The 48024-nt window shown below is 71.0% G+C and carries 40 protein-coding genes and 1 CRISPR repeat array; of the genes, 23 read left to right on the top strand and 17 right to left on the bottom strand.

The annotated features are described in order from the left end of the window. From CRP51_RS26880 to cas2e, 11 genes are all read left to right on the top strand, one after another. Positions 1-3742: RHS repeat-associated core domain-containing protein (locus CRP51_RS26880; RefSeq protein WP_141514678.1), on the top strand; the 3742-nt coding region annotated here is incomplete at its 5' end. 13 nt (positions 3743-3755) lie between these two features. Then, positions 3756-4493, top strand: a complete 738-nt coding sequence (locus CRP51_RS28590; RefSeq protein WP_141514677.1) for a hypothetical protein — start codon at positions 3756-3758, stop codon at positions 4491-4493. A 7-nt stretch (positions 4494-4500) separates the two neighbouring features. Continuing rightward, the gene (locus tag CRP51_RS26870) at positions 4501-4860 is read left to right on the top strand and encodes a hypothetical protein (RefSeq protein WP_097233955.1); all 360 of its coding nucleotides are present in this window, start codon (positions 4501-4503) and stop codon (positions 4858-4860) included. Between the two features lie 484 nt (positions 4861-5344). Continuing rightward, positions 5345-6105: direct repeats of the CRISPR family, unit length 29 nt; unit sequence CGGACCACCTCCGCTCGCGCGGAGAGCAC. 470 nt (positions 6106-6575) lie between these two features. Further along, positions 6576-9464 (top strand): CRISPR-associated helicase Cas3', encoded by a 2889-nt coding sequence (gene cas3, locus CRP51_RS26865; RefSeq protein ID WP_245880831.1) that lies wholly within the window; start codon positions 6576-6578, stop codon positions 9462-9464. A 77-nt stretch (positions 9465-9541) separates the two neighbouring features. After that, positions 9542-11146 carry a type I-E CRISPR-associated protein Cse1/CasA gene (casA, locus tag CRP51_RS26860; RefSeq protein WP_097233954.1) on the top strand — a complete coding sequence of 535 codons (1605 nt, stop codon included), beginning with the start codon at positions 9542-9544 and terminating at the stop codon, positions 11144-11146. Between the two features lie 55 nt (positions 11147-11201). After that, complete coding sequence (gene casB / locus CRP51_RS26855) at positions 11202-11957, top strand: type I-E CRISPR-associated protein Cse2/CasB (protein WP_097233953.1); 756 nt, start codon at positions 11202-11204, stop codon at positions 11955-11957. 69 nt (positions 11958-12026) lie between these two features. Then, a complete protein-coding gene (gene cas7e / locus CRP51_RS26850) occupies positions 12027-13259 on the top strand; it encodes a type I-E CRISPR-associated protein Cas7/Cse4/CasC (RefSeq protein ID WP_097233952.1) in 1233 nt (410 codons plus the stop codon). After that, positions 13256-14113: a type I-E CRISPR-associated protein Cas5/CasD gene (gene cas5e / locus CRP51_RS26845; RefSeq protein ID WP_097233951.1), complete on the top strand. Its 858-nt coding sequence runs from the start codon at positions 13256-13258 to the stop codon at positions 14111-14113. The genes cas7e and cas5e overlap by 4 nt, the downstream gene beginning before the upstream one ends. Beyond that, complete coding sequence (gene cas6e, locus CRP51_RS26840; protein ID WP_097233950.1) at positions 14110-14784, top strand: type I-E CRISPR-associated protein Cas6/Cse3/CasE; 675 nt, start codon at positions 14110-14112, stop codon at positions 14782-14784. Before cas5e ends, cas6e begins: the two co-directional genes overlap by 4 nt. Next, entirely contained in the window at positions 14781-15776 is a 996-nt protein-coding gene (cas1e, locus tag CRP51_RS26835) for a type I-E CRISPR-associated endonuclease Cas1e (RefSeq protein ID WP_245880830.1), read from the top strand. The genes cas6e and cas1e overlap by 4 nt, the downstream gene beginning before the upstream one ends. A 49-nt stretch (positions 15777-15825) precedes the next feature. Beyond that, on the top strand, positions 15826-16137 hold the full coding sequence (gene cas2e, locus CRP51_RS26830; protein WP_097233949.1) for a type I-E CRISPR-associated endoribonuclease Cas2e: 312 nt from the start codon (positions 15826-15828) through the stop codon (positions 16135-16137). 267 nt (positions 16138-16404) lie between these two features. Here cas2e and CRP51_RS26825 read toward each other — a convergent pair whose 3' ends face one another. The 3 genes from CRP51_RS26825 to CRP51_RS26815 form a co-directional block, all read right to left on the bottom strand. After that, positions 16405-17469, bottom strand: a complete 1065-nt coding sequence (locus tag CRP51_RS26825) for a PQQ-binding-like beta-propeller repeat protein (RefSeq protein WP_097233948.1) — start codon at positions 17467-17469, stop codon at positions 16405-16407. A gap of 1040 nt (positions 17470-18509) precedes the next feature. Further along, positions 18510-19199, bottom strand: coding sequence for a response regulator (locus CRP51_RS26820; protein WP_097233947.1), 690 nt, complete (start codon positions 19197-19199; stop codon positions 18510-18512). Next, entirely contained in the window at positions 19190-20341 is a 1152-nt protein-coding gene (locus tag CRP51_RS26815) for a sensor histidine kinase (RefSeq protein WP_245880829.1), read from the bottom strand. Before CRP51_RS26815 ends, CRP51_RS26820 begins: the two co-directional genes overlap by 10 nt. A gap of 152 nt (positions 20342-20493) precedes the next feature. On the opposite strand from CRP51_RS26815, the gene CRP51_RS26810 reads away from it, so the two are divergent. The 3 genes from CRP51_RS26810 to CRP51_RS26800 all read left to right on the top strand — a co-directional run bounded on the left by CRP51_RS26810 (position 20494) and on the right by CRP51_RS26800 (position 23676). Next, entirely contained in the window at positions 20494-21732 is a 1239-nt protein-coding gene (locus CRP51_RS26810; RefSeq protein ID WP_097233946.1) for a serine hydrolase domain-containing protein, read from the top strand. Between the two features lie 78 nt (positions 21733-21810). After that, the gene (locus CRP51_RS26805; protein ID WP_245880828.1) at positions 21811-22647 is read left to right on the top strand and encodes a PaaX family transcriptional regulator; all 837 of its coding nucleotides are present in this window, start codon (positions 21811-21813) and stop codon (positions 22645-22647) included. 90 nt (positions 22648-22737) lie between these two features. Then, positions 22738-23676, top strand: coding sequence for an extracellular catalytic domain type 1 short-chain-length polyhydroxyalkanoate depolymerase (locus CRP51_RS26800; RefSeq protein WP_097233945.1), 939 nt, complete (start codon positions 22738-22740; stop codon positions 23674-23676). A gap of 73 nt (positions 23677-23749) precedes the next feature. Here the strand turns inward: CRP51_RS26800 and CRP51_RS26795 are convergent, their stop codons facing one another. The 4 genes from CRP51_RS26795 to CRP51_RS26780 form a co-directional block, all read right to left on the bottom strand. Beyond that, positions 23750-25252, bottom strand: coding sequence for an acyl-CoA synthetase (locus tag CRP51_RS26795; protein ID WP_097233944.1), 1503 nt, complete (start codon positions 25250-25252; stop codon positions 23750-23752). Positions 25253-25416: 164 nt separating this feature from the next. Further along, entirely contained in the window at positions 25417-26739 is a 1323-nt protein-coding gene (gene xynC, locus CRP51_RS26790) for a glucuronoarabinoxylan endo-1,4-beta-xylanase XynC (RefSeq protein WP_097233943.1), read from the bottom strand. Positions 26740-27370: 631 nt separating this feature from the next. Further along, positions 27371-27994 (bottom strand): hypothetical protein, encoded by a 624-nt coding sequence (locus CRP51_RS26785; RefSeq protein WP_097233942.1) that lies wholly within the window; start codon positions 27992-27994, stop codon positions 27371-27373. Positions 27995-28299: 305 nt separating this feature from the next. Continuing rightward, positions 28300-29325: a glycoside hydrolase family 113 protein gene (locus tag CRP51_RS26780; protein ID WP_245880827.1), complete on the bottom strand. Its 1026-nt coding sequence runs from the start codon at positions 29323-29325 to the stop codon at positions 28300-28302. A 208-nt stretch (positions 29326-29533) separates the two neighbouring features. Here CRP51_RS26780 and CRP51_RS26775 point away from each other — a divergent pair, with 208 nt between their 5' ends. Continuing rightward, positions 29534-30205 carry a TetR/AcrR family transcriptional regulator gene (locus CRP51_RS26775; RefSeq protein WP_097233940.1) on the top strand — a complete coding sequence of 224 codons (672 nt, stop codon included), beginning with the start codon at positions 29534-29536 and terminating at the stop codon, positions 30203-30205. Positions 30206-30301: 96 nt separating this feature from the next. Here the strand turns inward: CRP51_RS26775 and CRP51_RS26770 are convergent, their stop codons facing one another. After that, the gene (locus CRP51_RS26770; protein ID WP_097233939.1) at positions 30302-30925 is read right to left on the bottom strand and encodes a M23 family metallopeptidase; all 624 of its coding nucleotides are present in this window, start codon (positions 30923-30925) and stop codon (positions 30302-30304) included. 206 nt (positions 30926-31131) lie between these two features. Here CRP51_RS26770 and CRP51_RS26765 point away from each other — a divergent pair, with 206 nt between their 5' ends. Beyond that, complete coding sequence (locus CRP51_RS26765; RefSeq protein ID WP_097233938.1) at positions 31132-31668, top strand: hypothetical protein; 537 nt, start codon at positions 31132-31134, stop codon at positions 31666-31668. 47 nt (positions 31669-31715) lie between these two features. Here CRP51_RS26765 and CRP51_RS26760 read toward each other — a convergent pair whose 3' ends face one another. From CRP51_RS26760 to CRP51_RS26745, 4 genes are read right to left on the bottom strand one after another with little or no spacing between them, the layout of a single operon-like run. Next, complete coding sequence (locus CRP51_RS26760; protein WP_097233937.1) at positions 31716-32390, bottom strand: hypothetical protein; 675 nt, start codon at positions 32388-32390, stop codon at positions 31716-31718. Further along, the gene (locus tag CRP51_RS26755; RefSeq protein WP_170970694.1) at positions 32390-32983 is read right to left on the bottom strand and encodes a hypothetical protein; all 594 of its coding nucleotides are present in this window, start codon (positions 32981-32983) and stop codon (positions 32390-32392) included. The genes CRP51_RS26760 and CRP51_RS26755 overlap by 1 nt, the downstream gene beginning before the upstream one ends. Then, positions 32938-34137 carry a putative T7SS-secreted protein gene (locus CRP51_RS26750; protein ID WP_097233935.1) on the bottom strand — a complete coding sequence of 400 codons (1200 nt, stop codon included), beginning with the start codon at positions 34135-34137 and terminating at the stop codon, positions 32938-32940. The genes CRP51_RS26755 and CRP51_RS26750 overlap by 46 nt, the downstream gene beginning before the upstream one ends. Next, complete coding sequence (locus CRP51_RS26745; RefSeq protein ID WP_245880826.1) at positions 34134-34457, bottom strand: hypothetical protein; 324 nt, start codon at positions 34455-34457, stop codon at positions 34134-34136. The genes CRP51_RS26750 and CRP51_RS26745 overlap by 4 nt, the downstream gene beginning before the upstream one ends. 254 nt (positions 34458-34711) lie before the next feature. Here CRP51_RS26745 and CRP51_RS26740 point away from each other — a divergent pair, with 254 nt between their 5' ends. Next, positions 34712-35584 (top strand): sterol desaturase family protein, encoded by an 873-nt coding sequence (locus tag CRP51_RS26740; RefSeq protein ID WP_097233934.1) that lies wholly within the window; start codon positions 34712-34714, stop codon positions 35582-35584. Then, a complete protein-coding gene (locus CRP51_RS26735) occupies positions 35581-36252 on the top strand; it encodes a lysoplasmalogenase (protein WP_245880825.1) in 672 nt (223 codons plus the stop codon). The genes CRP51_RS26740 and CRP51_RS26735 overlap by 4 nt, the downstream gene beginning before the upstream one ends. A 10-nt stretch (positions 36253-36262) precedes the next feature. Here CRP51_RS26735 and CRP51_RS26730 read toward each other — a convergent pair whose 3' ends face one another. The 3 genes from CRP51_RS26730 to CRP51_RS26720 form a co-directional block, all read right to left on the bottom strand. Continuing rightward, positions 36263-36913: a response regulator transcription factor gene (locus tag CRP51_RS26730; protein ID WP_097233933.1), complete on the bottom strand. Its 651-nt coding sequence runs from the start codon at positions 36911-36913 to the stop codon at positions 36263-36265. A gap of 95 nt (positions 36914-37008) precedes the next feature. Then, positions 37009-38361: a sensor histidine kinase gene (locus CRP51_RS26725; RefSeq protein ID WP_097233932.1), complete on the bottom strand. Its 1353-nt coding sequence runs from the start codon at positions 38359-38361 to the stop codon at positions 37009-37011. A gap of 84 nt (positions 38362-38445) precedes the next feature. After that, positions 38446-39033, bottom strand: a complete 588-nt coding sequence (locus CRP51_RS26720; protein WP_141514675.1) for a hypothetical protein — start codon at positions 39031-39033, stop codon at positions 38446-38448. Between the two features lie 323 nt (positions 39034-39356). Between CRP51_RS26720 and CRP51_RS26715 the strand changes: the two genes are divergently transcribed. The 5 genes from CRP51_RS26715 (at position 39357) to CRP51_RS26695 (ending at position 43892) form a co-directional block, all read left to right on the top strand. Beyond that, entirely contained in the window at positions 39357-40526 is a 1170-nt protein-coding gene (locus CRP51_RS26715) for a serine hydrolase domain-containing protein (protein ID WP_097233930.1), read from the top strand. A 160-nt stretch (positions 40527-40686) separates the two neighbouring features. Further along, positions 40687-40995 carry a hypothetical protein gene (locus tag CRP51_RS26710; protein ID WP_097233929.1) on the top strand — a complete coding sequence of 103 codons (309 nt, stop codon included), beginning with the start codon at positions 40687-40689 and terminating at the stop codon, positions 40993-40995. 176 nt (positions 40996-41171) lie between these two features. Further along, entirely contained in the window at positions 41172-42290 is a 1119-nt protein-coding gene (locus CRP51_RS26705) for a hypothetical protein (RefSeq protein WP_097233928.1), read from the top strand. Between the two features lie 47 nt (positions 42291-42337). Next, positions 42338-43156 (top strand): hypothetical protein, encoded by an 819-nt coding sequence (locus CRP51_RS26700; RefSeq protein WP_170970693.1) that lies wholly within the window; start codon positions 42338-42340, stop codon positions 43154-43156. Between the two features lie 85 nt (positions 43157-43241). Further along, on the top strand, positions 43242-43892 hold the full coding sequence (locus CRP51_RS26695) for a hypothetical protein (RefSeq protein ID WP_141514674.1): 651 nt from the start codon (positions 43242-43244) through the stop codon (positions 43890-43892). A 37-nt stretch (positions 43893-43929) separates the two neighbouring features. Here CRP51_RS26695 and CRP51_RS26690 read toward each other — a convergent pair whose 3' ends face one another. Both CRP51_RS26690 and CRP51_RS26685 read right to left on the bottom strand, forming a co-directional pair. Then, positions 43930-44424 (bottom strand): hypothetical protein, encoded by a 495-nt coding sequence (locus CRP51_RS26690; protein WP_097233925.1) that lies wholly within the window; start codon positions 44422-44424, stop codon positions 43930-43932. Further along, positions 44421-47990 carry an RHS repeat-associated core domain-containing protein gene (locus CRP51_RS26685; protein ID WP_141514673.1) on the bottom strand — a complete coding sequence of 1190 codons (3570 nt, stop codon included), beginning with the start codon at positions 47988-47990 and terminating at the stop codon, positions 44421-44423. Before CRP51_RS26685 ends, CRP51_RS26690 begins: the two co-directional genes overlap by 4 nt. Between the last annotated feature and the right edge of the window lie 34 nt (positions 47991-48024).

The following is a 48024-nucleotide window of genomic DNA, read 5'->3' as shown; positions in this document are numbered from 1 at the left end:
TGTCGCTTTCGCGGCACTCGACTGCATCCCGGGCTTCAAGGGCATCACCACCGCCGCAGGGTTGGCCGCAGGGCTACGCAACGCGGGGCGTGGCCTGCGCAACCTCGGTCGTGGCGGACTGCGGGGCGCGGACGACATACCAGCGCCGCGCGACACTCCCCCCGGGGGCCGGTGCCTCAACGGCGACCCGGTGGACATGGCCTCGGGCGAGGTCCTGATGCTGGAGACCGACGCGGACCTCCCCGGCGTGCTGCCGTTGGTGCTGCGCCGGACGCACGTCTCCGGGTACGAGTGGGGGCGGTTCTTCGGCACCTCGTGGACCTCGACGTTGGACGAGCGTCTGGAGATCGACGAGGAAGGCGTCCGTTACGCCACCGAGGACGGGATGATCCTCCGCTATCCCGCGCCCAGGCCCGGGACAGTCCAGGCGCCGCTTGAGGGGCCGTACCTTCCCCTCGACTGGGACGGGGACGCGAACGGCGGGATCCGGATCACGGACCCGGGCACCGGGCGCGTCCGACACTTCACGCCCCTGCACCAGGCTCCTCACGGGACCGAGAACTTCACCCTCTACCTGACCCGGATCACCGACCGCAACGGCAACGACATCACCATCGACCGAGGCCAGGCCGGGATTCCCCTGGCCGTGCGGCACGGCGGCGGCTACCACATGGACGTCGACTGCGTGGCGGACCGGGTCGTCGGTCTGCGGCTGCGCGATCCCGAGGCGGGTGAGGACGGTACCCGGCTGCGCCGTTTCGCCTACGACGTGCGGGGCGACCTGGAAGAGGTGCACGGGTCCGCGCCGCGACCGATGGTCTACGGCTACGACGACCGTGGCCGGGTCCTGTCCTGGACCGATCCCGAGGGGCACTGGTACCGCTTCGCGTACGACGAGGCCGGTCGCTGTGTCGCGGGCCGGGGCGAGGACGGGGTGCTGGACTGCGACATCGCCTACGACGAGCCGAGCCACACCACCTGGTTCACCAACTCCCTCGGCCACACCCGTCGCTACCGCCACGACGGCCGGTTCCGGCTGATCGAGGCCAGTGACCCCCTGGGCAACACCCTGCGCAACGAGTGGAACGAGGAGGGCCGTCTCGCCGCTCAGATCAACGAGCTGGGGCACGTCACTCGCTTCACCTACGACGCGATGGGCAACCTGACGTCGCTGGCGCGCCCCGACGGCGGCTCGTTGACGGCGGAACACAACGAGCTGGGCCTGCCGGTCACGGTCACCGAGGGCGAGGCCGGCACCTGGCACCACCGCTACGACAGTGCGGGCAACCTCGTGTCCACCGTCGACCCGACGAACGCGGAGACCCGCTACACCTACGGCGACCACGGCGAGGTCACGACGGTCACCGATCCGTTGGGCCACACCAGCCGGGTCGAGTCCGACGCCGCGGGCCTGCCCCTTCGCGTCATCGACCCGTTGGGCAACGCCACCCTGCACGAACGCGACGCCTTCGGCCGCATCCGCGCCACGGTCAACCCCTCGGGGCAGCGCGCCCGTTACGGCTGGACGCTGGAAGGCCGTGCCGCCTGGGCGGAGAGGCCGGACGGGACGCGGGAGACCTGGGAGTGGAACAGCCGGGGCAAACTCCTGGCGCACACCTCGCCGGACGGCGCCACCCTCACCATGGAGCCCTGGCTCTTCGGTCAGGCCGTCAGCCGTACCGAGCCCGACGGCACCACCTACGCCTTCAGCTACGACACCGAGCTGAACCTCACGGCGGTGACCAACCCCCAGGGCCGGCAGTGGACCTACCGGTACGACGAGGCCAACCGGCTGGTCGGGGAGACGGACTTCACCGGCCGCACGATCGCGTACGCCATGGACGCCGTGGGCCGGCTCGTCGAGCGGAGCAGCGAAGACGGACGACACACCATCGTCTACACGCGGGACGCGATCGGGCGGGTCACACACAAACGGGCGGGAAGCCTGGAGTTCGCCTTCGCCTACGACACGCTCGGCAACCAGATCCGCTCACAGAGCCCGGACGCGCTGGTCTCACGCGAGTACGACGCGATGGGGCGGCTGCTCAGCGAGACCGTCAACGGTCAGGCCACCACGTTCCGTTACGACCTGCTCGGCCGCCCGATCGAGCGCCGCACACCCGCCGGCGCGGTCTCCACCTGGTCCTATGACGCGACGGGCCGCCCCGAGGGGCTGACCGCCGGCGAGCACCACCTGCGGTTCGGCTACGACGCCTCCAGTCGCGAGGTGCTGCGGCAACTCGACGACACCCTGGCGTTGACCCAGGAGTGGGACGCGCACAACCGGGTCACCGAACAGACCGTCACCGCACGCCCCACCGAGGGCACCGACGCACTCGTGCAACGCCGACGCTTCGGCTACCGCGCGGACGGGCTGCTCACGACCGTGGAGGAACTGACCACCGGCAGCCGCGAGTTCACCCTGGACGCCGCCGGCCGGGTCACCTCCCTGAGCGGCGACGACTGGACCGAGACCTACGCCTACGACGCGGCGGGCAACATGTACCGCCCCGGCGAGAACGACACCTCTGGCGAAAACGGTTCTGCCGACGGCCCGGCGGCCGACCTGCCCACCGAGTTCCTCGGCAACCAACTGCGCCGCGCCGGCCGGACAACCTACGAGTACGACTCCCAGGGCCGGCTGATCCGCACCCTCAAGCGGCTGCTCAACGGGCAGCGCCGGATCAGCCGATACCACTGGAACGAGGACGGTCGCCTGGTCGAGGCCCGGACTCCCCACGGCGGACACTGGCGCTACCAGTACGACGCCGCCGGCCGGCGGATCGCCAAGCAGCGGTTGAACGAGGAGGGAGAGGTCACCCGGACCGTCACCTTCACCTGGGACGGCACGCGGCTGGCCGAGCAGAGCACCGACGACGGCCGGGTCATCAGCTGGGACTACGCCCAGGGCACCCACCGACCGATCGCACAGCGCGGCGTGAGCGGCGGCGGAACGACCGACCAGACGCCCGTCCGCTCGTTCCACGCGGTGATCACGGACAGTTCCGGCGCCCCGGCCGAGCTGGTCTCCCCCGAAGGGGAGATCGACTGGCAGCTCCGCACCACTCTGTGGGGCGCCCCCCGCTTCTCTGATACCACCGAGCGGAGTGCCGTCGACTGCCCGCTGCGGTTCCCCGGCCAGTACGCGGACGCGGAAACGGGCTGGCACTACAACCTCAACCGCTACTACGACCCGCACGCCGCGCGTTACGTCTCCCCCGACCCGATCGGTCTGGCCGGTGACGCCAACCAGTACGCCTACGTTCCCAACCCGCTGTGGCTGATCGACCCCCTCGGCCTCTACCGCAACCCGTCGAACGGCCGCTACGCGCATGACCCCAGTCAACCGCCCCAGCAGCACAATCGGGGCACTGAATACCCCAGCGGCTACCGTCAGTCCACCCATGACGAGATGGCGGCACGGTGGACGGACGAGGGCCGCGCGGCCGGTAATCAGACCCCGGTCGACGCCAGCGGCAACCGCATCCCGCGCGACCAGCTCACCTGGCGTGACCGTCGGGGGCGTGTCGTGCCCACCGACGAACTGACCTACGAACACCGAGAGCCCGTCGTCGAGCACTGGAATCGCGAGGGATACAACACCGACCGTGCGACACGGAACGACTTCTACAACGACGTCGACAACCTGGAGCCGATGACCAGAAGCCAGAACTCCCGGGGCGGTGCTAACTTGAACACCACGTACCGGCAGGACGTGGGACCGAACTATGTGTGCAGTTGACAGGAGTTTTGTTATGGACCTGAAGAATGCGGTCGAGGCATTCCCCAACGTCGCTGCCCTGGACGGAGTTCCGGACGCTTGGGAATGGTCTCCGGCTCCTGGTCTGAACTTTTCCGGGGTGGTTGACGCGAGCAGTGGGGTGCTGTTTCAGTCGCATTATCGGGGCAAGCGTGACACGCGTATGGACGAGGCGGTTGCGAAATTCATCCGGGCACACTCCGGTGAACTCGCGGTGCCCACTCGACCTCTGAACCCGGTGAGTGGTTTCTCTGCACCTGGTTATTCCTTCGACGTTCTGGTGTCGCTCCCCCCAGAGATCCACCGGCACTACGAGTACGAGAACCCGGAACTCAATCCCTTCGTCTATGTGGTTTTCCCCGCGTATGCGCTGGAATTCGCCGGTGATGAGGATGAGGCGGAGGCGGAGGCACGCGAGAGGCAGATCGATCCCTGGGTCCTCGACCGAGAGCCCGTTCCCTACCTGAAGATGCGGTTCGACAACACCAGGACTCAGGCGCGTAGCCGGGGGAGTGCCAGGGGGTTCGCGCGGCACACCATGTTCCACCACGAGTTGGGGGAGTTGGAGGGCTCGCCGGGGAGTTTCGTCGAGTTCGAGAACCGGCGTCACGAGGTGTGGCGCGTCGAGTGGGACGGTGGCCTCGTCCTGACCGGGGCGGGCGTCGAGGGTGCGCGGCGGCTCGATCTGGCTGAGCTGCGGGCGTTCGCGGACGAGCGGCTGCGGGGGAAGTGAACCGCGCGTGACGAGGATCCGCGCCATCGAGTGGGACGGCACCGTCTGGGATGATCCCTCTCCCGACCGGTTGGGGGATCTACTGGCGGACATGAACCACCGCTTCCGGTTCCTGATCGTGGAACGGGCCGACGCTCCGGACCCCGAGCAGTCGTACCTCCAGGTGCGGCTGGAGGACGACGGCAGCCACACCGTGGAGTACCGCGAGGGTGGCCCGCTCGCGCACTGCACCGCCCGGGTGGAGCGCCGACCCGAGCCGTGGGGGCTGGACTTCCTCGTCTCGGTCGTCAACGACTGGGCCGCCGGCGGTTCCGACTGGCGCACCGCCCTGCCCTGGCGACCTCTGCCGCCGGAGCAACTCGCCTGAGCGGCGAGGACCACACGTACCAGGACGGCCCCTGGAAAGAACGCCCTGGCCTCTGAGTGCCGCTTCCGCGCACGGCTTCCGGAGTGCCTCGTGCGTTCGCGCCCGCAGCCCGATCAGGCCGCTGGGCTGAAGACGCTCCGGGTCCTCTACGGGGTCACCGACCCGGGGGCCCCGTGAGGGATGGCTTTCGCTCGCTGGCGAGAGCAAGAAGCAGCGCTGGTGGGGCGTACTGGAAGACCGGCTGCCGCAGGACCTCGTCGACCTGATCGGTCTTGAGGAGGACATCTCGTACTGTCGCGGGTTCCGACCGGGCGTCATCGACGGGCTGTTCCAGACCAAGGAGCACGCCGAAGCCGTGATCGGCGGCGGATCTTCCGACCCTCTGGGAACCGGCCGTCCGACATGCAGGTCGTGCTGCTGGAGAACCACGTCAGCCACACCTACCTGGAGGACCCGAGCGACATCGGGTTCTACGGCGATGTCTTCGACCACCTCCGCTCGCGCGGAGAGCACGACGACCTGCGCCAGGTACCGGCCGCCGTCCGCGGACCACCTCCGCTCGCGCGGCGAGCACCAGCTGGCGGGCCAGCGCCCGGTCGGCGCGGGCGGACCACCTCCGCTCGCGCGGAGAGCACGTCCTGGCGGCCATCGGCCCCGAGATGAACACCGGACCACCTCCGCTCGCGCGGAGAGCACGATCCCTGAAGCGCTGACAACGATCACGCTGCCGGACCACCTCCGCTCGCGCGGAGAGCACGCCGGGGAGGTTCCCTCCGTCCGGCCGGCGGGCGGACCACCTCCGCTCGCGCGGAGAGCACGGAGAGGTTGCCGACTGGTTGGAGGGCCAAGACGGACCACCTCCGCTCGCGCGGAGAGCACCTGCGCAGCCAGCTCACCCACCCTGCGAGCTCCGGACCACCTCCGCTCGCGCGGAGAGCACCATCACCCTGATCTGCGGCATCCGCCTATCCCCGGACCACCTCCGCTCGCGCGGAGAGCACGCGACCCTTATCTCACCGAAGGTCCTCGCTGCCGGACCACCTCCGCTCGCGCGGAGAGCACGTCGGCGCGCTGGGCCCAGAGGACCGCGCGGCCGGACCACCTCCGCTCGCGCGGAGAGCACACCTGCGAGGACATGGCCGCCTCCTACGCCGTCGGACCACCTCCGCTCGCGCGGAGAGCACAGTAACCACACCGCGCACCAAGAGGCCCGGCACGGACCACCTCCGCTCGCGCGGAGAGCACCCTTTTTGACCTGCGGCGTTAGAGGCGGTTTGCCATTCCTTTGCCGTCGGCGACCGCACGCCTCTGGTCGGTCCTGCTACTCATGCCCGTGAGTCTAGGCGCCGTTTGATGCGCCGTGCCGGGTTCCAAAGTGTGGGTGGCGTGCGTCGTCGGCGAGGCCTGTCGCACACGGAAGCTGTACGGCAACGACCGTGCGGTAGAGATGCTTTCTGGACGTGAGCGGCAGGAGTCGATTTTCCCTGGCGTTTGTCTCGAAAGCGGCGGTGGTGAACACCGCCTCCGGCGCTCGTCCGCAGCGATTGGGCACTTCATGGCTGGTCACTAAGAGTCCGTGTGATCGTCCAGGCGGTGACATCCACATGGTGATCTTTCCCTGTATGGCCGGAAGTTGGCTGCCGTCGGGCGCCCGTGCGCGTCCGGAACCCGCTTCGAGGGGCTCGACTGTCAGTGGGGCTTGCTTCGATACCCCCGTGACTGACGAGCAACTCAGAGTGGCGACGTGCACGGTGCTGGACTCCCGGCTGTGGGGCAAGGAGCACGGGCTGGACAGGCCGTACCCGGTGGTGTGTCACCTGCTGGATACGGGGGCGGTCTACCGCGTGCTGTGGGAGACCGTGTTGGGCGAGACCATGCGGGCTCGTATCGCCGCGTCGCTCGGTCTCACGGTTGAGGAGGCGCACGAAGTCACGGCGTTCTGGGCTGCCTTGCACGACCTCGGGAAGATCACCCCACCGTTCCAAGCCCAGGTCCCGGCCGCGTTCGGTCGGCTGAGCGGTGAGTCGTTCTACCGCTTCAGTCCGGGGATAGAGAAGCGGCGCGAGTTCCGGCACGAGATGGCCACCCACTGGGCGCTGGTCGGTCTGCTGACCGAGATCGGCTACCCGGAACACACGATGAGCCGCAGGTCCGTTGCCCACCAGGTGGCTCAGCTTCTCGGCGGTCACCACGGGCATTTCGGTGGCGTGATCGAGCGGAAGGATCTGCTGCTGGACAGCCAGTGCGAACCTGCGTTGGGTGAGGAGGGGTGGCGCGAGCAACGACGCGTCCACCTTCGCGAAGTGCGGCGGGTCCTCGGGGCCGACGCCGTCCCCACCGCAGGGCTGCCGGCCGAGTTGGCCGTCGTCGTCGCCGGGCTCGTGGTCGTTTCCGACTGGTTGGCCAGCCAGACGTCGAGCGTCCGTGCGCTTCTCCCCCCACCCGACTGGGCCGGCGCTCCGGAGCAGTTGGACGCGCACTTCGCGCGTGCCGTTCTCCAGGCCGAGGACGCCGTCGGTAGAAGTCGCCTCGGCCGAGCGCGCTTCGACGAACGAAGCTTCGACGCGATCTTCCCCTTCTCGCCGAACCCTCTCCAACGGGACATCGTCGAGCAGTTGCCGACGTTGGTCGAGGAACGGGGACCGGGGCTCGTTCTGGTGACCGCGCCCACCGGTGACGGGAAGACGGAGGCCGCTCTGTTCGCCGCGTCCGTCCTGGGACGCGCTGCGGATTCCCGGGGCCTCTACTTCGCGCTGCCCACGATGGCTACGGCCGACGGGATGTTCCCTCGGGTGCGGAAGTACGCCAAGACCGCACTGTCGGGCGAACGCGCGCTCACCCTCCTCCACTCCATGGCATGGCTCAGCCCTGTCTACACCGACGACCCCGCCGACGAGCCGGATGGCCTCGACGCCCCCACCGAGTTGGAGGAGGTCAGCGCGGCAAAGGCCACGGTCATCGAGTCCGACGGCTGGTTGCGTGGCGCCAGGCGGCCGATCCTGGCGTCTCTCGGTGCCGGGACCATCGACCAGGCGCTGGCGGCGATGCTTCCCGTGAAGCACAACGCGCTCCGGCTCTTCGGGATGTCGGAGAAAATCTTCATCGTTGACGAGGCGCACGCCTACGGGCCTTGGATGCACCAGCATCTGGTACGCCTTCTCGAATGGCTCGGAGCGATGAGGACGCCGGTAGTGCTTCTCTCGGCGACACTCACCGGGCAGGCCGCCGGCTCCCTCGTGGAGGCCTATCGCCGGGGCGCAGGCTTCACGGAACCGCTGGAGTTCGAACCCTGTTACCCGGGCTGGCTGTTCGCGGACGTGCGAACGGGGCAGGTCACGAAGCCACGGCCCACGGGAACGCTGCGTGGGCGCACCCTCGACGTCGATCTCCGGACGGTGGCCTGGGACGTCAGGGAGCCGCACCTCAACCCCACCCGGCAGGGCGGGCGTCGGGCGGTCCTTCGCGAGGTACTCGCCCCGGTCCCGGCTGAGGGCGGCACCGCGCTGGTCTGCTGCACGACCGTCGCCGAAGCGCAGCGGACGTATCGCGACCTGTGCGGGGCGTTCCCCGAACTGGCGGAACGGGACGGCGGCATCCGCCTGCTGCACTCACGCTTCCCCGCCCACGAGCGCCAACGGATCAGCGAGGAGTGCGAAGCGGCCTACGGCAAGCTCCGCACCGACCAGGGCGACTCCCCGGTGGAAGCCCGCCCGGGCTCGATCCTGGTGGCCACCCAGGTCGTCGAACAGTCGCTCGATCTGGACTTCGACCTCGTCGTCAGCGACCTGGCGCCGTTGGCCCAACTCCTGCAACGCGCCGGCCGCTGCTGCCGCCACGCCCGAGGGCGGTCCGGCCGGCCCACCTGGCTCGCCGACGAGGACCGCCCACCCCTGGTGGTCCTGGCCCCGGCCGGCAGCACCAGCGCCTCGGGGCTCCCCGGCGCGATGACCGCGGTCTACGACCCGAGCCTGCTGATCCGCACGGTGGCCCTGCTCGACCAGCTCCCCGATGGCCGGATCGCCGTACCCGACGACGTCCAGCACCTCGTCGACGAGGTGTACGCGGAGGATTTCACGCACGGGCTGGACGAGGCGGCGCGGAGCGAACTCAAAGGCATGGATCTCGACCGGAGCGCCCGGGAGATGGTCGAGAAGAGCATGGCCACCATGGTCGACGTGGCCTCGCCCGACGGCGTGAACGGCGATCTCGGCAGGCTGAGCAAGCGGGACGTCGGCGTCACCGAGGACCTCCTGACCACCCGCCTCGGCGCGGACACCGGACGGGTGCTCTGCCTCTACGAGCAGTCACCGGACCGCCTCACTCTGGACAGGGAAGGGAGGGTTCCCCTGCCACGCGACTGGGACAAGCAGCCGACGCGCGACTCGGTGCGTCAGCTCATGCGGTTCGTGACCCCGGTCCCGGGCAAGTGGGCGCGCGAGGCGGACGGCCTGAAGAAACGGCCGGAGAGCTGGGAGAAGCAGGCGCTGCTTCGGGAGTTGGTACTGCTCCCCATGACGTCGTCCGCTGCAGGCGGCGTCTGGAGCGTTGAGGTCGGGAGCGGCGTTCTCTCCAGCTCGCACGTCGGGCTTGAGCTGAGTGGTTGAGCGACGGCAGTGCCTACGCAACCGCCGTCGCCCGTCGTCGGAGTTCTGGAACCCGCCACCTTCATGAGGAGAAAACGATGTCCCCGGTCAGATACAGCCTGCTCAACGCCCCTTGGATTCCCGTGCGTTGGGTCCCACCCGCGGAGGGTTCCGCGACGGATGACCTATCCGAACACGTCGGGTTCGCCGAGCTGTTGCGCCGTGCCCACGAGATCGCCGGGCTGGCCGTGGTGGACCCGCCGGCGCACTCCGCGCTGTTGCGGGTGCTGTACGCGCTGACCGTGCGTGTCACCGGCCTGGACAGGGTGGGCACCTCGGAGGACGACTGGGCCGACCGGCGTCAACAGGTGTGGGAGGACGGTCGGCTGCCGGTCGACGGGATCGCGGAGTACGCCGACCGCTATGCGCACCGCTTCCTCGCGTTCGACCCCGAGGGGGGACGTCCGTGGATGCAGGACCCGAGGCTGGAGAAGCAGTGCGACCCGGCCAAAACCGCCGGGGTCAACAAGCTGGTCGTGACGCGGCCCGCGGGCAACAACCATGCCTGGTTCCGCCACAACTCGGACGCGAAGCCGGATCTGCCGACGGTTTCGGAGGCCGTTCTCAACCTGCTGGTGTGGCACTACTGGGGGCCCTCCGGACGCTGCTCCGCCCGAGAGGTGGACGGGGAGAAGACCGCCAGCGCGACGGCGGGCCCGCTTCGGACCGCTCTGTCGTACCACCCGCAGGGGGAGACGCTCTTCGAGACGTTGCTGGCCGGGCTTGTGCCGCCTGACCCGCGCGACCGGCTCGACGAGGACTACTGTCCTTGGGAGTTGGCGGAGCTGCCGGATCCTGCCGCAGTGCCGAGGGAGCCGGTAGGGCCCTGCTCCCGGCTGACCGGCCGCTCCCAACACGCGCTGCTGCTCGTACCGGACGACGACTCGCGCGACGACCACGGCACGCCCACCCTGGTGCGCGACGCGTACATCACCTGGGGAAACCGGGCGGGACGCATGGCCAGGGACGACGACTTCCTCATCTGGCAGATCAGCCAGCAGGGCAACCGCTACCCGCGCCCGGCGGACTCGCGGCGCGCGCTCTGGCGGGACATGGACGCGTTGCTGCTCGCAGAGCCGGGAGGTTCGGCTCAGGCCAGGCGGCCGAAGGTGTTCGCCTCGGCCGCCGAGATGCCCGAGGAGGTCGAACTCCGGGTGCGTGCCCTTGGGTTCGAGCAGGACGGCCAGGCCAAGGACACGCAGTTCGTCGACGGCTCCACGCCGCCGGTTCTCGGATTCGTGGAGGAGCGGGTCCCGCGGACCGGCCACCCGGTCGCCAAGCTCCGGCAGTTGGGCGAGAGCTACGGCTACCGACTGGACCGGGCGCTGAAGCGGGCCTGGAAGACGTACATGGACGATCCCAAGAGCGACGCGGACGCGTGGACGCTTCCTGCCGCCGCCCGGTACTGGGCCGCGGCGGAGGACCAGTTCTGGGCGGTCTTCCGAGAGTTGAGCCGCGATCCGGAACGGATCGATACAGGCTTCGACTTCGAGGGCGCCCGTAGGGCCTTTCTCCGGCTCGCTGAGAACGCCTACGACGAGGTCACGCGCAGCGTCACCGGGAGCCAACGCGGCGCCAAGGCTGTGTTCGAGGCACGTGTCGGCCTGCGGCGATCTTCCGGGAACGGCCAGACGCAGAGCTGACAGCTGACAAGAGCTGAGAGGAACCGACAAGACCAAGAAGGAGGGGAGACAGACCTTGACCACCACCGAGTCGCCGAAGCTCGACCGGGCGGCGAAGCACCGTCAGAGGCTCGTCGCGTATGTGACCCGGATCGACCACATCTGTTCCACCGACCCGGGCGCCCGTGTCGCGCTCCGAGCCGGGCTTCGGCAGGACATCAACAACCGCGCCACCTTCGCGATGAACCGCTACATCGCCCCATGGCTCCCGGAGAACGCCTCCGACGCCACCCAGCGGGCCTACTTCACGGTCGCCGCGTTGATCGCTTCCCGTCCCCGGGCCGCGGAGAACGGGGATGACGAGGACGAGGACGAGGCGCCGGAGGGAGCGAGCGCCGAGCGTTCCGACAGCGGCCCCGACTCCACCGGCGCCGGCGACGAGGCCGAGTCCGACGGGCCGGCCGAGCCCGAGGAACCCGAGCGTTGGGGACCCAGCCTGGGCAGCGCCTTCGCTGAGGCCGTGGCGGAAGTCCCTGGCAGGGACGGGGAAATGAGGGAGAGCGCGGCAGAGAGCCGGTTGAACATGCTCACCCGGCAGGGCGCCAGCGGCATTCACCGGAGCCTGCCCGCGTCCGTTCTCTATCTGCGTCAGCTCGACGTTCCCGTCGACTGGGCCCAGCTGCTGGCCGACCTCATCGCCTGGCCGGACCACTCCGGGCGCATCGCCCGGCGCTGGCTCCAGGACTTCTACCGCCGGCGTCACCGCGACGCGCACCAGGCCGGCGTGGACCAGAAGTCCACCGGAGACTCCCCCGAAGAGCCCCCGGAGTAGTCCGGCCTCACGCCCCTGGCTCGCACCCGGTGCCCGCCTTCCAGACCTTTCGAAGCCATCACCATCAGCATGGAGAAGACCGTGTCCGCAACGCCTCGTCCCGCCCGTTTCATCGACATTCACGTGATCCAGTCGGTTCCCTTCGCCAACTTGAACAGGGACGATACGAATTCGGTGAAGACCGTCCAGTACGGCAACGCCCAGCGCACACGGGTGAGTAGCCAGTCCTGGAAGCGCGCGGCGCGGGAGAAGTTCCAGGAGGAGATCGGCGAACGAGCCCTCCGCACACGCCGGATCGGCGAGCGCGTCACGCGCGAGTTGGCGGAGGCGCGCGGTTGGCCGCTGCCCCTCGCCGAGCGAGCTGGCGCTCACGTGGCCGCCGGCAGCAGCATCAAGTTCGAGCTGGCGAAGGAGAAGCAGGGAGCGGAGGGCGGTACGGCGAAGAAGGACGCCAAGACGGTCGTCCCCAACAAGGTTTTCACCAACGCGCTGGTGTACGTCCCGGAGACCGCCGTGCGGGAGTTGGCGGACATCGCCGAGGAGCACCGCGAGAAGCTGGAGTCCGCCAAGGACATCAAGAAGCCCGCCGACAAGAGCGTGCTGCCCCAGGCGGCGATCGACGGTGTGCTGAAGGCGCGCAACGGTGTGATCAACCTCTTCGGCCGGATGCTCGCCGAGGTCGACGACGCCGGTGTGGACGGCGCCGTTCAGGTCGCGCACGCGATGACCACCCACGAGACCGACGTCGAGTTCGACTACTTCTCGGCCGTGGACGACAGCAGCCAGGAGTGGAACGACGCCACGGGCAGCGGTCACATGGGGCACGGCCAGTACAGCGCCGGCACGTTCTACCGTTTCGCCACCCTCGACCTGGAGGAGCTGGCGGGCAACCTCGGCGACGACCCCGCGAGCGTGCGCGAGCTGACCGGTGCGTTCCTCGCGACGTTCGTCGAGTCGTTGCCCGGCGCCAAGAAGAACTCCACCGCCCCGTACACCCCTCCCGGGCTCATCCATCTCGCTGTCCGCGCCGACCGCCCGCTCTCCTTCGCCGCCGCCTTCGAGAAGCCGGTGACGTCCTCGCGCGGTGAGGGCTTCGAGGAGCCCTCCGTCGCCCGGCTGACGGCGTACGCGGCGCAGGCCAACAAGATGCTGGGCAGCCGACGGCTGCTGACCTCCGGCTGGACCAGCATCGGGCACGAGGACGCCCAGCACGTGGGGGACCGGTACGACGGCATCGAGGAACTGGTGGAGGCCACGCTCCGCGGCGCCCTGGGCGAGAAGACCGGTGAGGTCTCCTCGTGACCAGTTCGGAAGCCGAAGACCGGCCCGGTCTGCTGCTGCGGCTGGCCGGCCCGCTCCAGTCCTGGGGCGAGAAGAGCCACTTCACCGAGCGGGACACCGCGAGGTTCCCGACGCGTTCCGGCGTCATCGGGATGCTCGCCGCCGCGCTCGGCCGCAAGCGTGGCGAGCCCCTGGACGACCTGACCGCCCTCTCGCTGACCGTGCGCGAGGACCGGCCGGGCGTGATGATGACCGACCTGCACACGGTGGGCGGCGGCCTGCCGAACCGCGACACCGTCACCACCGCCGAGGGCAAGAAGCGTGGCGGGGCGACCGCCACGCTGCTCAGCCACCGCGACTACCTCGCCGACGCCGCGTTCACCGTCGCGCTGACGAGCACCCTCGGCGGGCCGGACGCGGAGACCCTGGACCGGTACGCCGAGGCGCTCCGCGAACCGCGCTGGCCGTTCTACCTCGGTCGGCGCTCCTGCCCGCCCGAGGGTCCTGTGCTGCTGGCGCGGAGCGACCGGGCGCTGGAGGAGCTGGTCGGGCTGCCGGTCTCGGCCGAACGCGCCAAGGGCGCAGGGCCGTCGCACCTCGTCTTCCTCTCCGACGAGCCCCTGGACGCGCTGCCGGTGCCCAAGGAGTGGGAGTCCTCTCCGGCCGACGAGTCCGCGCGGCCGACCAGCACGATCAACGACGACCCCCGTTCCTTTCACCCGAAGCGGCGGACCTACCGGGTGCGCCCGCTCTACCGCCGTACCGTCGCCGTTCCCGAGGAGCGGTTCGCCGGGCTCGGCGCCCCCTACCTCGCCGCGCTGGAGAAGCACCTGGCGGAGCAACGGGTGCCGTCCGAGGAGGGGATGACCCCGTGACCGTCTGGCTCAGCCGACTCATGCTCAACCCGCGTTCCCGCGCGGTCCAAGCCGACCTGGGAAGCAGCAGAGCGGCGATCAACCTGCATCGACGCGTGATGTCCCTCTTCCCGGAGACCGAGGGCGACGACGCGCGCGCCCAGTTCGGCGTGCTGTTCCGCGTCGAGGACACGCCCCAGGGGTACGCCGTCCTGATCCAGAGCGCCCACGAGCCCGACTCCGCCCGCCTGCCCGAGGACTACGGCGCGTTGCGGAGCAGGCCCCTTGACCCGCTGCTCGACGCGCTCAAGCCGGGGCGCCGGATTCGCTACCGCTGCGTGGCGAACGCCGTGCGCCGCCCCGGCGCGACCACCCGCGAGCTGTACCAGCTGAAGGCCGTCGTGCCGCTGAGCGGGCGGGTCGCCGACGAGTGGTGGCAACGAAAGGCGACCGCGGCCGGCCTGGAGGTCGAAAGCGTGCTCTCCCACCCCGTCGACACGGTGCGCGGCCCGCGCGGCACCTCGGGCGAGGCGGCGAAGCAGCACATGCGGCACCACCGCACCCAGTTCGACGGGACCGCCGTCGTCACGGACGCGGACCAGCTGCGGCAGCACATCGTCGCCGGCGTCGGGCGCGCCAAGTCCTACGGCTGCGGCCTGCTGACCGTCGCGCCCGCCGGGAGCGTCGGATGACCGCCACCCCACCGCGCGACCCCGGTCAGACTCCCGGCCAGGCGCGGCGCCGGCTGGCCGCACCCACCGTCGCGATGCTGCCCCGCGTCGCCGACTCCCTGTCGTTCCTGTACCTCGACGTCGTGCGGGTGCAGCAGGACGACACCGGCGTCTGCGCCGAGATCACCAGCGAACGCCACGGCACCGAGACCGTCTACCTGCCGACGGCCGCGCTGAGTTGCGTGCTGCTCGGCCCCGGTACGTCCATCACTGCCCGAGCCCTGTCGACCCTGGCCCGCCACGGGACCACCGTGCTGGTCGTGGGCTCGGGCGGTGTCCGCTGTTACGCGGCGACGCTCCCGGACTCACTCAGCACGCACTGGCTGGAGCGTCAGGCCCGATCCTGGGCGAACGACGAACAACGTCTGGGCGTCGCCCGCGCGATGTACGCGAAGCGCTTCGGGAGCGGAACGGTCCCGGCCGACGCCTCGCTCTTCCAACTGCGCGGGTTCGAGGGCGCGCGGGTCAAGGCGCACTACCAGCTCCTCGCCAAGCAGTACAAGATCGGCCGCTTCCGCCGCAACTACGACCCGGAGTCCTGGGAGGATCAGGACCCGGTGAACCTCGCGCTCTCGGCGGCCAACACCTGCCTGTACGGGATCGTCCACGCGGCGATCGTCGCGCTCGGCTGCTCCCCGGCGCTCGGTTACGTCCACAGCGGCAATCAGCAGGCGTTCGTCTATGACGTCGCCGACCTGTACAAGGCGCAGCTCACGATTCCGTTGGCGTTCTCGCTCCACGCGTCGACGGACCCCGAGGCCCAGGCCCGCCGCTCCTTCCGCGACGGGCTGCGGCTGTTCAAGCTGCTGCCGTGCATCGTCGCGGACATCCAGCAACTGCTGGACCCGTCGGGGGAGTACGAGGCCGAGGACCCGGACGAGCAGCTTGTCGACCTCTGGGACCCGATCGCCGGTGTCATTCCCGGCGGCACCAACCACGGGTTGGCGACGTGAGCCCCGGTGGCGGGGCACCGGGTCCCGGGCCGGAAGGAGGGCCGTCTCCGTGGCATCCATGATCGTGATCTCGGCGACGGCGGTCCCCGACCACCTGCGCGGCGCCCTCAGCCGCTGGCTGCTGGAGGTGACCCCGCAGCTCTACGTCGGCACGGTCTCGGCCCGCGTCCGCGACGAGCTGTGGACCTCGGTCAGCGCCAGCATCGCCGACGGCACGGCGGTCCTCGCCTACCCCGACGCCAACGAACAGGGCTTCACACTGCGCACGGCGGGAACGCGTCGCCGACACCCGCTGGACTTCGACGGACTGACGCTGATCGGCTTCCGGAAGGAGCGTCAAGAAACGGCAAAGCCGTTCTGACGACGCAGGTCGCGAAGGGTGCTCTCCGCGCGCGCGGGGAGGTCGACTCGCCACGTGCGGCACTCGTGGCCGGAGCCGGAACACCCCCGCTCGCGCGGGGAGGACCGGCATCCCAATCGACCGCCCGACGTACTTCTTGGAACACTCGGGATCGATGCTCGCGAGTGCGCCCGTGAGGACCTTGAAGCCGATCCCGCGTTTGGCAAGTCCGTCCACCATCGTTTCTGAGACGCTCGGCAGCGATCGGCTCAACACAAGTGCGGCTGGTTAGCCGCGAGTTCGGTAGGCGAGCAGGCCGCCTGAATCGGCAAGAGCAACACCCACGTACTCGTTTACAACTCGCGGGGCAATGCCGGGGTCAAGTACAGCGTCCCTGCCGGAGCGGGCGTCGAGAATGACGGGGCCGTTGGACGTCTCGCCGTAAACAAGACCATGCCAGGCAGAGCGGACCGTGGGGGCGACACGGCCTCCGTTCTCGTCGGGAAGGCTCCATAGGACCTCCGCACTCTGCGCGTCGAAGGCGACCGCAGTGGCCGTCGAGAGCCCGTCATCCGTGGTGAAGCACACCACAACGGAGCTTCCGTCGTACTCGCAGCGCATTCCGGCAGAGAGCCCGTCCACTTCGGTCGGCACGGGTTCGCCGGTCTGCGGGTCGATGAGCCGAATCCTGTCGTTCGCGCCGTAAGGGCTCGTGGTGAGTACCCAGTGAGGACCTGCGGGCTGCATGGACAGCGCGTACGTGTCATCGTCGTCGATCCAACGCTGTTCCGTTCCGTTGGATGTCTCGTAAGCCACCGTGTAGGACTCGAGGAACCCACTGGACAGGGCCCCTACCGTCAGTTCCCCCGTCACCATGGTGGCCGCGAAGTCATCCAGCTCCCACTTGGTGGTGGGTCCGGCCACGTCGATTCCATAGGAGGCCAAAGGCGTCCCGTTGTCGTCGGCCACTCCGAGGACGGCGACCCCATCGCTGGCACCCACCACGGTCATGTCGCAGTCGTAAGCCGACATACCACCACAGTCAGCGGTCTCGATCAGATGCCGCCACAGCACCTCCTGGTTCTCGGTTGACACTGCTACGACCTCGATGACGTCCCGGCTCGCGGCCGTCCCTTGGCCTGTGATCTCGGCCAGAAAGGGAACGAGAACCGCCTGGGCGCCGCCCACGTCGGTGACCAGTGGGGGATGGGCGCTGTTCCCCACAATCCGGGTGTTCTCACTGGTCCTGAGTGGCCTCTGCTCAGGTTCGATGACGTCGATGGTCTCCCCCGTGATGACATCGACGATATGAAGCCCGTCCGGGACAGCGACGTAGGCATGGATGCCCAGCAAGGTGACGGCAGGCTTTCCGGTGTCCGAGGCGTACCATCCGCCGCCTGAAAGATGGGCCGCTGCCTCGGGGAGCGCTATGGCAGACGATTGATGGAAGTGTTGGGGCGGATCGTAGCCTTCAACGACCGGGGTCGGCTGTGCTAAGTCTCCATTCCGATCGGGCGGTGCAGTGTCATCCGAACCGCAAGCAGTGGCGGCCAGCAGCATTGTCAGGCCCAGCAGGCCAGCCAGGCGTGTCCTTCGGGTCCACCGCATGGTGAAAGCCATCTCCTTGATCCCCCAGCACCTACCGCGCTACGTGTGAGTGTGATCAGTTTTCACCACTGACCCGGCTGCTTTCAATCGCGCCAGTCACCGACGGCACTTTCCGGAGGCGCTACGTGACGCCTGTACGTCAGGCGCTCATAGACCTCTGAACCCGTACCAGGTCACTGTTGCTAGAGCAGCAGGTACGGCACGCCCCGACGCTCACTCCAGCGGTTGCGCGCAGAGTTAGGTGAGGTGTGTGGGCTATCAGGGTCGTCTCGCTCACGTAGTGGGTGGCGCGGGGCATCTCGGCGGTGGGGCGGAGAAGGAGGACGGCGCCCATGATGGCTTCGGCGACGGGGCTAGGTACCGCCGATGAGGGGGCACAGGCAGCGGGCCCGGGCATCGAGCACGCGGGTGCCGAGCACATCTCGAAGTGAGTGCTCTCCGCGCGGGCGGAGGAGGTCCGTGGCATCAGAACAACGTCGCCGGACGCACGCAGTGTTGTACGCGCGGGCGGAGATGGTGCGAACAACTTCGGCTTCTCCTCGCGATAGGCGGCGTGCTCTTCGCGCGGGCGCGGAAGGTGCTGGGTGCCGATGGTCAGCGTCGGTGCCTGCCGATTCCGTCGGTGGAGACCGTCAAGCGCCAGCCGGCGAGACGTCTTGTCCCACAGGTGTTCCCCAACCCCCGCCACCCCGCAGCGGCAGCTCAACGCCCCTGCCGCGCCGGACGGCTGAGCCCGCTGTGAGTCTGGCGGCTCAGCCGCTCCAGGGCCGCACCGTGGCGCCCGCTCACGCCGAGGGGCGTGCCGTCGTCGGGGCGGGGGCGGGGGCGGTGCCGCCGTGGCGGCGGAGGTAGGCCAGGACGGCGCGTACGCGGCGGTGGCCGCTGTCGCCGACGGACAGGCCGAGTTTGTGGAAGACGTTGCCGATGTGCTTGTGCACGGCGTTGTCCGTGATGACGAGCCGTCGGCCGATGGTCGCGTTGTCGTGCCCCTCGGCCATCAGCGCGAGGACCTCCCGCTCGCGCGGGGTCAGGGCGTCGACGGGGTCGCCCCGTGCCGCGAGGAGTTGCGCGATGACGTCGCGGTCCATGGCGGTGCCGCCGCCGGCCACCCGGCGCAGTGCGTCGGTGAACTCCTCGACGCGGCTCACCCGGTCCTTGAGCAGGTATCCGATGCCGCCCCCGGCGTCGGCGAGGAGGCGGCCCGCGTACTCCTGTTCCACGTACTGCGACAGGACCAGGACGGGCAGTCCCGGGTGGTCGCGGCGGGCCTGGACCGCGGCTCGGACGCCCTCGTCGCGGAAGGTCGGGGGCAGTCGCACGTCCACGATGGCGACGTCCGGGCGGTGCGTCCGGACGGCGGTGAGGAGGCCGGGCCCGTCGGCCACGATCGTGACGACCTCGAAGCCCTCGGAGGCGAGCAGAAGCCTCAGCCCGGACGACAGCAGGACGTTGTCCTCGGCGATCACTACGCGCACGGCAACTCCACGGTGATGACGGTTGGCCCGCCCGGAGGGCTGGTGACATTCATGGTGCCGTCCAGAGCGGCGGCGCGGCGCCGCATTCCGTCCAGGCCGGACCCCCGGGTGGCATCCGCTCCGCCGGTTCCGTCGTCGACGATCTCCGCGCGCAGCAGCGGACCGTGGCGGTCCACGCGCACGGACGCGCTGGTCGCCCCGCTGTGCCGGGCGATGTTGGCCAGCGCCTCGGTGACGACGAAGTAGGCGACGGCTTCGACCGCCGCGGGAACCTCGCCGAGCGGGCCGACGTCGATGCGGGTCGGCACCCCCGACCTGCTGGTCAGGGCGCCGAGCGCGCCCGAGAGGCCCTGGTCGGCCAGCACCGGGGGGTAGATGGTGCGGATGACGGAGCGCAGCTCGGTCATCGCGTTCTCGGTCTCGGCGTGGGCCTCCCGCACCAGGACCGCGGCCCCCTCGGGATCGCGCGAGAGGCTTCTGCCGGCCACCGCGAGCCGCATCGCGATGGCCACGAGCCGGGCCTGCGTCCCGTCGTGCAGGTCCCGCTCGATACGGCGCAGTTCCGCGCTGTGCGCCTGGAGGACGTCCGCGCGCGTCCTGCTGAGTTCGGTGACGCGTGCGACGAGGCGCTCGGCGGGCGACGCCGCCAGGACCGCGAGGCAGCAGCGGGCGTGGGCCCGGGCGAGTGGCGGGAGGACGAGGGCGGCCAGCGCCGCCAGGACCACGACGTTCGTCAGGCCCAGGGACAACGCGGTACCCCAACTGGTGAGGGGCGTGCTGACCACGGGCAGCCACGGCGTCGTGGGAAGAGCCCACCACGACGCGGTGAGGACGGGAACGCCGAGCAGACAGCCCAGGAGGAGCAGCGCGAGGGCGCCCGCCGGCAGTCCGGTGACCAGCTGGGTCGCGAGCCACCTCAGGCCGCGCGGGGTGCGGTGCGGGCACGGCTCGACCGGCCGCCCCAACAGGCTTCCCGCGCGCCGGCGATGGAACTCGACCCAGGGCCCCGCCAGCGACGGAACGCACATCAGGGGCGCGGCGGCGAGCGTCACCGTCGTGGTCAGCAGGTTCTCCAGCAGGTAACGCCCGCCACGCCAGGTGACGCGCCACCGGTCGTGGGCCGCGTTGAGTACACCGAGCACGCGCGTCGCTTTCCGTGGTCGTACGGGAGGGGAAGGCTCCCGGCGTGCACTGTAGGGAACCGCGCGGCCGGTGGCACTACAGGTGGCTGTACCTCTCGTTCGGGAGCCCGTGGTAGCGATCGGCGACCGCGCGTCTCCGTAGCGTCGGGGGCATGGCACACACACCTTCGCCCACTCATCCCGCGCCGCCGCGGCGTCGCCGCGCCTCGGGCCGTTGGCCGGCCTTCGCCGCGGTCGCCCTCACCGTCGGCGCGGCCGTCGCCGTTCGACCGGGGGCCGACCCGCACGGCGCGACGGCGTCGGGGTACGGGCAGGACGACCTGCGCCGGGACGCCGACGTCCTCACGGAGCTGGGTGTCACCGGTGTCCAGGCACGGGTGACGACCGGCGCCGACCGGGACCTGGTCGCCACCAGCGGCGTCGCCGAGGTCGGCACCGACCGCCCGGTGCCCGACGACGGCTACTTCCGGATCGCCAGTACCGGCAAGGCGCTGGTGGCCACCGTGGTCCTGGGACTGGTCGACGAGGGGCGACTGGCGCTCGACGACACGGTGGACCACTGGCTGCCCGGTCTGGTGGACGGCAACGGCAACGACGGGCGCCGGATCACCATCCGTCACCTTCTCCAGCACACCGCCGGTCTGCACGACGATCTCCCGGGCTTCGCCACCCCGGAGGAGTACCACGAGCACCGGTACGACACCTACACGGACCGGGAGATCGTCGCGCGGGCGATGCGGCACCCGCCGGACTTCGCGCCCGGGGAAGGGTGGGGCTACTCCAACACCGGCTACGTCCTGCTCGACATGGTCATCGAGGAGGTCACGGGCCGCCCGTGGCACCAGGAGGTCGAGGACCGGATCCTGCGGCCACTCGGCATGGACCACACCTACCTGCCGGGCGAGACCCCCACCCTCCGCCGTCCCCACGCCCACGCCTACGAGGTCTACCCTTCCGGCGAACGGGTCGACGTCACCCGCGTGATCGTCCCCGACCCCGGTGGCTACGTCTCCACCACCGCTGACGTCAACCGCTTCTTCCGGGCCCTGCTCGGCGGCGAGCTGCTGACCGCGGCGGGACTGGCCGAGATGCGGGACACCGTACCGGTCGACGAGGAGACGCAGGTGCTCTGGCCGGGCGGGCGCTACGGCCTCGGCCTGGTCAGACGGCCGTTGTCGTGCGGCGGCGACTACTGGAGCCACGAGGGCGGCGAGAGCGGCTACATCACCCTCAACGGGGCGACCGCCGACGGCAGCCGTGCCGTCACCGTCTCCATGACCACCGCCCTGGGTGGCTCGCCCGACGACCCGGTACGCCAGGAGCAGGCCGCGAGTCGCCTCGTCGACCACGCGCTCTGCGGCACCACCGACCCCGCCGGTCGGGACGGCTGACGGGCGTGCCACGCGACTGACGGGCGTGCCACGCGACGTCCCGACGGTCGCCGGGAGGCCGTGTGCTCTGCTGGGGGGATGGACATGCGGGGTGACGAGGAGGCGCGGGAGCGCGGCGAGTTGGTGGTGCGCCCGCAGGCGCTGCTGCTGACGCTGTTCGGCGACCACGTGCTGGACCGCGGGGTGGCCGTCTCCACGGGCAGCGTGGTGGCGGTGCTGGACCGGCTGGGCGTGGGGGAGCACGCGACGCGCACCGCCGTGGCGCGGATGGTGCGGCGCGACCTGTTGGGAACGGTCCGCCGGGGCCGCCGGGTCTTCCTCGGGCTGACGCGGCACGGGGGAGAGGTGCTGCGGGACGGGCTGCACCGTCTGACGACCGACGTGGTCGACCGCGACTGGGACGGTCGTTGGACGCTGCTGTCGTTCTCGGTCCCCGAGGCGCGGCGGGCCGACCGGCACGCGTTGCGCAAGCGACTCGCCTGGCTGGGGTTCGCTCCGCTCCGCAGCGGGGTGTGGGTGTCCCCGGGGACGGCGGACGTCGAGCGCGTCCTCGCCGAGCTGGATCTCCTGGACCACGCGGAGGTGTTCCGGGCGGAGGCCGCCGGCTGGACCGACCCGGCGCGGATCGTCCGCGAGGCATGGGACCTGCCCGCCATCGAGGCCGACTACCGGGCGTTCCTGTCGCGTTGGGAGGACGGGACGTACGACGCTCTCGACGTGCTGTGCCGCCGGGTGCGCCTCACCGCCGAGTGGCTGCTGCTCGTGCGCCAGGACCCGCGGCTGCCCGCCTCGCTGCTGCCGGCCGGCTGGCCGGGGGTGGTCGCCCAGCGGCGCTTCCGCGCCCTGCACGGCCGACTCGTCGCCCCCTCCGTCGCGTGTGCGGAGAGGGAACTCGTGGTCGTCGCGACCGGGTGAGCCGGGGGCGACCGCAAGGTTCGTCAGATTATTGACGACCGATACGGGTGCGCCTAACGTCATGCGGGGGCACTCACCTAGGAGGCACCGATGACGCGTGCAAGAGCCGCGTTCACCGCATTCGCCAGCACCCTGTTACTCATCGCCGCGGCCCTCGCCTTCCCCTCGACGGCACAGGCCGCTCAGCTCGTCGAGGTCACCGACTTCGGCGAGAACCCCGGAGGCGCGCGTATGCACCTCTACGTTCCCGACGTCACCCAGGACAGCCCGCCGGTGGTCGTGGCCATGCACGGCTGCGGGGGCGACGGGCCGGGCTTCGCCCAGTCCAGCGGCTTCAACTCCCTGGCCGACCAGTACGGCTTCCTCGTCGTCTATCCGACGGCGACCCAGCAGACCGCCTTCGGCACATGCTTCGACGTGTGGTCGCCGGCGTCCAAGGTCCGGGGCGGCGGCAGCGACCCCGTCTCCATCGCCTCGATGGTCGCCTACACCCACCAGCAGTACGGCGCCGATCCCTCCCGCACCTTCGCGACCGGGAGTTCCTCGGGCGGCATGGAGACCAACGCGCTGCTCGCCCTCTACCCGGACGTGTTCGCGGCGGGCGCCGCGTTCATGGGCGTCCCGTTCGGCTGCTTCCTCGACGAGGCGGACTTCCCGCCGTGGAACAGCCAGTGCGTCAACGGCGGCAAGGACGAGACCCCGGGGACCTGGGGCGACGCGGTACGCGCGGCCTACCCGGGCTACGCGGGCCCCCGCCCGCCGGTGCAGCTGTGGCACGGCACCGAGGACAACCTGGTGCCGTTCTCCCTGCTGCGGGAGGCGACCGAGCAGTGGACGGACGTGCACGGGCTGAGCCAGACGCCCAGTTTCACGGACCAGCCGCAACCGGGTTGGGAACGCGCGAACCACGCCGACGCGGAGGGCACCGTGTGGGTCGAGTCGATCACCGTCCATGGCGCGGGCCACACCCTGCCGGCGGGCGGCATGGCCGCCGAGGCGATCGCGTTCTTCGGCATCTCCGGCGGCTGAGGCCGGCGCGGTGGCTCGGGCGCCAGGCGAGAGGGCGCCCGAGCCACCGGGCGCGCGTCGACCCGGCGGCGGCTCACGGCCCGCCGTGCCGCTCCCGGATCGCGGACCTTCTGACCTTGCCGCTCGGGGTGCGCGGCAGTTCCGCCACGAGCACCACCGACCTCGGCGCCTTGTAGCGGGCAAGACGGCCGGAGAGATACGCCGAGATCCCGGCGAGCGTGGGCGACGCGCCGTCGCGTGGGACGACCACCGCCCGCGGGACCTCCCCCCACAGCGGATCGGGCACGCCCGTCACGACGCAGTCCGCTATCTCCGGATGGCCGAGCAACACCCTCTCGACCTCCGCGGGGTAGACGTTCTCCCCACCCGAGACGATCACGTCACCGAGGCGGTCCACGACGCGCACCCGCCCCCGGGCGTCGCCGCGGGCCGCGTCGCCGCTGCGGAACCACTCACCGTCGAAACACGCCGCCGACCGCCCGGCCGCTCCCCAGTAGCCGGCCATGACGTTCGGCCCGGAGACCTGCAGCTCCCCGACGTCGCCGGGTTCGCCCGGCCGCCGGTCGGGACGAACGATCCGCACGTCGGTGAAGAAGTGCGGCACGCCTCCTGGCGCCCCGCCGCTGCCGGGGTCAGGGCCGGTCAGCAGCACGCCGGGGGCGGCCTCCGTCATCCCGTAACCCTGCCGGACGGCGAGCCCGCGCTCCGCGTAGACGGCGACGAGTTCCGCGGGGACCGGGGCGCCCCCGCACAGGAGCGAGCGCAGTGAGGACAGGTCCGCGTCCGGCCACTCGTCCGCCCTGGCCAGCAGCTCGAACATGGTCGGCACCCCGAACAGGAAGGTGATCCGCCGCGCCGCGACCACGGCCAACACCTCGGCGGCGTCGAACCGTTCGAGGAGCACACAGGTGCCGCCCTTCAGCAGCACTGGAAGCGCCAGCATGTTGAGCGCCGCGGCGTGGAAGAGGGGCGCGACGGCCAACGCCCGTTCCCCGGCCGTCAGATCGAGGTCGACCAGGACGTTCAGGGCGTTCCAGGTGACGTTGGCGTGGGTCAGCACCGCGCCCTTCGGGGTGCCCGTGGAACCGGAGGTGTACATGATCAGACACGGCTGGTCCGGTGACACGGGCTCGTCCAGGGGCTCGGCCGTGGACTCCGCGAGCATCGTCTCGTAGTCGGGCCCGATCCGCACGCGCCACCGGGGGCCCAGCCGACGGGGAGCCGCCGCGCGGACCAACTCCGCGTGGGAGGGGGCGTACAGCAGGACCTTCGCCCCGCAGTCCGCGAGCTGGAAAGCTGTTTCGGGCGGCGCCTGGCGGGCGTTGAGCGGGACGAAGACGGCGCCGAGCGCGGCGACGCCGAAAAGCGTCTCCAGGAAGGCGGGATCGTTGGGTCCGAGATAGGCCACCCGGTCGCCTGGCCGCACGCCGCGGGCCCGCAGCGCCCGCGCGAGACGGGTGGTCCGTTCGCGCAGCGCGGCGAAGCTGGTGTGGCGGTCCCGGTGGACGAGGGCCGTGTGGCCCGGGGCGCGGCGGGCGCACCGCGCCGGCCAGGAGCCCAGTCCGTGGTCACGCATCGCATGTCCTTCCTCGCGGCGCGGCCGGCCCCCCGAAGACGGCCCCCGGGCCCAGCCGGGCACCCCCGCGAGCCCGTGAGCCGTCCGGCACGGGGGACCGCTCCGCGGATTCCGGCACGGTGGGCCGTCGCGCGGATCGCCCCGTGGTCTGCCCGGGGCGGGGGCTACTCCCACACGAAGGTCGACACACTCTGTCCCGGCAGCTCCGCCGTGAACGAGCCGCCGGTGACGCCTTCCCGGCCCTGCGCCGCGACGGTCCTGCCCGCGTCCGTCACCCAGGACGACACCGTCGTGGCGCTGCTCCCCACGACCGAGAAGGGCTGACTCACGGCCGAGCCGCCCTTGTTGACCGCCACCACGACCACCCGCGAGCCGCCGCCCCGGTACGCGGAGGTGAACACGTCGGCCTCCGGGGAGGGCGTGGCCTCGACGCGCACATGACCGGGACGCACGAACCTGGCGAAGTGCGCCATATTGGCGCCGCGCTTGCTGATCTGGCCGTCCTCACGCATCGGGCCGTAACTGCGCCGGATGTACCACCACACGTAGGCCTGGAAATCGGCGTCCACCATCGCGTGGTGGATGTGCTCCCCCACGTCGAGCGCGTGCGGCCACAGGTCGGCGGAGTCGCTGCTGTTCGGGTGGTAGACCTCCGTCATCCACAACTCCTTCCCGGCGCCGCGCTGTTGGAAGAGCGGGTAGGGGAAGTCACCGTAGGGCGTGCCGTAGAGGTGGGCGCCGAGGATGTCCATGTTGGCCAGCGCCTGGGAGTCGTTGAGGATCGGGTCGGAGATGTTCTTCAGGTACTGGAAGGACTCCGGCGCGATCACCCGGGTGTCGATCGAGCCGGCGTGCTCGCGCATGAACCGGAGCAGTTCCTCCGGCGTCCACCACGTCCAGTCGTGCGCGTAGTCCGGCTCGTTCTGCACGGAGATGGCGTACAGGTCCACCCCGTTGTCCCTCATGAAGCCGGTGAAGTCGTTGAGATGCTGGGCGTAGGCCCCGTACATGTCGTGGCGCAGGCGCCTCGCGTCCTGCTGGTCGCCTCGGACGAACGTCTCGACCATGTGCGCCGGCGGGTTCCACGGCGAGGCGAAGACCGTCGCGCCCAGCTCCTGGGCACGGCGGGCCGTCGCCACCTCGCCGGCCCAGTTCGACGACGTCTCGTCCACCGGCATCCGCAGCATCGAGAAGCCCAACTGCCCCTCGCCGGTGCCGAAGGCGGTCTCCCGCTGGGCGGCCGTGAGGTCGCCGATCCAGGGGGTGTGGTTCATCCCGCCGAAGCCCCGGATCGTCTGCCGCTCGGCCGACGGGTCGATCACCACCTCCCCCGCCGCCCGCGTGGCCGCCCGCGCCCCCGAGGCGCCCAGCACCGGCGCCGCGACGGCGGCGACGGGCAGCGCGCCGAGCGAGGCGAGCACGGTTCTGCGACTCGGCCGCCCCGCACCTTCGCGGCCGTCCCCGGTTCCACCCTGCTGTGCCGTCATGACGTTCCCTTCCGGACGCGAGGTCCGTTCGCTCGTCCCGACCTGCCTGGTGCTACACCCGCTACTTCGCCCGCACTTCGCCCGCCGGCCACTTCGCCCGCGCTTCGCCCGCCGGTTTGGGAGCGCTCCCAAACGTGCCCGCGAGTCGGCCTTTCGCCACGCCCTGCCGCGGTCGCGCGTTCGGTATCACGAATGCCGTGCGGGGTCCCGGATGCCTGGCACGCTAACGACAGCCCGGCGGGCGGTCAATACGCGGCGCAGGCGCTTTCTGTCCCGTCGAACTCCGTTGCCGGGCAGTCGACTTGACGCCCGGAGGCGGCCGCCAGGCGTCGTGTCCGGGTGCGGCCGCGTTCCGTTGGTGCGGGTCTCCTCCCGCCGCTGTCCGGCGCTGCCCGCCGCTGCCGTTGCCGCTGTCCGGCGCTGCCGTGTCTGGGTGCGGCCGCGTTCCGCCGCTGCCCGCCGCTGCCGTGGCCGGGTTCCGTCGCACCGACCCATCCCGCCTCCGGGGCGACCGCGACGCCCCGCCCCGCCGCTACGCGGTGGAGGCGGCGGGGCGGGACATGGCGGGGCGGGGGGCACCGGCATCCCGTGGTGAGCGAGTCACTGGCGCGAGCGCCCGCCCCTCGGTGGTTCATCGCCGGGGCGTCTGGAGGCGACCCAGGTGAATGACCAGCGAGAGCACGGTCGACCTGCTCTCCGGGGAGAGGGAACCCACCCTCGCCGCGATCTCGCGGACGGTGCTGTCGGCCAGGGCCGCCAGCAGCTCCGGGTCCGTTCCGATCGAGGGGACGCGGGGAGCGGTGGCGCCGTCGCCGGGGTCGCCGGTGTCCAGTTGCCGCAGTCCGTCCAGGACCCGTCGCAGCGTGGGCAGGTCGTCGGGGCCGGCCGGGGCGTCCCTGGCCTCGGTCCCGCGCGTGCCGTCGTGTTGCCTCAGCCGGGCGAGCAGGGCCAGTTCGGGGGCGAGCCGCTCGTGGCCGGCGTCGTCGTCCGCCAGGTACCCCACCGGCAGCGCGAAGTAGTCGGCCAGCGCGCGCAGATGGTGCGACGCCGGGTTGGTCGACCTGCCGGTGGTCAACTCCCGCAGGTAGGCGCCGGAGATGTCGACGCCGGTGCGTTCGGTGATGCGCCGCGCCAACACCTCGAACGACGCGGGCTCCTCCCCGCGCGGCGTCCGCGACTCCCGCGCCAGGCTCAGCTTCTCCGCGAGCGTGCGGGGTCGGACGGTCGTGCTGCTGGCGGCGGTCTCCGTGGCCATCGGCGGTCGCCCTGCCTTCCCTCGACGCGTGGTGCCTTCCGCTGCGGAGGAGGATAGAGCCGAGAAGGGGCGAAACGGCGCAAGCGCGGCCCCGGGCGGACAACGGGCCGCGCGGGGGAGCCGACTTCGGTTCCGGCGGCCGTCTCCGACTCCGGCGCGCCGTTCGGTCGTCGAACAGCTGCCACGCCGGCGTCTGGCGAGCGGCGGGGCCGCGCCGCGCCGCGCCGCGTCACGGGGCGGGGACCCGGGGGCCGGCGTGCGTGCGCCCGGACCCGGGCGGGCCACCGTGGATCACGCGTCCCCCGTCACCTCCGGTACCGCTCGGCGACCGCCGCGAAGGCGGCCTTGGGCTCCCACTCCATGTCGGGGTAGGTCTGCCCCCGGCGCCCTTCGAGGAGCTTGACGATGCCCAGGCCGGCCCGGTCCAGGTCGTCCCTGGGGTCGCCGTCCGGGCGGTGCGGGTAGCCGGGCAGGGAGAAGAGGAACACGAACGCGCTGTCCACGCCCTCGGTCTCGAAGATCTCCAGCAGCTCGTCCAGATACGCGGCCTGGCCGGCCTCGTCGCGCTCGTACACGCCGTTGAGCCGCACCGGGGTCCTGGTCTCCGGGTCCTGCTCGACCACTTCCAGCACCCGCCCACCGCGGTCTCCCGCGCCTCGGTAGGCGGCGGTGCCGAAGCCGGTGATGGCGAGCCGCTTCGAGGTCCGGACCAGAGTGCGCACCGCCTCCCGGAACCGGTCGGCGACCTCGGCGGAGCGGAGCAGCTCGTACGTCACCACGTCGAAGAGATCCCAGTCGACCTGCTCGAACTGGATGGCCGAGTAGGTGAGTTCGCCCAGGAAGCGCTCGCGGATCGCGACCGCCGCCTCGCGGAGGAACGCGTTGACGCGCACGCCGAGCTCGCCTATCGCCTCGGCACGCCGCTCGGGCCGGCTCATCAGGTGCCCGACCCGCTCCTCGGGGGTCTCTCCGGGCAGAAAGCCGTGGTTCATCACGCTCAGCTCGACCCCGGCGACGAACACGACGGTGGCCCCCTGGTGCCGGAGCCGTTCCGCCCGCTCGGCGCAGTCGCGGAACAGCGCCAGGATCTCCTGCGGGTCCAGCTCCAGCGGGTAGGGCGTGAACCAGACCTCCAGTCCGAGCTCGGCGGCGGCAGCGGCGGCCAGCTCCAGCCGGTCGGGGTCGCCGCCGATGATCTGGACCGCGTTGCAGTGCAGGTCGTCGCGGATGATGGCGAGCTCGCGCCGGACCACCGCGGGGTCGAAGCGCTCGCGGGACGTCTGGCCGTGCACGACGAATCCGGTGTCGTAGGTCATTCCTCTTGCGCGCATGGTGACGCCTCTCCGTCGCTTTTGGTCGGTCTCTGTCGGATGTCGGCCGGTGTCGGACCGGGCCTCGGCCGGTATCGGACCGGGCCTCGGCCGGTGTCGGTCGGGTCGAGACTGACAAAGAAAATGCGCGCACGCAAGTTTACGCACGCGCATCTTTCTGGGCCGGTAACTTTGCGTGCGCGCAGTTGTCTGTGGAACGCTGACGCCCGTGACGACACCACCACCGCCGCCGCCGCCGCCGGGGTTGCGTGAACGCAAGAAGCGGGCCACGCGTGAGGCGTTGCGTGAAGCGGCCCTGCGCCTGGCTGTGGAGCGCGGACCGGATCGGGTGCGGGTCGAGGACATCGCGGAGGCGGCCGGGGTCTCGCCGCGCACCTACAACAACTACTTCGCCAGCCGCGAGCAGGCGATCGCCTCCGCCGTGACCGGGGACCGGGAGGCGCGCGTCGCGGCGGCGGTCGCGGCCCGGCCCGAGGGCGCGCGCCTGGCCGACGCCGTCACGGAGGCGGTGGTCGAGCAGTACACGCGCGACGGCGAGCGCGAACAGCGCGCGCTGCTGCTGATCACCAGCCGGCCCGCGCTGCGCGACGCCTTCCTCGGCACCACCGCCGGCATCGAGCTCCCGCTCGCGGAGGTGATCGCCGCACGGCTGGGGGACGGCGGGGCGCACACCGCCCGCGTCCTCGCGGCAAGCGTCGCCGCGGCGGTGCGCGTCGCGCTGGAGGGCTGGCTCCGGCCGACGCGACACGCGCCGGCCGGCGAGGGGCGGGACGCCGGCGGGCTGGTCGTCCCGTCCGGCGCACTGCCCGACAGGCTGCGCGAGGCGCTGGCCCCGCTCGCGCCCGCGTTCGACGCGGCCGAGGGGCGCACCCGGTCGTGAACGCGCCCCGGCGGCCCGCGCCCCGGCGCGGCTCGCCCCGTCGCGGCTCACCCCGTCGCGGCTCGTCCCGGCGTGGCTCGTCCCGGCGCGGCGCGTTCAGTGGGGCGCGTCCGCGGTGACGATCTCGCCGTCGCGCGGGAGATGTCCGTGGAACGTCAGCGGCACGGCCGTGGCGCGCCGGATGTCGCGGTCGTCGACGGCCTGGAGATGGACGTGGGGCTCGGTGCTGTTGCCGGAGTTGCCGCAGCGGCCGAGCGCGTCGCCGACGTGGACACGTTGCCCCCGCCGCACCGTGACGCTGCCCCGCCGAAGGTGGCAGAGGGCGATCAGAACGCCACGGGTCTCCACCAGCACATGGTTGCCGGCGAGCGCCACCCAGCCGGCCGCCGCTCGTCGGCGCTGCGTCAGCGCGTAACGGACCGAGGGCAGGCCGCGATGGGCCGGGTGATCGCTCTCGGCGTCGTGCGCGGCGACGACGACACCCGCGACGGGGGCCAGGACCGGACGCCCGAAACCGGGGAACCTCTCGGGCGGTTCCGGGCGCACGAGGGAGTCGAACGTGATCGGTGCCGTGCGTCCCCCGGCGTCGACGGGCACGAAGTCGATCGCGTGCGAGGAGGCGAAGGAGGCCGTGCCGTGGCTGGGCACCCGGTTGGCGGGGCTGTTGCGGACGCGCCAGCGGCCGGTGAACGGGTAGGCGAGGTCGATGGGTTCCGCCACACGGTCCTCCTCGTGGTCTCCTGCCCCGGGCATCCCCCTCTCGGAGCCGGCGCCAACCCGCGCGCCGGATCGAGAGAGGGCCCGCACGGTCGTCCGCCGGCGACTGCCCGGGGCGTGGCACCGTCGGGGTACCGTTCCGGGGACGCGGCCGGAGGGCGGCCGGGACGGCAGCGGCGGCGACTCGCGCCCGAAGGCGGTGGTGTGCGGTGCGGAACGCGTATTCGCCCCTGCCGGAACTGAATCTTCTCAAGGAGTTCGAGGAACGGCTCGGTCCGGTCTGCTACTCGGACGGTTTCGAACTCCGCGAGTACGGCGCGGACGCCGGCCTCCACACCTGGTCGGACCACCCCGCATTCCTGAGCCGCTTCCTCCCCTTCGCACAGGCCAACGGCTCGGGCTCCGACTACGCGCTGTGGCGCTGCGACCAGCGGACCGATCTCGCCTCGCTGCCCGTCGTCTTCGTCGGGGACGAGGGCGACCTGTATGTGATCGCGCGGAACCTGAGGGAACTGTTCCGGCTGCTCGCCCTCGACAGCGAGCCGATGTCCGACTTCGGCTTCCTGGGCGCGGGCAGCGGGGACGGCGGACACAGCGAGGGGCACCGCGAGTTCCTCGACTGGCTGCACCAGCACTTCGGGCTGGGCCCGCCGGAGGACGTGGACGCGCTCTGGGCCGAACGGGCAGCGCTCGACGACCAGTTCAGGGCCTGGGCGGGGAACTTCGTCGAACGGGGCGCACGCTGACGCGCGAAGCCGCGCGGCGCGGCGCGGCGCGTTGGGCGGCCCGACGCTCACCGCGTCGGAGCGACGCTCTCGGCGCCGGTCCCGCCACGGCTCTGCTCCGGCCGTTCCGAGAAGGTGATGCTGCGCAGCATCGTGACGACCGGTGGCATGTAGGCGTGCCAGTGGCGGGGCACCGAGGTGCTGAAGGTGACGGTCAGCAGGCGTTGGTCGTCCGACGGGGTCCGGTCGGTCACGGAGGGAAAGGAAGGAACGGGGAGGAACGCCTGGAGTTCGGCGAAATCGATGTGGTCGGGCGTCTTCTCGGAGACGACGTCCGCGGGAAGGCGGTATCTGCGGTTTCCCGTCACCACGGTGGCCGGTCCCGTGGGAAGGTCGTAGACCCGGCCGCTCCAGTCGCCGCGCAGGGCGACGAGTGACTGCATGGCCCCCTCGGCGGCGACCGCCGGGTCGTCTCCGTAGGGGAACGCCTGGGCTGTGACGAGGATGCTGGCCATGGACAACTCCGCGTCGACGAGTCGGAGCGTCGCTCCGGCGTAGACGGTTCCCAGCTCGTGGAGCGCCTCGGACACCCTGTGCACCTCGTTGAGCGGCCTCTGGTGGAGGAACCCCTCCTCGTCCACGGGGTGCGGATCCAGGGCCGCCACATGTGCACGGGTCTCCTCGACCGACATTCCACTGGGGAACTCGAAGAAGCCCCCCGGCACGTCGAAGTACACGTACATCAGTTCCCCTCCGGTGGGGTCGGGCCTCGGTAGGGGGGAGGCGGAGGCGGCGGGGGGACGTCGAGGGCGGACTGCTGGTGGAAGTTCTCGACGATCTCCCGGTTAACGCGGGCCGTGCGTCGCGTCATGGGGCCGATGGCGATACCGAAGGCCAGCAGCAGAGCGGCTACGCACCACAGGGTGACGCTCAGCGCGGTGTTGTCCCGCACGTTCCAGGCGACTGACGCCGCGGTGAGGAAGAAGAACCCGATGACGAAGCGCGCGGGCGCGGGGTTGTAGCCCTCCGCGTGGTCCCAGGCGTCCTTCGCCGCCGACATCGCGGCGGGTGAGGTCCCCCCGGGCGCCCTCATGGCGCGCGCCTGCCCGAGCGGGGTGGTGTCGAGCGCGAACTTCAGGATGGCGCCCCGCGATCCCACCTCGCGGTGAAGGACGTGATACCCCCGGGCGTAGGCGCCATCGATGACGTCGTCCAGCAGGTGAATATCGCCGGCCAGCCATACGTCCACTGTGGGGCGGCCGTCGAAATCGGCGAGAATCCTATTCAGTGTCATGTGGTCACGTGGCCTTCGTGCGCTGCGGATGGTTCTTGCCATGCGCTGTCGAATCCCTCCATGAGGGTGACCGCGTCGACGGTGGCCGATTCCTCTGGCGCCGGCCCGGCTTGGTCTGTGCTCGCGTTTTGGATCAGCGACGTGATGGAGTCGATCAGGCCGAACCCCGAGGTGGCCTCAGTGGCCCATGAGCGCCCGATCGTGCCGAGTAGGCTTCCCGCTCGAAAAGCGGATCCGAAAGGTGCGATACCGAGGAGGTCTTGCGCGAAGGTACGTGCGGAGATCTCCTCGCCGCCGAGCTTGGCCGCACCATGGGCGGCTGTCGCCGCGATGGCGAAACCGCCCGAAGCTATCCCCAGTTGGACGGCAGGCCCGGCGAGGGGCTGCAACATCGGGATGACGGCCAGCGCTCCCAGGGCAACGGCCGCTATCCCCAAGGCTGCGCTCATCAACCCGCAGATGTCACCCAACAGGCGGAAAGCCGTGGCGTTCTCCGCTATCCAGCGGCCGACCGCCTGGAGCACGTTGTCGGCGATGGCGGCGATGCCTTCGACTAGTCCGCCCACCCAGTCGCCGATGCTGGAGAGCCACCCCGGTTCGTTCGGGGCGATGTCCATGGCCCGGTCGAGGCGGTCGGCGATCTCCTCGCCGTACTGGGTGTACTCGACGGCCAGGTCGCGGGCCCGCCGGCGCACGTCCTCCAGGTCCTGCTCGACGCGATCGCGGTCCCGCTGGGCGCGCGCGTTCTCCTCAAGCGCGCTGTCGCGTTCGTCGCCCTCCTCCAGAGCGAGCAGCTCGCTCAGCGCCGTAGGCCCGGGGAGACGGTCAAGTCGACTCCGCAGGGCCTGGGCGTCGTGCTCCAGGCGTTCGGCCTCGCGCTGGGCGGGCGGCATGTGCGTCGCCCAGTCCTCCAACGCCCGGGAGGCCATCACGAAGGACTCGTGGGCCGCCTCCACCTTCGGCTTGAAGTCGTCGTCGAACTGCTCGCGCCACGCCTCAGCCGCCCGGCCGCGCCACTGCCCACCGCCCGTGCCACGCAGGAGCGCGACGACATCGCCGAGCGCGGTGGCGGTTTGGCGTACCTGGTGAGCCACCCGGCCGGCGGTCGGCGGGTCGCCGGGGCAGGGGACAAAACCGAGCGCGGGGTAGTCGGCGGCCTGGGCGGGCGCGGGGGTGACGGGGAAGGAAAGGCTCATGCCGCCAGATCACCACCGTCTCCCTCGGTGCTCTCCTCGCGTAGACACGCCTCCAGGCCCTCGTCGATGGCCTGGAACGAGCGGAGTATCTCGTCCAGTCCGTCGGCCGCGTTGTCGGCGAACTCCGCCAACTGCGAGATGCCGTACTCCCATTCCTCGCCGAAGTCGTCCATCCGCCGTTCGAGCCTGGAGACCCCCATCGAGGCGCCGTCCACCTCCGCCATGGCCCGGCAGGGCTCCTCCATCAGCTCGGCGATACCGCGGATGTTGTCGCGGTTCGCGCGGAGCATGTCGTAGTCGAGGTAGAGATCGCTGCTCACGGGCCCCCAGTAGGCAACTCAACGAAACCGGTCGGTCACTGTACTCGAACGGTTGCTCAGTGTGCGAGAGGGGGCGGGGGGTGGGCCGGAGGCGCGATGGGCCCCCTGGTGCCGTGCGGTGCGGGCCGAGGTCGGCGGGGGTGTGCGAGGGGCGGCGTTGTGGGGAGGTGCCAAAAGGGGGTCGGTTTTGGCCGTACTTACTTGTGAGTAACGACGCATAGCCGGGCGCCCGGTTCGGCACCTACGGTCGTTTCATGCCGAACCTGCCCGACGTCGTCCTGTGGTCCATACCCGCGTTCGTGCTGCTCACCGTCGTCGAAATGGTCAGCTACCGGTTCCACGCGGACGAGGAGGAAGCGGGTTACGAGGCGAAGGACACCGCGACCAGCCTCAGCATGGGGCTGGGCAGCCTGTTCTTCGACTTTCTGTGGAAGATCCCGATCGTCGCGATCTACACGCTCCTCTACGAACTGACCCCGCTGCGGGTGCCGTTCGAGTGGTGGACGTTTCCGCTGCTGCTGCTCGCGCAGGACTTCTTCTACTACTGGTCGCACCGCGGCCACCACGTCATCCGCATCCTGTGGGCGTGTCACGTGGTGCACCACAGCAGCCGCAAGTTCAACTTCACCACCGCCCTGCGGCAGCCGTGGACCAGTCTGACGTCGTGGCCGTTCTATCTGCCGATGATCGTGCTGGGGGTGCATCCGGCGGCCGTCGCGTTCTGTTCCTCCGTGAACCTGGTCTACCAGTTCTGGATCCACACCGAGCGGGTGGACCGGCTGCCCAGGCCGTTCGAGTTCGTCCTGAACACGCCCTCGCACCACCGTGTGCACCATGCTTCGCAGGGCGACTACCTGGACCGCAACTTCGGCGGCATTCTGATCGTCTGGGACCGGATCTTCGGCTCCTGGGCAGCCGAGGAGGAACGGCCGGTCTACGGGCTCACCAAGAACATCGAGACCTACAACCCGCTGCGCGTCGCCACCCACGAGTACGCCGCCATCGCGCGCGACGTGCGCGCCGCGCGGGACTGGCGCGAGCGGGCGGGGCGGGTCTTCGGCGGGCCGGGGTGGCAGCCGGAGGCGGCGCGGGCCGTCGAGGCGGCGCGGGCGGAGCGTTCCGGGTGAACGCCTGGGGCGGTGTCCCGGCGCGGGGGTGGCGTGGCGCGTTTCTGACGGTCGCGGCGGTCGACCTGGTGTCGCTGCTGCTCGGGTTCGACGCCGGCCATCTCGTCGCCAAGCCGCTGCTGATGCCGCTGCTCGCCGCCTACGCGGCGGCCGCCGGCGCGCCCAAAGTGCTGGTCGTCGCGGTGCTGTTCGGCTGGGGCGGCGACGTGTTCCTGCTGGTCGACGCCGACGCGGCGTTTCTCGCCGGGATGGGCTCGTTCGCCGTCGGCCACGTCTGCTATCTGGCGCTCTTCGGCCGCCGGAGGGCATCGGTGCCGCTCGGGCTCGGGTACGCGGTGGTGCTCGTCGGCGCCGTGGCCCTGCTCTGGCCCGACCTCCCCGCCGAACTGCGAATCCCCGTGGCCGGCTACTCGCTGCTGCTGGCCGCCATGGCCTACCGGGCCAGCGCGCTGGGCGTGCGCGCGGGCGTCGGCGGGGCGCTCTTCCTGGTCTCCGACACGCTGATCGCGACGGACATCGCGGAGTGGCCGCAGCTGCCGGCGCCCGACCTGTGGGTGATGGCGACCTACCTCGCCGCCCAGTATCTGCTCACGACGGGCATCCTCACGGCACGGCGGCAGGAGCGGCAGCGCGAGCGGCGGCACGAGCGGCGGCAGGCGGGGGCGTGAACGGACCGGCTCACGCCGTGTGTTCGAGGAAACGCAACACCGCCAGCACCCGCCGGTGCCCCGGCTCCGTCGGGGGCAGCCCGAACTTGCTGAAGATGTTGGCGACATGCTTCTCGACGGCGCGCTCCGAGACGACGAACGAGGCGGCGATCGACTGGTTGCTCCGGCCCTCGGCCATCAGCGCCAGCACCTCCCGCTCGCGCGGCGTCAGCGCGCCGAGCGCGTCCGCGCGCCGGGCGGCGCCGAAGAGGCGGCCCACCACCTCGGGGTCGAGCGCGGTGCCGCCGGCGGCCACCCGGCGCAGGGAGTCCGTGAACTCGTCGGTGTTCATCACCCGTTCCTTCAGCAGGTAGCCGATGCCCGCGGTGCCGCCGCCCAGCAGCTCCGCGGCGTACCGGGTCTCCACGTACTGGGAGAAGATCAGCACCCCGGTACCCGGATGGTCGGCGCGCAGGGTGACGGCCGCCCGCAGCCCCTCGTCGGAGTGGCCGGGGGGCAGCCGGATGTCGACGACGGCGGCGTCCGGCCGTTCCTCGGCGACGGCGGTGAGCAGCGACTCGGCGTCGCCCACGGCCGCCACCACCTCGATGCCGCGCAGGCCCAGGAGTTGGACGAGGCCTTCCCGCAGGATCGCGGAGTCCTCGGCGATGACGACACGCATGGGGTTCCGTTCGCTGGTGCGGCGCGCCCCGGGACGGGGCGCCGGGGACGAGACGCCGAGGGCGGGGCGCCGGCCCCCGGGACGGCGGGGTCGGTTCACGCGCGCGGCCCCCCGGTGGGAAGCGCGACGGTGACGACGGTCGGCCCGCCGGGCGGGCTGACGCAGGTGAGCGTGCCGTCCACCGTACGGGCTCGGGCCAGCAGCCCGGTGAGCCCGGTGCCCGCGCCGGGGACGGCGCCGCCCGTTCCGTCGTCCTCGACGGCCAGCACCAGCGTGTCGCCCCGGGTGCGGGCGTCCACCCGGACGAGTGAGGCGCCGCTGTGCTTGGCCGCGTTGGCGAGCAGCTCGGCGGCGCAGAAGTACGCGAGGGACTCGACCGCGGGCGGCGGCCGGAACGACAGGTCGGTCGTCAGCTCGGTGGGCAGCGGGCCGTCGGTGACCAGTGTGGCGAGCGCGGTGTCCAGTCCCTGGTCGAGCACCGGCGGGTGGATGCCCCTGACCAGCGTCCGCAGATCGGAGACGGCCGCCGAGGCGTTGCCCTGCGCCGTGCGGATCACCGCCAGCACCTGCTCCCGGTCGGCGCCCGCCCCGACCAGCTCCCGGAGCGTCGCGAGATGCACCCCGATCCCCACCAGCCGCGCCTGCGTGCCGTCGTGCAGGTCGCGCTCGATGCGTCGCAACGTGGCGGCGGCGTCGTCGACAGCCTGGGCCCGGGTCTCCTCCAATGTCGCGATGCGGCGGTCGCGGTCGCCGGCCGCGTCCGGCCCGAGGAGCGCCCGTTGCAGCAGCAGATGCGGAACGGTGGCCACCCGCAGCAGCCAGGGCGCCGCCAGCAGCAGCGCGGCGCCCACCGCCACCGGCAGCAACCAGCGCGGCCAGGTGTCGAGTTGCGTCCCCGCCACCTCCAACCCGACGTGGTACGTGCTTCCGTCGGGGCGGTGGACGGTGTGGTGGTTCCAGTGCCGCACCACGGGGTGCGCGAACAGCAGCGCCCCGTACACGTAGCCGACCACCACGGCCGCGGCCGGCGGCAGCGCGGCGAACGGCGCGGCGAGCGCGTACCCGACGGCCCGCCAGCCGTTCCGCTCGGTCAGCCGCGCGCGGCGCCAGCCGAGGGCACCCCGGCGCGGGGGACCGTCGCCCTCTCCCGAGGGGTCGGCGTTCGGCCGGTCGATCCGCTGACCGAGGAGCGCCCCGCTCAGCGCCCGCTGGGCCTCGCCGAGGGCGAGCGCGCCGCGCACGGTGAGCGCCATCAGCCACAGTCCGAACGTCGTCCAGGACAGCGCCCCCGCCACCAGCAGCCCGGCCAGCACCAGCGGCAGCCCCAGCAGCGCCAGGGGCAGCGCGCACACCGCGCACAGCGCGGCGGCGAGCGCCCGGCGCGTGAAGGGCCAGGCGGGGCGCGGCCGACCGGGCCGTGCGCGGTGCTCGGCGTGCCGCTGGTCCATGGGCTTCGCTTTCGGGTTCGGGAGGGGCGTCACGGAAAGGGGGGCGGGCGGCGGCCGCACAGCTGAAGGGGGCGGGCGGCGGGCTCACAGTTGGTGGAGGATCGGCCAGGCTAGCGCGCCGCCCACCGCGGCGGTCAGCAACGCCCCGGCGACGGCCGGGCCCCGGCCGCCTCCCGCGCCGAGGAGGGCGACGACCAGCCGGCCCTGGAGCGCGGCCAGCCCCTGCCCGATCCACGGCATCAGCAGCAGGAACGTGACCCCGCCGGGGACGGCGTGCGTGAGCCAGGCGCCGGCGAGGGTCGGCCCGCCCCAGTCCGTCTCGGGGTGGGCGTCCGGCCGCAGCGGATAGCCGAAGTTCATCGGCACCAGTGACCAGCCGTAGACGGTGACCAGCGCGGCGATGAGGTTCAGCGGGAGGGACAGCGCCGCGTGCGCGAGCCCGCGCGCCGGCCCGGCGCGCTCGGGCGCCTCGACCTCGACGCCGAGCAACGCGCGCGCCAGGCCGCGCTGCACCCGGTCGGCCGGGCCGCCGAGCAGCGCCAACGGCAGACAGAGCAGGCCCACCGGCAGTGCGGACAGCGCGTAGGCGACCCGCTTCCATGTGTCGGCGGTGAACGGCTTCCGCAGGACGGCCGCCGGACGGGACGTCCGCGGGGCGGGTTCGGGCGTCAAGGTGGTTTCGGGCGTGGGGGCGGGTTCGGACGTGGGGGCGGTTCCCGGCGTGGGAGCGGTGTGGGTCTCGGCCATGTGTTCAGCGTGCTCGTGGCGGGCGGCGAGATCGATCGTGCGGCCACGGGGACGCAGGGTTCGGTTTACCCCACCGAGGAGTCACCGAGGACCCACCGAGACCCCACCGTGCCCCCGGCGCGTGCGGGAGTGGCGCGGCGCTCGGGTTGACCCCACCCGGGGGCGGGGGCTGGCCGGATGGTCGCGGGCCGGGGGCGCCGACAGGATCGGCGGTGTTCGGGGCGGGGCGATCGAGGGGTGGGCGAACCATGGGAACGAGAAGCGGCGGCCGACTGCGCCTGACGGCGGTCGCGGCGGTCGTATGCGGCGCGACCGCCGTCGGAGCCGGGGCCTGCGGCACCGGCGAGGGGGACCGGCTGCGGTCCGACGCCGAGGCGATCGTCGCCACCGGCGTCACGGGGGTGCAGGCCCGGGTGACCGGACCCGACGGGGCCTCGGAGAGCGTCGCCGCCGGTGTCTCCGACACCGGGGACGACCGACCGGTCGCCCCCGACGGCCACTTCAGGATCGGCAGCGTCAACAAGACGCTGGTGGCCGCCGTGCTGCTCCAACTCGCCGCCGAGGAACGCCTGTCGCTGGACGACACCGTCGACTCCTGGCTTCCCGGGCTGGTCAGGGGCAACGGCCACGACGGCCGGCTGATGACCGTGCGGCAACTCCTCCAGCACACCGCCGGCGTCCACGACGGCGCCTACCCGGTGCGCGGCGGCTCCGCCGAGCGCTACCGGGAGAACCACGACGAGCCGTACACCCCGGAGGAGGTCGTGGCCGCCGCCATGGGGGGCGCGCCGGACTTCGCGCCGGGTGAGGGCTGGAGCTACTCCAACACCGGGTACGTCCTGCTGGGGATGGTCGTCGAGCGGGCCACCGGCCGGCCCTGGCAGGACGAGGTCGAGGCGCGGATCCTCGGCCCGCTCGGGATGCGGGACACCGTCTGGCCCGGCGACGACCCCGGGCTGCCCGAGCCGCACGCCCACGGCTACACCCGCTTCGCGCCGGGGGAGGAACTGGTCGACACCACCGCGCTCGTCGACGCCGACGCCTCGGGCGGCTATGTGTCGACCACCGCGGACCTGGACCGCTTCGCCCGTGCCCTCTTCGACGGCACGCTGCTGGACGAGGCGGGGCGGGCCGAGCTGACCGAAACCGTTCCCGTGGGCGAGGACGACACCCCCTGGGAGGGGGCGGGCTACGGGCTGGGGATCTTCTCCCGCGCCCTGTCGTGCGGCGGCACGGTGTGGATTCCCAGCGGCGACCAGATCGGCTACCGGACGCGGATCGGTGTCACCGGGGACGGGCGGAACAGCGTCGTCGTCTCGATGTCCACCCAGCTACAGGACTCGGCCGACAGCGCCCTCGCCCAGGAGGCCGCGGCCACCGAGCTGATCGACAACGCGCTCTGCGCGGCGCGCGACTGAGGCCGCCTGCCCGTCGCCGGCCCTCCGTGTCGCGCGAGACGTGTGCGGAGCGGGTCCACCCGGTCGCGTTCAGACACCTCGTGGTTAGAATGCGCCAGGTGAACGGTCACGACCGGACAACTTGAGGGCCGAGGTGGGCAAAGGCCCGTTGGGGGGATCCATGGGCGCGGGCAGCGACCTGTACATCGACGGCGAAGTGCTTTCCCGGGTGCGCGGCAACCTGACCCACATCACCGACATTCTCGACGATCCGGCCGATGCCATCGAGTCCGTGGGCTCCGGGTCCGCCGGGGTGCGGTCGCTGGCGGACCGGCTGGACGAGTTCGGTGATGAGTGGAGCTACGGGATCGGCAAGATCGGGGAGTTCGCCCGGGGCGCGGCGGAGACGCTGACGCGGATCGAGCAGGAGTTCGCCGACATCGACCTCAGTCTGGCGGAGAAGCTCAACGAGGCGGCGTCCGGGTCCTGAAGGCACCGGGACATCGGCCCTGCGGGGCCGGCCGGAGAGCGACGCGCGCCGGTGGACGGGCGTCAGGGCGGTAGCAGCGGTAACGGGGAGAGCAGATGGGGACGTTTCCACGAGAGCCGCGCGCGGGTGACTTCCCGGCGCTCGGGTTCATACCGTGTCGGGGCGACCAGAGCGCCATGGACACCGTGGCCCAGGAGTTCGGCGACACCGCCGAGGTGCTGAGCGAGGTCAACGCGGTGCTGACCGGCGCCGAGGAGGGCGAGTGGCGGGGGCGCACCGCCCGGGAGTTCCGGCGGATGCTGCGGGACGACTTCCAGCCGAAGGTGGAGGAGGCGTACCAGTCGTTCAGCATGGCCCGGCGGGCGATCTCCGACTGGGTCGTCGACATGGGGCACTACCAGCAGCAGGCCGACGCGCTGGAGCGGGACGCGGCCGTCGCGCTGGCGGACCGGGACGCGGCCCAGGCCGGCCTCGACGGGCTGCCGCCGAGACCCGGGGCCTTCGACCCCGAGCCCGAGGACGACGCCGAACGCGAACGGCAGGAGCGCGTCGAGGACGACCGGGAGCGGCAGGAGGCCGCCTACCGGGTCGCGGACGCGGCGCTCCAGGAGTTCAGGGACCGTGCCCAGCGGCTCCAACTCCAGTACGAGGAAGCCGGCCAGGACATCGCGGGGCGGCTGCGGAACGCCATGGACATCGCCCCCAACGAGCCGGGCTTCTGGTCCTCCCTGGGCGACGCGATCGGCGACCTGATGGACGGCTTCGCCGATCTCATCGACGATATCGGCGCCGCGTTGATCGACATCCTCGCGGAGTGGGCGCCCATCCTGTCGAAGATCGGCGCCATCGCCGGCCTGCTCAGCACGATCACCGGCCTGCTGGCCCTGCTGCCGATCCCCGGCGCGCAGCTGCTCGGCGTGGTGGCCCTCGGGCTGGCCGCCGTGTCGATGGTGGCCAACTACGGTGCGGCGGTGGGGGAGACCGGAAGCTTCAGCGCGGCGCTCGCCGACCCGGCCTTCCTGCTGTCGGCCGCCACCCTGGCGTTCGGCGCCGGGTCGTTCGTCGGCATGGGCGCGCTGCGCTACCTGGGTGCGGCCGACGACGTCTTCGGCTTCGCGATGCGCAACGGCAGCGTCGCCAGCAGACTTCCGGGCACGATGGGGCTGACCTGGGCGACCAACGCGAACGCAGGCGCCGGCCGCTTCATGGACGGCTTCGGGAACGCGAGCACCATCTTCGACCCCGGCAGCATGTTCACCGGCTGGTCGCGGAACAACTCGCCGGTCCGGAACTGACCACCGGCGTGAGACGGAACGATGACGACCACGATCCCGGGGGCAACGTGACGCGGACGACCGGCGGACCCGAACGGCCGGCGGCGCCGGAGCGTGCGGTGGCGTCGCACGCGCCCGGCGGAGCCGAGGAGACGGACGGGCCGGGGGAACACGTCCTCGGGGGCGGCCCGCCGGCGCAGCTGTATCTGCCGACGGACTGGCTCAACTTCCTGGAGGACGGCGACGACCAGGGCGCGGCCCGGCGGCGCTACGAGCGGCTGTTGACGGAGATCTTCCCCCACATGCCGGCGGCGGGCCACCGGGAGATCGTCGAGGGGCTGATGCTCTGGCGTGACCGGTTGTGGACCGAGGGGTTCCTCGCGCACGGCGTCATCTGCGTGCCGGCGGAGGGGGAGGACCGGGCCGCCCTGTGGCAGATCCTCGTCGCGGCGATGAAGCTGCCCGCGACCAGCGGTGAGCTCGACACCTCGACGCTGATGCAGCGTATGGCCGGCGGTTCGGAGCTGGACCACCTCACGCATGTCGAGAAGTACCAGACCGAGATGGGGCTCGGTCTCGGCATGATCGGCCGCCCACCGCTGACCCTCCCCGGCGGCGGGACGGTGCCGGGCGACGGTGGCGAACCGCGCCGCTGTGGCATGGCCTCCGCGCTGTCCTACGCCCCGGGCGCCGAGTTCGGCATCCTGGCGGTCGGCGTCAGCCTGGACCCGGAGCAGGACCGGCAGCTCGCGATGATGGTGGCGCTGATCGCCGGCAGGTCGCGGCTGGTGACCGACGAGCCGGAAGCGGCCCGGGAGAACGACGCGGCAACCGGGACGGCGCCGGAGGCCGGCACGCGCGCCGGGCCGAGGGCGTTCGCCGGCTGAGCCGACGGGAAAGGCATCGTTCACCGGACGCCGCGCGCGTTCCCCCCCACGTGCGACGACAGTCGACGACAGGAGAGGCAGACAGGTGACCCGACCACCGCTCCCCAGGACACCACGGCACGAGTTCCCGTCGGACCTGCGGCGCCGACACACGTTGGACCACATCCGGGAGTGCGGCATCGGGGCGGTGGCCCGGCATCCGGTCACCTACCGCAGATGGGGGCCGGCCAGGTCGATCGCCGTGACGCTCGGGGTGTTCCTCGGGTTGGGCGTGCTGATGGGGTTCGGGGCGTCCAGCAGCGGGGACGTGCCGTTCGTCGTGCCGCCGTTGGCGGCGCTCGGCGCCTGGGCCGTGCTCTACGGTCTGCCCGTTCTTCTGCCCCTGGCCGTCAGGGACCTCCGGGGCAGGCGCCGGCTGAACCGGGCGGTGTCCGCCATCCCGCACCCGCGAGACCACGCGCTGCCCGGCTGGATGGGCGAGACGCCGGGCCTCGTCAGCTACGACGGCGGTGCCCTGCGCCTGCACACCGCGCGGGGCGTCGCGATGGAGGCGCCCTTCCCCGGCATCTACGTCGTGGAGGAGCTGCCGCCCAAGGGCTTCTCGGGACTGCCGGGCATCGACGTGCTGACCACGGACGGCACTTGGACGGAGATCCGCGCCACCGACAACAAGAAGCTGCTGACCGTCCTGGAACAGGCCGGCACCCCGGTGCTGCGGGCGGTCAACCGCTTCTGACGCCGGGGCACTCGCGCGACAGGGGGGAACAAACCCGTTACCGGGGAAAGCTCAGTGCGAGGGACCATACGTCGTCGCCTTGATGAGGGCCACCGTCGCCAGGGGGAGTGCGTACGACATAGAGGACGGAAGAGGTCCCGGAGAGCCGGTACGCCGTGAAGCCTTTCATCGAGGGGTCTCCGACTTCTTCCAGGCCGAAGCCGGCTTCGGTGATTCTGGCGGAGAGCAGAGCGAAGGGGACGTGCGTCCGGAAGTCTCCGTGTTCCTCGCGCAGTCGCCGTGGAACAACGTCCTCTGCCCAGACGAGCCGGTGGACCTGCACCGACACGGTGGTGCACTGCCACTCGCCTTCCCGTCTGAGGAAGGAAGCCTCGAGCAGGCCGTAGTCACGGCGCATCCTCCCCTTGCGGACATCGTCCACACAGTCGCCGCCGAGTACGAGGTCCCACTCCGTGGGAAGGGACCCCGCCCCCAGGCCGCAGACCGTTCCCCGAGTCGCCGTGCGGACGTAGAAGTCGAGGTCGTCGCTCACATCTTCTCCAGCGCCTTGATCAGGAAGTGGATTTCCAGGGCCCGGTTGGAGCTCATCCCGAAGTCTCCCCTGTTCATGGCGTCACGGGCGGAGGTTGCCTTGTTGATGAGATCGGCTCTGAAATCCGGGTTGCTTCTGATTTCGTCGAGAACTCGCTGTACGTCGCGATCGCTTGCTGTCCCGGTCCGGAGCCGAATTCCTTCACCGGCTATTCCTCCGTTGTGGTCCGGGAATACTCGCACCTCTCGATTTCCGATGTGGACGTGGGCGCCCTTCGTCCCCCAGTCCTGGTAGGAGACTGAAGTGTGAATGTATGCGGCAAGACCGAGGGGGTCGATCCAGATGTGCGGGTTGACCACGTAGGCGTAGTGGTTGGGCGCTGGTCCAAGTCCGAGCGGGTCGGGGCTGGTGTAGCGTCCCAGTTCCGGGTCGTAATGTCGGTGGTGATTGTAGTGCCACCCGGTTTCGGCGTCTGCGTACTGACCGGGGAACCGCAGCGGTGTGTGCGCGCCGGCACCGGACCGAGGGCGGCCGGGTCGGGGAGCGCCCCAGAGGGTGGCGTCCGCTTCCCAAACGATGTCGCCGGACTCGCTGACGAGGTGGGTCGGGGTACCGACGAGGTCGGTGACGATGGCGTAGAAGCGTCGGTCGATCTCGTCCTGTCCGGCTATGTCCGCGGTGCGTTCCGTCTGCGTGATGGGGTGCAGTCCGTGGTGGTTCCAGGTGAGGCTGACGAACCTGGGCTGATCGGGCGAGGTGCTGGTCTGTTCGACGAGCGTGTCGCCGTCCCAAGTGAAGCTCACCTGTTCTGCGATGGCGCTGCCGTCTTCGGCGAGGCGGCGTTTCGCGATGCGGCGACCGAGGGGGTCGTAGAGGTAACGCCACTGCGTACCATCGGGGGTGGTGACACCGGTGAGGCGGTCCTCGGCGTCCCAGGTGTATCGCCAGATGTCGGGCTTGCGGGAGAGCCGGGTCTTTTGGCGGAGTGTGACTCGGCCGCCCGTGTCGTATTCATAGCGGATGGCTCCGGCCCGCGTGATGCGGCTGCCCGAGAAGGTACGTGCACCAACCGCTTCTTCGTCCGGCTGTTCGGCCGGCCACATGGCATGAGTCTGGTTGCCTGCTTCATCGTAGGCGTAGGTTTCCGTCCACCCGGCAGAATGCAGTGTGGTGACCCGGCCCGCCTTGTCCAGGGTGAAGGCGCTAATGCCCGTCAGATGCTTCTCGACGCTGGTGAGGTAGTTGTCCGCGCGGTAGGTGTAGGAGTGCTGGGCGATGGCGGTGGTGGTCTCCGGCCTGCCCAGCGACTGGGCGATGAGGCGGCCGACGGGGTCCCAGGCCTGTGTCAGGGTGAGGGCCTCGCCATAATGGCGAGCCGTCTCGCGCCCGGCGGCGTCGTGTTCGAACGTGAGGGCGCGGCCGTCGCTGATCAGTTCGGCTGGCCGACCGGCCTCGTCGTAGGTCCACGTTGTCAGCACACCAGCTGGGGTGCGCCGTTGCGTACGCCGCCCCGCGGAGTCATAGGCATGCGTGAGCGACTGGCCGTTGACGCTCTCGCGGGTGACGCGCCCGAACCTGTCCCGTTCGAACACCAGGTCCGCGTCCGGGCCCCTGGCGCGCATCAGATGTCCCATCGCACCGTATTCGAATTCCGTGATCTGGCCATCAGCGTCCTTGCGGGTGATTCTGCCGAGAGCATCCCGTTCGAAGCGGATCGGCTGACCGAGCGCGTTGATGCGGGCAGTGAGCTGTCCCGCAGCGTCGTGTTCGTAGACTAGGCGCCGGCCGTCGAAGTCGGTCTCCCCGACCAGGCGGCCAGCCGGATCGTAGGCATACTCCCAGTGCAGGCCCTGGGAGTTGGTCACGCGCAGGAGGTTGAGTTCGGGGTCGCGGGTGAGGGTGAGACAGTTGCCATCCGGGCCAGTTTGGGAAGCGGGCAGGTCAAATGGGCCGTAGGTGTGGGAGGTGACGCCACCGGCCGCGTCGGTGTAGGTGAGAAGGTTTCCTTCGGGGTCCCATTCCCACGACTCGACCGCACCAGCCGGATTCAGACGCCGCAGCGGTTTGCCTTCTACGGACCAATCCACGCGGGTACGCGCTCCGAGCGGGTCAGTGATCTCACGCGGCCGGCCGAAGGAGTCCCGTCGGAACAGGGTTGTCTCGCCCAGAGCGTCCGTGATCGCGACCGGCAGCCCGGCTGCATCGCAACGGATGCGGGTGGTGTTGCCCAACGGGTCGGTATACGTAGCGATACCGCCGTGGTCATCGTAAGAGAAGCGCGTGCGGTTGCCCGCTGGGTCCAGTACCGCAACGCGGTTGCCGTGTGTGTCGAATGCCTGCTGCCACGTGGCACCGTCGGGATCGGTGACTTCGCTGGGGAAGCCCTGCTCGTTGTAGACGATTCGGATGCTGGTCCCGTCAGGGCGGGCGGTGACGAGGACCTGGCCGGTGTCGTCGTACTCGTAGCGGGTCGAACGGCCCAGCGGGTCGGTGACGGCAAGAAGGCGATCGTACCGATCCAGCTCCCGGTGGGTGGTACTGCCCAACGGGTCAGTCTCCGCAACCAGCTGGAAGCAGTCGTTGAACTGGTATGTCGTGGTGTGATCCAGTGCGTTGGTGGACGTGGTGCGGTGATGTTCCGGGTCGTAGGCGTACCGGTACTCCAGCGCCCGGTCAGTGCCGGTGGAGAGCACACAACGCCCATCGGCGTCGTAGTCATAGCGGTACCACGTGCCGTTGCGATCCTCCCACCGAATGAGCCTGGACTGCTCGTCATACGTGAACTGCAGGGGCAGTCCGGAAGAGTTGACGATTTCCGCGAGATTCCCGGCAGCGTCGTAGCCGTACCGCACCAGCAGCCGTTGCTCCGGGTCGCTCAGCAGCGTGAGCTTGGTGACACGGCTCTGGTCAGTGGTGACACCGATGTGGTAGCCACCGTCGTGAAGTACGTCCGTTGGAGCACCGCTGACCGGATCGTATTCCAGACGGATCTGATTGCCGTTGCGGTCCACGATGGCGGTCAGCGGCAGTTCCCCGCCGGGTCGGCCGGGAGTAGGGGCAAAGTGAAGAGTGCGCCCATACTCCCGCTGATGGACACTCATCGGTGACCCTGGCTGTCCATCCCAGGACAATCCCCACCGAGGGCCCTCTACTGGCAGTACCGGGTCATCCGGGTCAGGCAGCGGAATGGGGTAGAGCAGCGTCATGCCGTCGGCGGAGAACATGCGCACCCCCTGGCCATCCAGCACCAGTCGCTGATCCAGCGTCGACGCCCAAGAACGGCCGAACCAACGGCCGTCCCGATACGTGGACAAGTGATAACGCTCAATCGACAACGGCAGAATGCCAGGGAGATCGACATCAACAGCCGGCATCGCGACTTCTCCCGTGGCCAAATCCACCGGGTCACGTGAAAACAGCTTCCGTCCCCACTCCACACCATTGCGCCTCAACGTCCGGCCCAGCCCTAGCGCTCCCTGTCGAATGCCACGCAAGCCGGTGCGGGCAGCTGACAGCCCACCACGAAGTCCTCGGGCAAGGCCGCCTAGAGTGGTCAGGCCTTTCATCCCCGGGATGCAGTCGAGTGCGGCGAAAGCGACG

This window comes from Streptomyces zhaozhouensis (genome assembly GCF_900230195.1).
Taxonomy (GTDB): Bacteria; Actinomycetota; Actinomycetes; order Streptomycetales; family Streptomycetaceae; genus Streptomyces; species Streptomyces zhaozhouensis.
The sequence above is the reverse complement of the archived record's forward strand: the minus strand, read 5'-3'. Positions and strand labels throughout refer to the sequence as shown.

What these genes read in the sequence shown, in the direction of transcription:
- CRP51_RS28590 (WP_141514677.1), top strand. Translation starts at nt 3,756, where the DNA reads ATGGACCTGAAGAATGCGGTCGAGGCATTCCCCAACGTCGCTGCCCTG.
- cas1e (WP_245880830.1), top strand. Translation starts at nt 14,781, where the DNA reads ATGACCGCCACCCCACCGCGCGACCCCGGTCAGACTCCCGGCCAGGCG.
- CRP51_RS26730 (WP_097233933.1), bottom strand. Translation starts at nt 36,913, where the DNA reads ATGCGTGTCGTCATCGCCGAGGACTCCGCGATCCTGCGGGAAGGCCTC.
- casA (WP_097233954.1), top strand. Translation starts at nt 9,542, where the DNA reads ATGTCCCCGGTCAGATACAGCCTGCTCAACGCCCCTTGGATTCCCGTG.
- CRP51_RS26725 (WP_097233932.1), bottom strand. Translation starts at nt 38,361, where the DNA reads ATGGACCAGCGGCACGCCGAGCACCGCGCACGGCCCGGTCGGCCGCGC.
- CRP51_RS26705 (WP_097233928.1), top strand. Translation starts at nt 41,172, where the DNA reads ATGGACACCGTGGCCCAGGAGTTCGGCGACACCGCCGAGGTGCTGAGC.
- CRP51_RS26785 (WP_097233942.1), bottom strand. Translation starts at nt 27,994, where the DNA reads ATGGCCACGGAGACCGCCGCCAGCAGCACGACCGTCCGACCCCGCACG.
- CRP51_RS26760 (WP_097233937.1), bottom strand. Translation starts at nt 32,390, where the DNA reads ATGTACGTGTACTTCGACGTGCCGGGGGGCTTCTTCGAGTTCCCCAGT.
- CRP51_RS26685 (WP_141514673.1), bottom strand. Translation starts at nt 47,990, where the DNA reads ATGAAAGGCCTGACCACTCTAGGCGGCCTTGCCCGAGGACTTCGTGGT.
- CRP51_RS26750 (WP_097233935.1), bottom strand. Translation starts at nt 34,137, where the DNA reads ATGAGCCTTTCCTTCCCCGTCACCCCCGCGCCCGCCCAGGCCGCCGAC.
- CRP51_RS26805 (WP_245880828.1), top strand. Translation starts at nt 21,811, where the DNA reads ATGGACATGCGGGGTGACGAGGAGGCGCGGGAGCGCGGCGAGTTGGTG.
- CRP51_RS26715 (WP_097233930.1), top strand. Translation starts at nt 39,357, where the DNA reads ATGGGAACGAGAAGCGGCGGCCGACTGCGCCTGACGGCGGTCGCGGCG.
- CRP51_RS26710 (WP_097233929.1), top strand. Translation starts at nt 40,687, where the DNA reads ATGGGCGCGGGCAGCGACCTGTACATCGACGGCGAAGTGCTTTCCCGG.
- CRP51_RS26795 (WP_097233944.1), bottom strand. Translation starts at nt 25,252, where the DNA reads ATGCGTGACCACGGACTGGGCTCCTGGCCGGCGCGGTGCGCCCGCCGC.
- xynC (WP_097233943.1), bottom strand. Translation starts at nt 26,739, where the DNA reads ATGACGGCACAGCAGGGTGGAACCGGGGACGGCCGCGAAGGTGCGGGG.
- CRP51_RS26780 (WP_245880827.1), bottom strand. Translation starts at nt 29,325, where the DNA reads ATGCGCGCAAGAGGAATGACCTACGACACCGGATTCGTCGTGCACGGC.
- CRP51_RS26800 (WP_097233945.1), top strand. Translation starts at nt 22,738, where the DNA reads ATGACGCGTGCAAGAGCCGCGTTCACCGCATTCGCCAGCACCCTGTTA.
- cas7e (WP_097233952.1), top strand. Translation starts at nt 12,027, where the DNA reads ATGGAGAAGACCGTGTCCGCAACGCCTCGTCCCGCCCGTTTCATCGAC.
- CRP51_RS26755 (WP_170970694.1), bottom strand. Translation starts at nt 32,983, where the DNA reads ATGGCAAGAACCATCCGCAGCGCACGAAGGCCACGTGACCACATGACA.
- CRP51_RS26810 (WP_097233946.1), top strand. Translation starts at nt 20,494, where the DNA reads ATGGCACACACACCTTCGCCCACTCATCCCGCGCCGCCGCGGCGTCGC.
- CRP51_RS26740 (WP_097233934.1), top strand. Translation starts at nt 34,712, where the DNA reads ATGCCGAACCTGCCCGACGTCGTCCTGTGGTCCATACCCGCGTTCGTG.